This is a genomic window from Serratia quinivorans (assembly GCF_946227985.1).
Lineage (GTDB): Bacteria > Pseudomonadota > Gammaproteobacteria > Enterobacterales > Enterobacteriaceae > Serratia > Serratia quinivorans_A.
In genome coordinates, this window is record NZ_CAMKGL010000001.1 from 57672 (window position 1) to 114332 (window position 56661).

Here is a 56661-nt window from a genome sequence, read left to right on the forward strand (position 1 = left end):
ATGATGGCAGGCGATGTGGTGTTGCAGAAAACCCCCTGCAGTTTTGACGTCTCGGTGTGGGAGTTCTTCTGGCCGTTGATGGTGGGGGCTCAACTGGTGATGGCACCGCCAGAAGCACACCGCGATCCTGATCAACTGTTGCAGTTGATTGAGCAATATCGGGTTACCACCCTGCATTTCGTGCCTTCGATGTTGGCGGCCTTTGTCGGTGCGCTGGACAGTCGGCAGGCGGTGGCGTGCTGCGCGCCATTACAACAGGTGTTCTGCAGCGGCGAAGCGCTGCCGGCCGAGCTGTGCCGCCTGTGGCAAAGCCGCACCGGGGTGCGACTGCACAACCTGTATGGCCCGACCGAAGCGGCGGTGGACGTTAGCTGGCACCCCGCCTGGGGTGAGGCGTTGGCCGCCGTCACCGGCGCTAACGTACCTATTGGTCTGCCGGTGTGGAATACCGGATTGCGTATTCTTGACGCGCGCTTGCGGCCGGTGCCGCCGGGTGTCGCCGGGGATTTGTATCTCACCGGAGTACAGCTTGCGCACGGCTATCTGGGGCGACCAGAACTGACCGCCAGCCGCTTTGTGGCTGACCCGGCAGGCGACGGTGGGCGGATGTATCGCACGGGCGACGTCGCGCGCTGGTTACCGGGCGGCGAAGTGGAATATCTCGGTCGCAGCGACGATCAGCTGAAAATTCGTGGACAACGCATCGAACTGAGTGAAATCGATCATGCGTTGCTGTCATTGCCGGGTATCAAGCAGGCGGTAACCCATGCGCTGGTGCTGGATCATACGCCGACAGATCCGGCCGGTGGTGATGCCCGCCAACTGGTGGGGTATCTGGTAGCGCAGCCGGGTGTACGCCTTGATCTGGAGGTGCTGCGAGCCGCGCTGGCCGATCGCCTGCCGCCACATATGGTGCCGGTAGCACTGGTCGAGATGGCGTCCCTGCCGTTGAGTGCCAATGGCAAGCTGGATCGCAAAGCGCTGCCGCAACCGCAAAGCGGGAGCAGGGCCACAGGGCGGGAGCCTGAAGCAGGACTGGAAACGGCGATCGCGGCGGTATTCGCCCGTTTGCTACAGCGTGAAACGGTGTTTGCCGATGATGATTTCTTTGCGCTTGGTGGCCATTCGCTGCTGGCGATGCGCCTGGCGGCAGAATTGCGTCGTGAACTGGGTAAGGCGGTTTCGGTCGGGCAGGTGATGGTGGCTTCCCGCGTGGAACAACTGGCGCAAATGCTGGCGGAAGATCGCACGCAGGAAGAGGCCGATCGGACCGGTTTCGACAGCGTACTGCCGTTACGGACCACCGAAGGCCCTACGCTGTTTTGCCTGCATCCGGCTTCCGGATTCTCCTGGCAGTTCAGCGTGCTACCGCGCTATATCGACCAGCATTGGTCGCTGGTGGGGATTCAGTCACCGCGCCCCGACGGCCCGCTGGCGCTGAGCGAGAATATGGATCAGGTCTGCGATGCACATCTGGAGCAGGTATTGCAGGTGCAGCCGCAAGGTCCGTATCACTTTATCGGTTACTCACTGGGTGGCACTCTGGCGCAGGGCATCGCCGCCAGATTGCAGGCGCGGGGTGAAGAGGTGGCCTTCCTTGGGCTGCTGGATACCTATCCGCCGGAAACCCAGAACTGGGATGTGATGCTCGACGATAACGTGCTCAAAGAAGTCCAGCGCGAGCGCGAGCAGTTCCTGGCGGTTTCCGAAGATGCGCTTGATCCTGCATTGGGCGAAACCCGGGTGGCGATGTTCGATAATATCGAAGCCAACTATGCCGATTCAGTGCGCCTGCTTTCAGCAACCCATACGGCGAACTTCAAAGGGCAGGCGACGCTGTTTGTCGCCCGTCAAACGTTGCAGGAGGGCATGGACGTGCAGCAGACCTGGTCGCAATACGTCGATGCCTTGCAGGTGCATGAGCTGGATTGCGCGCACGTAGATATCGTTTCACCAACGTCGTTCAAGGTGTTGGGACCGTTGCTGAACCGTATTCTAAGAGCGCTGTAATACCCAGTGGCGGGTAGGGGGCGAATAGATTCGCCCCGATTAACGCGGGCCCAGCATGCTGGGCCCCTACAATATTTATGACTTACCCAGTGGTACCACCAACGGCGTATGCGAGACCGGATCGTCAATGATCATGCAGCGCAGGCCGTACACCTCTTCGATCAGTTCCGCGGTCACAATATCCTTCGGCGCCCCTTCGGCCACCACTTTACCGTCGCGCATGGCAATCAGATGCGTGGCGTAGCGGCAGGCATGGTTGAGGTCGTGCAGCACCACCACCAGCGTATGGCCGTTTTCACGGTTTAGCTGACGCATCAGCTCCAGCAGATCGATCTGATGGGTGATGTCCAGCCAGGTGGTCGGCTCATCCAGCAGCAGCAGCGGGGTTTGCTGCGCCAGCACCATCGCAATCCACACGCGTTGCTTTTGCCCGCCGGAGAGGGTATCGACCGGCTGTTCGGCCAGTTCGAATACGCCGGTGGAGCGCATCGCCTGGTCCACTGCCTGCTGATCTTCTTCGCTCCAACGACTGAACAGGCGCTGGTGCGGATAGCGACCGCGGGCCACCAGATCAAACACGGTGATATCACCCGGCGCGGTGGAGCTTTGCGGCAGCAGCCCCAACTGGCGCGCCACCTCTTTGGTGGCGTATTCGCTGATGTGTTTGCCGTTCAGCCAGACAGCCCCGGCCTGCGGTTGCATCAGGCGGCTGAGGGTGCGCAGCAGGGTGGATTTGCCGCAGGCGTTTGGCCCGATAATCACCGTCAGTTCGCCGTGCGGGATAGCGACGGAAAGGTCGCTGGCGACAATCTTTTTGTCGTAGCCCAGCGTCAGGTGTTCGGCGCGCAACGGCGCGTGCTGCAGGGGTTCAGCATTCATTTTTTTCGTGACTCACGGATTAATAGCCAAATCAGATAAATGCCGCCCAGGCTGACGGTCAACACCCCGACCGGCAACTGATAAGGCATAAACAGGCGCTGCGCAGCGATATCGGCGAGCAACAGCAGCAGGGCGCCGATCAGGGCGGTCAGCAGCAGCACGCTGCGGTTGGCACACAGGCGTCGCGCAATCTGCGGGGCCACCAATGCAATAAAGGAGATTGGCCCTGCGACGGCGGTGGCTGCGGCCGTTAGCGTCACGCCGAGCAACAGGAGTATGACCCGCGAACGTTCCACCGGCACGCCCAGCGCGCAGGCGGTATCGTCACCCATCTCCAGCAGGCGCATGCGGCGGGTCAGGGTAAGCAGCAGCAGGCAGCACAGGGCAATCACCGCCAACACCGGCAGGCTTTTCGCCCAGCTGACGCCGTTGAGTGAACCGGCACTCCACAGCCCGGCGGTCATGGCGGATTCCAGCGAGGCGCTGATAATAAGCCAGGTATTGCCGGCCACCAGCAGGGCGCGTACCGCGATACCGACGATAATCAAACGGAATGACTCGACGCCGTTGCGCCATGCCAGCAGATAAATCAACGCAGCGGTTAACAGGCCGCCGGCCAGCGCCCCGGCGGTGATGCCGATAACGCCACCGTTAAACAGCACTATTGCCACCAATACGCCACTGTAGGCACCGGTATTAAAGCCAATCACGTCCGGGCTGCCGAGTGGGTTGCGCAGTATCGACTGGAAAATGGCCCCGCTGAGGCCCAGTGCCGCCCCCAGCAGCAGCGCCATTGTCACGCGTGGCAAGCGCCACTGGGTGACGATCACCGCCAGATTGGCCGGGCCTTCGCCGCGCAAGGCGTCGATCACCTGCGTAGCCGTCAGTGACAAGGCACCTGAACCCAGGGCGTAAATCGCCAGCGCCAGAGCAGCCAGCAACAGCAGCAGTGCTGTCAGCGCCGGGCGCGACAGAGCGCGCATTTTGTGAATGGCCATCAGACGGGCCGCGGACGTCGACATTAGCGCTGTCTCCTGAACATATGGCGTTGCCGCACCAGCATGATCAGCAGTGGGGCGCCAATCAGGGCGGTGACGATGGAAACGCGCAGTTCACCGGCCACCAGGAAGCGGCCGATCAGATCGGCGCTCAGCAGCAGGATAGGGGTCAGTACCAGCGTCCATGGCAGCATCCAATGCAGTTCGGAACCGCCCAGCCGCCGGGCGATGTGCGGCATCATCAGGCCGACAAAGGCTATCGGGCCGACGGCAGCGGTAGCCCCGCCACACAGCAGAGTAATCGCCAGCAGGCCCAGCAGCTGAGTACGGACAATGCCGGTTCCCAGCGCGGTGGCCAATTCATTACCCATGCTCAGGCTGTTGAGCGCCTTGCTCATCCACAGCGTTATCAGCGTACCCAGCAGGATCGGCAGGGCGACGGTGCGCACCACCTGCATATTTTGAATATCCAGCGAGCCGGCCTGCCAAAAACGGAGCTGGTCGAACACCAGTGGGTTCAACAGGGAAATCCCGGAGGTCATGCCTTCCAGCACCGCCGCCATCGCGACACCGGCCAGCGTCAGCCGCACCGGGTTGAGGCTGCTGCCGCCAAGAGCGCCGATCAGCGCCACCAGCAGTGCGGCAAACATCGCGCCGGCAAAGGCGAACCACAAATATTGGCTGACGTCGACGGCACCAAAAAAGGTGATCCCCAGCACCACGGCAAAGCCTGCACCGGCGTTAACCCCGAGAATGCCCGGATCGGCCAGTGGGTTGCGGGTGAGGGTTTGCATCAGCACGCCGGACAGGCCCAGCGCGATGCCTGCCAGAATGCCAACCAGCGTACGTGGCAACCGGGCGTTGGTGATAATGGTGCAGTCCGCACCGCTACACTGGCCTTTCAGCGCCAGGATAACCGTGTCGAAGGGAATAGATTTAGCGCCGAGTGACAGGCTGAGCAGCATAACGATCAGTAGCGCACCAACGGCAATCAGCAGGCCAAAAAGCCTGCGACGAAATGAACGGGAAGTGCCGCCAATCAGACGCTCCTGGGGAGCAGGGACGGGCTGTGTGCCTGGGCGTGTAATCCGTAACATGCCAATCCATTATTTAATTGAATATAAATGAGTTTTATTATCATTATTGATTGCTTTCATCTATGGTACCATGAGTCCCTTCGCTATTGCAGCATATACCCTTCATTCTTGAAGCTGCATCTGTGTTGGCCGCCTGCACTTACCCCAATCACGTACTTCCGGTACGTTCCTGGGGATGCGCTTAGTTGCCGCCTTGATTCAACTCCAATTATTTTGGCTATAGACGCTGCCCCTTTTTCTTTGGTTTTGGTGAGAAAGCTCATGAGTAAGCCCTCTATTTTGCTTGATTTTGGCCTGCTTAAGACCAATGGCGCTTTTCGCGCCGTTTTTTGCGCGCGCTTTATTTCCATTTTAGCGCTGGGGTTGATGGCCATTGCGATCCCGGTGCAGATCCAGGCCTTGACCGGGTCGACGTTGCTGGTCGGGTTATCCGTAACGCTGGCGGGTAGCGGCATGTTTGCCGGTTTGCTGATGGGGGGCGTGCTGGCCGACCGCTACGAACGCCGTCGGCTGATATTGTTCGCCCGCTCCACCTGCGGCATTGGCTTTGTCGGCCTGTGCCTGAACGCCGCACTGCCTGCGCCTTCATTAACGCTGATTTACCTGCTGGCAGTCTGGGACGGCTTTTTCGGTGCGGTTGGCGTCACGGCGCTGCTGGCGGCGACCCCGGCGTTGGTGGGGCGTGAAAATATTGTGCAGGCCGGGGCCATCAGCATGCTGACGGTGCGTTTTGGTTCGATCCTCTCTCCGGCGATTGGCGGGCTGGTGATTGCCAACGCCGGTGTGGCATGGAACTACGGTCTGGCCGCATTTGGCACCTTGCTGACGCTGATCCCGTTACTGCGTCTGCCACAGTTGCTGCCGCCCCCGCAGCCGCGTGAGCACCCGCTACGTGCGCTGGCCGGTGGCTTCGGTTTCCTGTTCCGCAACCGGGTGATTGGCATGGTGGCGCTGATCGGCGCGCTGTTGACCATGGCCAGTGCGGTGCGGGTGCTGTATCCGGCCATGTCCGGTATGTGGCAGGTCAGTGCGGCTCAGTTGGGCTTTATGTATTCCGCGGTGCCGCTGGGCGCAGCCATTGGCGCCTTTACCAGCGGCCGGGTGGCTCATGTCGCGCGTCCGGGCTGGATGATGCTGATGACGGCGATTGGCGCTTTTGTCGCTATCGGCCTGTTCGGTCTGATGCCGTGGTACGGTTTGGCATTGTTCTTCCTGGTGGTTTTCGGCTACCTGAGCGCGTTGAACTCACTGCTGCAATACGGCTTGATCCAGAATCTGACGCCGGATGCGTTCCTCGGCCGCATCAATGGCCTGTGGACGGCGCAAAACGTGGTGGGTGATGCACTGGGCGCGCTGCTGCTAGGGGCAATGGGGGCGTTTATGCTGCCGGCAATGACCTCCACCAGTTTTGGTTTTGGCGTGGCGCTGCTCGGCGTGGTGCTGGCTGTTGCGATGCGCGGTTTGCGTCAGGTGGGCAGTGGCGGGCAAGAAAGCGATCTCCAGCCCGCCGCGGATTCTACTGAGAAATAAACTCCTTTTCCAACAGCGTCAGCAGGTTGCTGGCGCTGTAGTAATCGAGTCGGAAGGTGTCGCTGCCCAATGCGTAAACCCGCTTGTGCTGCACCGCCGGCAGGTCCGCCAGGAAAGGATTGGCCATCAGCCGCTGGACATCGCTGTCATTGTTGGCGAACAGCAGTAGCGTCTGGCCATTCAGCCCTTCCGCCAGGTTCTCACCGGCCAGTTGAATAATGTCCTTGCGCATCCCCATGCTGCGGCTGTTTTTCAGCTTGGCCGGTAGCGTCGCCAGCGTAAAACCCAGCTGTTTGAGCATTTGCCCCTGGGAGGATGCGGCGGTCCACAGGTTGGCAGATTTACCGTCGGCGTTGAAGACCAGGGCAGAAACCGGTTGTTCCGGCAGTTTCATACGCTGCTTCAGCGATTGTTCACGCGCATTGAAATCACTGACGACTTTCTGTGCCTGGGCTTCATGGCCGGTAGCCTGGCCCAGTTCGAGTGCCAGTGCCTGCCAGCTTTTGTCGTCGTAATTGACCACCAGCACCGGGGCAATGGCGGAGAGCTGATCGTACAGACGCAGGGCGGAATCGGCACCGGTAGCCGAGATGATAATCAGATCGGGTGCCTCACCGGCAATGGTTTCTGCGTTGGGTTCGCCGATATACAGACGCTTAACGCCGCGCTGCGTCGCGATAGCGCTCCATTGATGGAAGAACCCTTGTGAGTCTGCAACCCGGTTGTTGGGAGTGGTTGCGCCACTGGCGACCACCGGGGCATCAATCGCCAGCAGGGTACCGGTAACGGTGACGCTGGTAGAAACGATGCGGGCAGGGGGGTGCGCGAGGGTCACGACGCCGTGTGAGGTTTCAATTTTACGCGGCCAACCGGCATCTGCGGCATGGGCCGTGCCAATCAGCATCAGCCCAAACAGCATCAGGTTGAAGACGGGGTTCTTCTTCATAACGCATTCCTTAGAAGTTAAATAGTAATACTTATCATTTATATAATGAAAACTGCTGATTTTATATCACGATTATGAATGGAATAACTGTTTACATTTATTGACATAGAATATTCACGAGGGTAATTTAACGCGATTCAATACAAATGATAATCATTATTATACGGGTTATTGTTCATGATACGAAAGGGAGCACCGATGAGCGTTACACTAAACAGTACCGGGCAAAAGAAGCCGCAGAGCAAGGATAGCGAACAACCTGCTGCAAATGTGTCGCCGACCTCCGGCTTTTTCTTTACCTCTCCTTTCCGTAGCCTGAGCACCCAAGGCTGTTTCGCCAAAATTACCCTGCCGGCTCAGGGAGGGGACCAGCTTAACGGCGAGTTCCAGCAGGCGGTACAACATGCTTTTGCCGAAGCCAGGCTGGCGGGGGTTAAAAACCCGGTACTGTGCGGCGCGATCCCGTTTGACACTCATCAGCCCTCCGCGCTGTTTATTCCCCAACACACCCAGTGGTTTGAGCGCGATGCCTTTCTGGCAGGCTTAACCTCTCCGCAAGACGCGCTGCCGGAAATTATCCGCCAAAATGAAGTGCCTGCCCAGCAGCCCTTTATGCAGATGGTGGCGGATGCGGTGGAAGCGACCCGCGGTGACCAGTTGGATAAAGTGGTGCTGTCGCGCTTGCTGGAGATTGAAACCCGTGAGCCGGTAGACCGCCAGGCGTTGATGGCGCGGATCATCGCCCAGAATCCCCATGGCTTCCACTTCCATGTCCCGCTGGAACAGGGGGCATTACTGGGAGCCAGCCCGGAATTGCTGTTACGCAAATCCGGCGCGCAGTTCTACTCCAACCCGCTGGCCGGTTCTGCCCGTCGTGATGCCGATCCGCAGCGGGATCTGGAGGTTAGTCAGCAGCTGTTGGTGTCAGAAAAAGATCGCTATGAGCACCAGTTTGTCACTGAAGGAATGCGCCAGGTGTTGGCCGATCGCTGCCGGTATCTGAATATTCCCACCGTTCCTGAATTATTGAGCACCACCACGCTGTGGCACCTGTCCACGCCTATCGACGGTGAAGCCGCCAGCCGCGCTGAAAATGCGCTGTCGCTGGCCTGCCTACTGCACCCGACACCGGCGCTGTGCGGTACGCCGACCGCGTTGGCGCATCAGGTGATCAAGCAGTTGGAGCCGTTCGATCGCGGCCTGTTTGGCGGCATCGTCGGCTGGTGTGACGCCGAAGGCAACGGTGAGTGGGTGGTGACCATCCGTTGTGGCACGGTGCAGGGCAATCAGGTGCGACTGTTTGCCGGTGCCGGCATTGTGCAAGACTCTTCGCCGGAATCCGAATGGCATGAAACCGGCACCAAACTCAGTACCATTTCGCGGGCGTTTGGCCTGAACCAAGGATAGACATTCCCATGACCATTGCTTTTACCCCCTGGCCTGAGGCGTTAGCCCATCGCTATCGCGAACGCGGCTATTGGATCGACCGGCCCCTGACCGACATCATCACTCGCCAGGAAAAAAATGACGCCATCGCGCTGATCGACCCGGAGCGCAGCCTGAGTTATCGGCGGCTTAATCAACTCTCCGATCGGTTGGCCGCTGCCCTGCAGCGCCGTGGCATTCAACGTGGAGATACTGCGCTGGTGCAGTTGGGCAACGTGGTCGAGTTCTATGTGACCTTCTTCGCGTTGTTGAAAATTGGCGTGGTGCCGGTGAACGCACTATTCAGCCATCAACGCAACGAACTGAACGCCTACGCCGTACAGATCAAACCGGCATTGCTGATTGCCGACCGCCAGCATGGCCTGTTTGGCAACGACGAGTTTCTGACGGCATTTCGCGCCGAGCATCCTTCACTGCGCGTGGTGGCACTGCGCAGTCAGGACGGGGGCGAGCAGTCGCTGGCGGCCTGGCTGGAAGAGGACTGCGGTGACTTTGTCGCGACGCCAAGCCCGGCCGACCAGGTGGCGTTTTTCCAGCTTTCCGGTGGCAGCACCGGCACGCCAAAGCTGATCCCGCGGACCCACAACGATTACTACTACAGCATTCGCCGCAGCGTGGAAATTTGCCATTTCGATGTCGATACCCGCTACCTGTGCGCGCTGCCGGTCGCCCACAACTATCCGATGAGTTCCCCGGGCATCCTGGGTGTGTTTTATGGCGCCGGGCTGGTGGTGTTTGCCAGCGATCCGGATGCCGGACAATGTTTCCGTTTGATCGAGCAGCATCAGATTAACGTGACGGCGCTGGTGCCGCCGGCGGTGACGCTGTGGCTGCAGGCGATTGAAGAGTGGGGCGGTTGCCAACAACTGGCCAGCCTTAAGCTGTTGCAGGTGGGCGGCGCCAAGCTGGGAGAAACCCTGGCAGCACGCATTCCGGCCGAGATCGGCTGCCAGTTGCAGCAGGTGTTCGGCATGGCGGAAGGCCTGGTGAATTACACCCGCCTGGACGATGACGACCAGCATATCCTGACGACCCAGGGCTGCCCGATGTCGCCGGATGACGAGCTGTGGGTGGCTGACGAAGACGGCAACCCGCTACCGGTGGGGGAAACCGGGCGTCTGATGACCCGTGGCCCTTATACCTTCCGTGGTTATTACCAAAGTCCGGAGCACAACGCCGCCGCCTTTGATAAGGACGGTTTCTACTGTTCCGGCGATTTGATCAGCCTGACCGAAGACGGCTATGTGAAGGTTGAAGGGCGACAGAAGGATCAGATTAACCGCGGTGGGGAAAAGATCGCTGCGGAAGAAATCGAAAACCTGTTATTGCGCCATCCGGAAGTGATCAATGCGGCGTTGGTGTCGATGCCGGACGAACTGATGGGTGAAAAAAGCTGCGCCTATATCATCGCGACCAGCGCGTTGAAGCCGGTGGTGTTGCGCCGCCATCTACGCGGCGAGGGCGTGGCCGAATTTAAATTACCCGATCGCTTTATACAGGTTGATACGCTGCCGCTCACCCCGGTTGGCAAAGTGGATAAAAAACTGTTGCGCCAACGCCTGGAGGCGCAACAACTGACTCTGGTCCAGGGAGAATAAGTCATGGCTATTCCAAAACTTAATGATTACGCGTTGCCGACTCAGGCTGAACTGCCGACCAACAAAGTGAGCTGGACGGTGGAACCGCAGCGCGCTGCACTGTTGATCCATGATATGCAGCAGTATTTCCTGAATTTCTGGGGTGAAGACAGCCCGTTGATCAAACAGGTGGTGGAGAATATCGCCAACCTGCGGCGTTACTGCAAATCACAGGGGATTCCGGTGTTTTATACCGCGCAGCCTAATCAGCAGAGCGATGAAGACCGTGCATTACTCAATGACATGTGGGGGCCGGGTCTGAATAAGCACCCGGAACAGCAGGCGGTGGTCGCCGCTCTGGCCCCGGAAGAAGACGATACGGTGCTGGTGAAATGGCGCTACAGTGCCTTCCACCGCTCACCACTACAGGAAATTCTGCAGGAGTCAGGGCGCGATCAGTTGATTATTTGTGGTGTCTACGCCCATATCGGCTGCATGACTACGGCGATTGACGCTTTCATGCGCAATATTCAGCCGTTTATGGTGGCTGACGGCCTGGCTGATTTCTCCCGCGAAGAGCATCTGATGGCGCTGCGTTATACCGCCGGTCGTTGTGGCCGCGTGGTGACCACCGCTGAACTGTTGCCGGGCATTGCCAGCAAGGCTGTGCTGCGCCAGCAAATCATGCCTTTCCTCGATGAAGACAGTGAAGAGATGGGCGACGATGAAAACCTGATCGACTACGGTCTGGATTCGGTTCGCATCATGGAGTTGGCGGCCCGCTGGCGTAAAATTCGTAGCGATATTGATTTTATCGCACTGGCCAAGAACCCGACCATCGATGGCTGGTGGACGCTGCTGTCGGAGGGAAAAGCCTGATGGAACAACGGGGCGATTTCGCCGGTAAGCAAGTCTGGGTCACTGGTGCCGGGGCCGGGATTGGCTTGGCAACGGCACTGGCGTTTGTGCAGGCCGGTGCCGAAGTGATTGGCTTCGATAAACATTTTGGCGAGCCGGAATACGCATTCCGCACCGAAGTGCTGGATATTGCCGACAGTGACGCGGTAGATCGGGTTTGTGGACGCTTGTTGGCGGAGCAGGGGGCGCTGGACGTGTTGGTCAACGGAGCCGGAATTCTGCGTATGGGGCTGGCAGATGAAACCAGCACCGCAGACTGGCTGGCTTGCCTGGCCGTCAATGCCGGTGGGGCATTTAATCTGTTCCGCCACGCTTTACCGGTATTCCGTCGCCAACGACGCGGTGCGATTGTCAGCGTGGCGTCTAACGCCGCGCATGTGCCGCGCGTCGGTATGGCGGCCTACTGTGCCTCCAAGGCGGCATTACGCAGCCTGTGCAACACCGTAGGGCTGGAAATGGCCCCTTATGGCGTACGATGCAACCTGGTTTCGCCAGGATCGACCAATACGCCCATGCAGCGCGGCATGTGGCAGGATGAAACCGGTGAGCAGAACACCATTAACGGTTTCCCGGAACAGTTCAAACTGGGCATTCCGTTGGGTAAAATTGCTCAGCCGCAGGAAATCGCCGATGCCATTTTGTTCCTGGCTTCCGATCGCGCCAGCCATATCACCATGCAGGATATTGTGATTGATGGTGGGGCGACGCTGGCGGCCTGATATACCCGTCATACTTCAAGCTGCAGGTGTGTTGACTGCAAGCGTTCACCCGAATCACTTACTTGAGTAAGCTCATCGGGATTCTCGCTTTTGTCGCCTTCCTGCAACTCGAATTATTTAGGGTATATGACTATTTGTTATTATGACCATAAGGCGCTGCTTGCAGTGCCTTTTTTATTGGTGTAGCAAGGGAGGGTTATAGGTGTTTTGAATTGTTCCGGACGACAGATGCGAAAAAAGCGCCCAAAGGCGCTTTTTTCTGTATTGGTGGGTCGTGCGGGATTCGAACCTGCGACCAATTGATTAAAAGTCAACTGCTCTACCAACTGAGCTAACGACCCGCAGAAGTGGTGGGTGATGACGGGCTCGAACCGCCGACCCCCTCCGTGTAAAGGAGATGCTCTACCAACTGAGCTAATCACCCACTTCAGAACTTCCGGGTACTGCCAAACAAGAGAATGAGTGGTGGGTGATGACGGGCTCGAACCGCCGACCCCCTCCGTGTAAAGGAGATGCTCTACCAACTGAGCTAATCACCCTCATTCTTCTCATTTCTTACTGCTTTACTGCTCAACAAGATGGTGGGCGATGACGGGCTCGAACCGCCGACCCCCTCCGTGTAAAGGAGATGCTCTACCAACTGAGCTAATCGCCCCGTCTTGTTGGAGTCGCATTATAGGGATAGTTGAAAGTGAGTCAACGGTTTTTAAAATGATTTCAATCGTTCGCCGCAAATTTAAACAGGATGCGATATTTATCGCCTGCAATGTCGAATCTTTGCACATTGTTATGCGTAAAGCGCCGCAGAGATGATGAAATCAGCCATGGCAATATCGTGTCAGCGTTGAGGAATTAGCGCGTGGTGGTACAATGTTGCCCACTTTTTTAAATTCCGAGCAATCGTCGGCAACCGCCGACACGCGTTGCGTAATAAGGCAGTGAACCCAATGAAAATCAAAACCCGTTTTGCACCGAGCCCAACCGGCTATCTTCACGTCGGTGGTGCCCGTACTGCGCTTTACTCCTGGTTGTTCAGCCGCCATGCGGGCGGTGAGTTCGTTCTGCGTATCGAAGATACCGACCTGGAACGCTCAACCCAGGACGCTATCGACGCAATTATGGATGGCATGAACTGGTTAAACCTGGATTGGAATGAAGGCCCGTACTTCCAGACCAAGCGTTTTGACCGCTATAACGCGGTGATTGACGACATGCTGGTGCAGGGTACCGCCTATAAATGCTATTGCTCGAAGGAACGTCTGGAAGCGCTGCGTGAAAAGCAGATGGAAAACGGCGAAAAACCGCGTTACGACGGCCACTGCCGCGACAGCCAGTGCAGCCATACCGATGACGAACCACACGTGGTGCGTTTCCGTAACCCGCAGGAAGGCTCGGTTATCTTCGATGACAAGATCCGCGGCCCGATCGAATTCAGCAACCAGGAGCTGGATGACCTGATCATCCGTCGCACCGACGGTTCACCAACTTATAACTTCTGCGTAGTAGTAGATGACTGGGATATGGAAATCAGTCATGTGATCCGCGGCGAAGACCACATCAATAACACCCCGCGCCAGATCAACATTCTGAAAGCGCTGGGTGCGCCGGTACCGGAATACGCCCACGTTTCGATGATCCTCGGTGACGACGGTAAAAAACTGTCTAAACGTCATGGTGCGGTAGGGGTGATGCAGTACCGTGACGACGGCTACCTGCCGCAGGCGCTGCTGAACTATCTGGTGCGTCTGGGCTGGTCTCATGGCGACCAGGAAATCTTCTCTATTGATGAGATGAAAGAGTTCTTTACCCTGGAAGCGATCAACAAATCCGCCAGTGCCTTCAATACCGAGAAGCTGCAGTGGCTGAACCACCATTACATTAACCATATGCCGGCCGAAGAAGTGGCAGTGCACCTGGCATGGCATGTTGAGCAACTGGGTATCGAAACTCGTAATGGCCCTGAACTGAAAGATATCGTTAAGCTGCTGGGCGAGCGCTGCAAAACGCTTAAGGAAATGGCCGAGTCTTGCCGTTACTTCTACGAAGACTTCAGCGAGTTCGACGCTGACGCGGCCAAGAAACACCTGCGTCCGGTTGCTCGTCAGCCACTGGAAGCGGTGCGCGCCAAACTGGCCGCTATCACCGCCTGGACGCCGGAAAACGTGCATGACGCCATTCAGGGCACGGCAGATGAGCTGGGCGTAGGTATGGGCAAGGTAGGAATGCCGCTGCGCGTGGCGGTTACCGGCGCCGGTCAGTCACCGGGTATGGATGTGACCGTTCATGCCATCGGTCAGGCCCGTTCTCTGCAGCGTATTGACCTGGCGCTGGCTTACATTGCCGGGCGTGAAGCTTAAGGCTGATAGTTTCCCTGCCTGTTAATAACAAAGCCCCGTGGAGCAATCCCGGGGCTTTTTTTATCGGTTGCTTGATGGCGAATTTCTGGTGCGTCGTGCCAGGGTCATAGTTTGGGTCATTATGCTCAATTTTTAGCAGCAAACGCGCTGATTTGGCGGCTTTTTCAGCGCTTGAAGCAGGAATGCAATTTAGCCGTTGACAGCTTAGAGTGGGTTTCATATTATGCGCCCCGTTCACAGGATTTTGTGATTGTGGATTGGGGCTATAGCTCAGCTGGGAGAGCGCTTGCATGGCATGCAAGAGGTCGACGGTTCGATCCCGTCTAGCTCCACCAACCTTTATCTCAGAAAGGTTGGGGAATACCGTAACGCCGGTTAAAGCGTACCACTTTTGTGGGGCTATAGCTCAGCTGGGAGAGCGCTTGCATGGCATGCAAGAGGTCGACGGTTCGATCCCGTCTAGCTCCACCACCATTTAAAAAGCCGACCTCAGGGTCGGCTTTTTGCTTTCTTTCCTTACTTCCTTCCTTCCTTCCTTCCTTCCTTCCTTCCTTCCTTTCTCCCTTTCCCGGGCACCGAATGACAGGCATTAAAAAAGGCCGCCGAAGCGACCTTTATCTTAGTGATATCTTACTGACGTTTCGGCTTAGCCCAGAACCAGGCCCGCGATGGACGCAGACAGGATGCTGACCAGCGTTGAACCGTAAACCAGCTTCAGGCCAAAGCGAGAAACCACGTTGCCCTGATGCTCGTTCAGCCCTTTAATCGCACCGGCAACGATGCCGATGGAAGAGAAGTTGGCGAAGGAAACCAGGAACACCGACAGAATACCCATGCTGCGAGGAGAGAGTTCAGCAGAGATTTTCTGCAGTTCCATCATCGCCACGAATTCGTTGGATACCAGTTTGGTTGCCATGATGCTACCCACCTGCAACGCTTCGTGCTTAGGAATACCCATAATCCAGGCGAATGGATAGAAGAAGTAGCCCAGAATTTCCTGGAAGCTCAGGCCAAAGATGGCGCTGAACAGGCCGTTGAGCGCGGCGATCAGGGCGATAAAGCCGATCAGCATCGCAGCAACGATAATAGCTACTTTAAAACCAGCCAGAATGTATTCACCCAACATTTCGAAGAAGCTCTGGCCTTCGTGCAGATTGCCCAGATGCAGTTCTTCTTCTTTACTGGTGTCATACGGGTTAACCAATGACAGCACGATAAAGGTGCTGAACATGTTCAGTACCAGTGCCGCTACCACAAACTTGGCGTCCAGCATGGTCATGTAAGCGCCGACGATGGACATGGAAACCGTAGACATCGCGGTCGCCGCCATGGTGTACATGCGCTTTTCAGACATCTTGCCCAGGATATCTTTATAGGCAATGAAGTTTTCAGACTGGCCCAGGATCAGCGAACTGACGGCATTGAACGATTCCAGCTTGCCCATACCGTTGACTTTTGACAGCACGGTACCAATGATGCGGATGACAAACGGCAGTACTTTAATGTATTGCAGAATACCGATCAGCGCGGAGATAAAGACGATTGGGCACAGTACCTTCAGGAAGAAGAAGGCCAAACCTTTATCACCCATACCGCCGAATACAAACTCAGTCCCTTGCCCAGCAAACCCGAGCAGCTTGTCAAACAGCGCTGCGAATCCTTTTACAAAGCCTAAACCCGCTTCCGAATGCAGGAAAAAATAGGCCAGCAGTACTTCAATAACCAACAGTTGAATAACGTAGCGAATGCGGATGCTTTTACGATCGCGGCATACTAAAAGTGCCAGGATCGTGACCACCACCAACGCTAACGCGAAGTGCGCAATATGGGACATGTTTGCTCCAAACTTGAGGCAGGCTGAATTTCGGATGTCATTTTATGTAACGCCACGTTTAAAAACGAGAGGTCTATAGCAAATATGGAAATTCATACTGGGAAACGTCTTAAACTAGTACGGTAAAGCATAAAAAATCAAGGGCTTAATGAAGTCATATGAAATTCCTATTCCTGGGTAAATTTGATGATAAGACGGATTGTGCTCTAAATCTGTCCCGGAAGAGTGCGGAAAATGTTCATCTAGCGGCTAAACCTTTCGTTAAACCCGTGGTTTTTATCTATTGCAGAGATAAGTATTACCACTACAAATGCACTTGATAATTATTATCATTTACATAAGATAACCCCAGGCTTAATAGAAGTAAGGGTTCAGAACATGCTGAACAGTCGCGTGGTTGAGACCACCCCACGTTCATCCAGGAAGATCAAACTTTCCCTGATGGGCCCCGCATTTATCGCGGCTATCGGCTACATTGACCCCGGTAATTTCGCCACCAATATCCAGTCCGGTGCCTCTTTTGGTTATACCCTGCTGTGGGTGGTGGTGTGGGCCAATGTCATGGCGATGCTGATCCAGCTGTTGTCCGCCAAACTGGGCATTGCCACTGGTAAAAATCTGGCGGAGCATATTCGCGATCGTTTCCCGCGTCCGGCGGTGTGGGCTTATTGGGTTCAGGCAGAAATCATTGCCATGGCCACAGATCTGGCCGAATTTATCGGCGCGGCTATCGGTTTCAAACTGCTGTTGGGCGTGACGTTGCTGGAGGGAGCGATCCTGACCGGCATCGCTACTTTTTTGATCCTGATGTTGCAACAACGTGGGCAAAAACCTTTGGAATGGGTGATTGGCAGCCTGCTGCTGTTTGTCGCTTTGGCTTATATGGTGGAACTGGCATTTTCCCAGCCACAGTTGGGCCCGCTGTTAAAAGGCATGGCGATGCCGGATTTACCGAACGGTGATGCGGTGTTTTTGGCCGCCGGGGTGCTTGGTGCCACCATTATGCCGCACGTGATTTATCTGCATTCGTCGTTAACTCAGGCGCCCGGGGAAAGCTCAAAGGCCGACAGGTATGCTGCCACCAAGGTCGATGTGGCCATTGCCATGACCATTGCCGGTTTTGTTAACCTGGCGATGATGGCTACCGCCGCTGCTGCCTTCCACTTTAATGGCCACAGCGGTATTACCGATCTCGACCAGGCTTATCTGACGCTGCAGCCCTTGTTGGGGCAGGCGGCAGCCACTATTTTCGGACTGAGCCTGGTGGCCGCCGGGTTATCTTCTACCGTGGTGGGTACGCTGGCCGGGCAGGTAGTGATGCAGGGGTTTGTGCGTTTTTACATTCCGCTGTGGGTGCGCCGTGTGGTCACCATGCTGCCATCGTTTATCGTCATTATGTTGGGGATGGACGCCACGCGAATTTTGGTACTGAGCCAGGTATTGCTGAGTTTCGGTATTGCACTGGCGTTGGTGCCGTTGCTGTCGTTCACCGGTAATCGTGAGCTGATGGGTGAGATGGTGAACAGTCGCACCATACAGACGATGGGCAAGTTGATCGTGGTGGTAGTGGTAGGGCTGAACGGTTATCTGCTGATCAGTAGCCTGCTGTGAGCGCCTATTAAATGAAAGGCCGGCGCAATGCCGGCCTTTTACGGTCAGTCGTCGTGGTCACCATGACCATGGTGGCGATGATCGCGGTCATCATGGCGTCGATCCTTCCAGTGGTGTTTATCATGGTGCTTGTAGTAGTGCTTATCGTATTTGCGATAGCGGCCTTCATGATAGTAATAATTTTTGCGCCAGTAATCGTTGTCGCGCCAGCGATAACCATCCCAGTTGTAGCCTCGACGGTTGCGGTCACCCAGGTAGCGCCCCTGATGGCCCTCCCACCAGTCACGGTCACGCCAGTCATAACCGTCCCAGTAACGGCCGCGGTTGTCTTGTTCACCGATGCGTAATGAAACGCCCGGCATCAGATCGATACTGAGGCCCTCAGCCTGGGCCTGCTGCATGGCAGGCAGTGTCGACGCCACCAACAGGGTGGCTAATAACAGAGGTTTAAACATGAATTCTCCTTTCCGCCGCAGCGGCTTGGCCGGCTTTATAAGTAATGAAGCGCGTTCATCAGTTTATAAAATGGCCTTATAGTTTTACCTGCAATAGCGGCATCTTAGCCTTTACGGATAGGGTTGAATCTTAGAGGGATTCTGAAAAACGGTCGGGGATGAGTGATTTAAGATTCGTCTGGCCTGAATAGGGTATCGCCGGTGTTGAAACCGGCGATAATTGTAATCGATTACACTAATATCTGTTCGATCTGAGCCATTTCGTCATCGCTGAAGCTACGGTTAGCCAACATGCCGACAGCATCTTCAATCTGACTGGTCTTGCTGGCACCGATCAGTACCGAAGTAACGCGGTCGCCACGTAATACCCAGGCCAGCGCCATTTGCGACAGCTTCTGCCCGCGCTGTTGCGCCAGCGCATCGAGCCGACGCACCTTATCTAACTTATCGTCGGTGAGTTGACCGGGCTGCAGGAATTGGCTGCTGCTGGCGGCGCGTGAATCTTGCGGTATCCCCTGCAGATAACGATCGGTCAGCAGGCCACCGGCCAGCGGTGAGAAGGCGATGGAGCCTACGCCGTGTTCTTCCAGCGTGTCCAGCAACTCGGGCTCAACCCAACGTTCGAACATTGAGTATTTCGGCTGGTGGATCACGCACGGCGTGCCGAGTTTTTGCAGGATAGCAAACGCTTGCCGCGCACGATCGGCCGGGTAATTGGATAGCCCGACGTACAGTGCCTTGCCCTGACGCACCAGCAGATCCAGCGCCGCCATGGTTTCTTCCAGCGGCGTATCCGGATCCGGGCGATGGTGGTAGAAGATGTCCACATAGTCCAGCCCCATGCGCTGCAGGCTTTGATCCAGGCTGGCGACCAGATATTTTTTCGATCCCCAGTCGCCATAAGGGCCTGGCCACATGGTGTAACCGGCTTTTGAAGCGATGATCAGCTCATCGCGCCAGGGCTTCAGGTCTGCGCTGAGAATACGGCCGAAGTTTTCCTCGGCGGAACCGGGCGGTGGGCCATAGTTGTTGGCCAAGTCAAAATGAGTGATTCCGCGGTCGAACGCGCAGTGGATCAGTTTACGCGCATTGTCATACAGCGTGGTGTCGCCAAAGTTATGCCATAGGCCAAGTGAAATGGCCGGCAGTTTCAGGCCGCTACGGCCGCAGCGGCGATATTCCATATTTTGGTAACGTGAAGAATCAGCCTGGTAGAGCATAGGAACCCTTTTCCGCAGAGGTGAAATGAATTTTAGTGTATGCGTTTTCACAAGGATTGTCAGAGTCCCCGATCACGCTTAATCGCCAAAGCGTTATCAATCTGACTAATGAAGTATTCCTCATGCCTGCCAATAGGGCACGGGTGTAACGCTGAGTTGCCAAGCGCTTTTTAGATATAAAGCTCGAAATTTATCCATCACCTTCGATACTTAATACTAACAATCTCCGGTGTTGGCAGGTGATGATCATGAATAAGACCTATAGAGTGGCTGATTACCTACTCGATCGTTTGGCTCAGATCGGCATCCGGCATTTCTTTGGCGTGCCCGGTGACTACAACCTGCAGTTTCTCGATCATGTCATCAGCCATCCGCAAATTACCTGGGTAGGCTGCGCGAATGAACTCAATGCCGCCTATGCCGCAGATGGTTACGCACGCTGTAAACCGGCCGCCGCTTTGCTGACCACCTTTGGCGTAGGCGAACTGAGCGCGCTCAACGGTATTGCCGGTAGCTACGCCGAATACCTGCCGGTGATCCACGTGGTGGGTGCCCCAACGTTACGCGCGCAGCGGGCCGGTGATTTGCTGCACCATTCGCTGGGGGACGGTGACTTTGGCCACTTTGCCCGTATGGCGAAAGAGGTGACCGTCGCGCAGGCCAGCCTTACCCCCGACAACGCCGAGGCGGAAATCGACCGCCTGCTGACCATCGCGCTGTTTGAACACCGTCCGGTCTATATAGTGTTACCCAGTGAGGTGGCGGAAGCCCCCTTAACCTCCCGGCCTGCGCAGCTGGTGCTACGCCAGGCGCACCTTTCCCAGACGTCGCTGCAAGCCTTTATCGCTGCCGCGCGAGCAATGCTGTTACCGGCCAGGCGGGTTTCCCTGCTGGCGGATTTTTTGGCGGAACGTTTCGGGGTGGAAAAAGTGCTGGAACAGTGGATGAATGAGGTTGATATACCGCATTCAACCATGCTGCTGGGCAAAAGCGTATTGGATGAAACCCATGCCTGCTTTACCGGCACCTACGCCGGTGCCGCCAGCGATCCACAGGTGAAGCAACTGATTGAGGGGGCCGATGTGGTGATTAACGTCGGCGTGCGCTTTACCGATACCATTACCGCCGGCTTCAGCCATCATCTGCCTGCAGAAAAATGCATAGATCTTCAGCCGTTTGAAGCACGGGTAGGGCAGCAGGTATTCAGCCAAATCCCGCTGCGTGATGCGGTACTAGCACTGCACCAGTTGACGTTGTCGTTGGCAAAACAATGGCCAGTACCGGCCATTCAGCGCCCGACATTGCCGGACTCGAACGGCAGTGGCCTGGATCAGCATGGATTTTGGCAACAGATACAGGACTTTCTGCGCCCCGGCGATATTTTGATCGCCGAACAGGGCACCGCCTGCTTTGGTGCGGCGGCGCTTGGCCTGCCGCATGGCTGCCGGTTTATCGTCCAGTCGCTGTGGGGCTCTATCGGTTACACCCTGCCGGCGGCATTCGGGGCACAGACGGCGGAGCCGGATCGGCGGGTGGTGTTGTTGATCGGCGATGGTTCGGCTCAGCTCACGGCGCAGGAACTGGGTTCGATGCTGCGTGATGGGCAAAAGCCGGTGATCTTCCTGCTCAATAATGAGGGTTATACCGTTGAACGGGCGATTCACGGCCCGCAACAGCGTTACAACGATATCGCCCAGTGGAACTGGACGCAGTTACCGCAGGCGCTGGCGGGCGAGCATCAGGTGAAAACGCTGCGGGTCGCCGATCCGCAGCAGTTGCGCCAGGCACTGAAAGAAGTGGGCGACAGCCCACAACTGGCCTTTGTGGAAGTGATGCTGCCGAAGATGGACATTCCCGAACTGCTCGATAGCGTTTCACGCGCCATTCACTCGCGTAACGCAGCCGCCTGATCCGCCGCGTTTTCCAGCAGGCGTTCCAGCAACCAATACCCCGCCGGCCCCGGCGGGGTCAGTTTCGACCATACCGCATCCACTGAAATCAGCTTCGGCCAGCCGCGGGGCTTGAGCTCGGTCAATTTGTCATGGCCGTATTGTTTTACCAACCAGTTCGGCAGTACGGCCCAGCCGAACCCTTGTTCCGCCATTTCCAGCAATAGCAGGTAGCTGGGGGCTGACCACACCAGACCGCCGGACCGGGCGGCTTCAGCGCCGCTATAGGTATTGAGGATGAGTTGGCGCGTGCTGGCCAGTTGCTCCTGCGTGGGGGCGGGCGTCTGCGCCAGCGGGTGCGAGTGGGTGACGAACAGCCCCATTTCCGTTTGTTCCGGCAGCCGCGCAAAACCGATGTCCGGCGGGTAACTGGCCTGAACCTCCACCATACCCAGATGCGCGCGGCCGCTTTGCAACAGGTCAAGCACGTCGCCGTCTTCGGCGATCATGCACTCCAGCTCAATATCCTGATAACGTTGTTCAAAGTGCTGCATCAGGCGATCGTGGTGGGTTGGCTGATAGGTATCGGAGAACACCAGGCTGAGGCGCGGCTCGATATTGTCCGCCAGCCGAATGCTCAGTGCGTCCAGCCGTTCGCTGGCGGCAAGGATCTCCTGCACATGGCCCAGCACTTTGTGGCCGGCGGCGGTCAACACCGGTTGGCGCGCCTGGCGATCGAACAGAATCAAGCCGAGATCGGCCTCCAGGTTGGCAATGGCGGTGCTGATGGTTGACTGACTTTTGCGTAGCTTACGGGCGGCGGCAGAGAACGAGCCGAGGGCGGCGGCTTCGACAAACGCCTGCAGGGCTTCGGGTGAATAGCGCATGATGTATCTACTTTATAGATGGAATCTATCTTTAACCTACCTAAAAATAAGATGATAATCACCTGACTTTAGCAAAAACAGTAAAAAAACAGGTGATGTATGCAACTGCAAAACAAGTCTTTCATTGAACGTATCGTCCACGCCGTCGGTTTTGAAGCCATCGCAGTGATGATCTGCGCCCCGCTGGGCGCGTGGTTGCTAAACCGTTCGATGGTACAGGTCGGTGCGTTGGCGGTGATGTTGTCCACCGTCGCCATGGTATGGAACATGGTTTATAACACCGTTTTTGACCGCCTGTGGCCAGTGGGCCGCGTGGTGCGTAATCTTAAGGTGCGGGTGTTTCATGCCCTGGGTTTTGAGGCCGGGTTTGTGTTGATCGGCGTACCGATTGCCGCCTGGATGCTGAGCATCTCTTTTGTGCAGGCGTTTATGCTGGAACTTGGTTTCTTCCTGTTCTTCCTGCCGTACACCATGCTCTATAACTGGGCGTACGATACCCTGCGTCAGCGCTGGTTCGAGGCGCGCCAGCCGGTCAATTCCTCGGCTAAATAAGGCGTCGTCATCACTTCGATTCTCAGGTAATGTCGGAACATTGCAGCAATGACGGAGGAGCAAACGATGAAAGTGCTGGGCCTGCTGGGCGGCATGAGTTGGGAATCAACCATACCTTATTACCGCATGATCAATGAACAGGTGAAAGAGCGCCTCGGTGGCCTGCATTCGGCCAAAATTGTGCTCTACAGCGTCGATTTTCACGAGGTCGAACGCTTGCAACATCAGGGCGACTGGGACGGTGCGGGGCGTTTGTTGGCTGCCGCTGCGGCCTCGCTGCGTGCCGCCGGTGCGCAGGCCATCGTCATTTGTACCAATACCATGCACAAGGTGGCGGATGCGGTTGAACAGGCCAGCGGCTTGCCGTTGATTCATATTGCCGACGCCACGGCATTGCAGGTGCGTCAACAGGACATTCGCCGCGTCGGGCTACTCGGCACGCGTTTTACCATGGAGCAGGAGTTTTACCGTGGACGCTTGCAGGAAAAATACGGCATCGAAGTGGTGACCCCGGTGGCGGCCGATCGCGACATTGTGCACCGTATTATTTATGAAGAGCTGTGCCTGGGGAAAATCCGCGATGCGTCGCGCGATGAGTACCGCCGTATCATCGGCAACCTGGAACAGCAGGGGGCGCAAGGCATAATTTTCGGCTGCACCGAGATTGGCCTGCTGGTCGGCGCGCAGGATGCGTCAGTGCCGGTCTTCGACACCACCGCCATCCATGCGCGCGCCGCAGCGGAATTCGCGCTCGCTTAATCGTCCTGTGCAGAGTGGCGCTTGCCCACCAGCATCAGCGGTTTGCCCGCCAGCACCAGCCAGGCGGGCAACATCACCACACAGAGTATGGGCAGCAGGTGCAGTTCCGGCACCACGGCAACGGCCATAAACAGGCTGAGCCAACCGTCACGCGTGACCACCAACACCAATCCCATAATGGCGCAGGAAACGGTAATCGCCGCCGGTACCGCCGGAACATGCTGATGCAGCATCAGGCCCAGCGCTACCCCGACAAACACCGCCGGGAAGATACGTCCGCCACGAAAGCCGCTGGCGGCAGCAATCACCAGAGCCGCCAGCTTGCTCAGTGTAATCAGCAGCAGCTCCGTGACAGAAAAATTCTCGCCCATCGCCAGCCGCTTCATTTCATCGAGCCCTTTAAACAGGGTGATGTCACCCCCGATTAACGCCAGCAACCCAAGCACAAAACCGCCCAATCCCAGCATCAGCACCGGATTTTTTATCGAGTGGAACAGACGGTGGACGTGCGGAAAGCTCCATAGCGCCACCATGCCCAGCGCGATGGCGATCAGGGCGACGATGGAACCACTGAAGATATCCGTCAGCCGGGTCACGGTGTAGGGATCAAGCTGCAGGGCAAAGTTCGGCGTGAAAAATAACTGTGTAGTGACCGCACCGGCCGCTGCCGCCATTAACGGGGCAAATAGCCGATCCCACAGCGGCACGTCATTATTGCCTGCCAGCGTTTGCGAAAAAATCAGCGCAGCGGCAACCGGAGTACCGAACAGTGCGCCGATGGTGCCGGCCGCAGCCAGAATAATCCAGTCCATGCGGGGGACTTTCGGTAGCAGGCGCGAACCTATTGCCACCACCAGCGCAATATTGATGGCGGTGATCGGGTTTTCCGGCCCCAGACTGACGCCACCCACCAGGCCAACGATCAGCGCCAGCGTAAGACCGGGCAGCGCCGAAAGCGGCAGCGGCATACCGATCAAAGATTCAGTGGCCGGATCGGGGCCTGCATGGCCAGGCATATAGCGGATTATCAGCCCAACGGCGACACCGGTCAGCGTCAGAAGGCCGATCAGCCACCAGGGCGAATGGGTATCGATATTCATAGCCGCAGGAATATTCACCCACAGCAGCCGCTGCAGTGCATCGGCGAACTTCATCACCAGAATGAGCACCAGGCTTGAGGCTGAACCGATAATGAGAGCGGGCAGAGCGAAAGCCAACATGGCATTGGCGCGCGGGTGCAGCATGCAGGGATCCCTTTTCAATGGCCCTGGATGGCAGGCCGAACGGGTGATGGTTGTGGCCACAGCTTGCCAGACAATCGACACTCTGGCACGCAATGATATTTCCGGCCGGGCGTGAAGGCCGCGGGGCCGGTTAATAGTGCCTTTCTGTCATGACGGTTAACAGTGACCATGGCGCGTTTTTTGCCGCAATTTGTTTCAGATGGGGCTGAAAAGGGTTGGCTGAAACGTTTTTTGTGATCCGGATCGCTAATGGATGGCCGCGCAGAGGATGGTGATTGTTGTTTTTGCAGCGGGATTTTACAGTGTGGGCAGCTTTCTATTATTCATTTCGCGGAGAAGATACTGATGACTTATGCCCTCGTAGGTGATGTAGGCGGCACCAATGCCCGCCTGGCGTTGTGCACTGTGGCGACGGGTGAAATTACCCAGGCGAAAACCTATTCCGGCCTGGAGTTTGACAGCCTGGAGGCGGTAATCCGCCAATACTTAAAAGGTCAGGATATCCAGGTGCAAGACGCCTGTATTGCCATTGCCTGTCCGGTCACTGAAGACTGGGTGGCGATGACCAATCATACCTGGGCGTTTTCGATTAAACAGATGAAGGCCAGTTTGGGGCTGAGCCATCTGGAAGTGATCAACGACTTTACCGCCGTTTCGATGGCGATCCCGATGCTGTCGCAAGAGGATGTATTGCAGTTCGGCGGTGGTAGCGCGCAGAAAGACAAACCTATTGCGGTGTATGGCGCCGGGACCGGTTTGGGGGTGGCGCATCTGGTGCACGTTAATCGTCGCTGGGTGAGCCTGCCGGGCGAGGGCGGCCACGTTGATTTCGCGCCGAACAGTGAAGAGGAAGATATCATTCTGGAGGTGTTACGCGCTGAAGTAGGCCATGTGTCTGCCGAGCGCGTGCTGTCCGGGCCGGGGCTGGTCAATCTTTACCGCGCGATCGTCAAGTCCGATAACCGTCTGCCGGAAAAGCTGGCGCCGAAGGACATTACCGAGCGCGCACTGGCTGACAGTTGTATCGACTGTCGCCGCGCCCTGTCGCTGTTCTGCGTTATTTTGGGGCGCTTCGGCGGCAACCTGGCGCTGAACCTGGGCACCTTTGGCGGCGTTTACATTGCCGGTGGCATCGTGCCGCGCTTTATGGAGTTCTTCAAAGCCTCCGGTTTCCGTGCGGCGTTCGAGGATAAAGGGCGTTTCAAGGATTACGTGCACGACATTCCGGTATTTATGATAACCCATGGACAACCCGGTTTGCTGGGTGCCGGCGCTCATCTGCGCCAGACGTTGGGTATGCATCTGTAACCATAACACCGGCAAAGCAGCATACCGCTGTTTTGCCGGGATGATTTATACCAAGATTATTGGGGGATGAATCGTGGCGGCAAGTTCAATTAATACAGACTGGAGATATACGTATTAACAGGCTCAGGCAATAAGTCTTGTGGATGATCACCTCCAAATGTTGCCCACTTGCTTTTTCCGCTAATAATTGTTGAAGCAACTCGAGTATTTGATTCTGCATTGTATATGGTGATTTTTACTTCTATTTTGTCAGGTATGCCGGACCATTCAGTAGCTCTGTCTTCCCAGTGTAATATCTGTGGGATGACGTAATACCCACGAATAATTGGGTGGTTATTCTTCAGGCAAGCAATGTCCTTGCAGTCTGCGAAAATACTCACATTATCTGAGTGTCTCGAGAAGGCTGCTTTAACGGCTGTTGCTGTACCATTGCCCGAACCTGCGTAACTATGAGTTTCATATACGCCATCAGCAGGTATTGCTATGACTATTGCGGTATCTTTAATTAAAAGCTCAGTGTTTTTTTGGATGTCATTTGTGTTGTATTTGGCTGAGCAACCAGTCAACAATAATATTGCAGAAGAAAACAGTAATAAACCTTTCACTTCACTATCCTCGAAATTAAAATTCGCTCATCATAACAATGTTTTACAAGTCCAGAGTAATAATTATTAATTTCTTTGCTAATTATTTTTTTGGTTATGCCAATTAAAATTATCTCGCTATCAATATCTCTACGATAAAAGGGGCGCAACCGTTAAGTTGCGCCCCTTTTATCGTTTTAGGCGTTAGGCTTTTGCCAGATGCGCCTGCGAGAAGTGTTCTTCTTCCAGCGCGACCGCTTTCGGTGCCTTGATGAACAGGGTGATTATCAGAGAAGCCACTGACAGCACGCCAATCACGATGAAGGTCGCATGGAAGCCGCCGAAGTATTTGGCGACAAACGAACCGGCCAGTGCGCCCAGACCGAAGCCCTGATAGATGATGCCGTAGTTTTTGCTGTGGTTTTTCAGGCCGAAGAAGTCACCGACAATCGCTGGGAATACGGTGATGTTGCCACCGAAGCAGAAGGCGACGGCGCCGACGCAGATGAAGAACAGGGTGTGGTTCAGAGTCAGGAAGCTCAGCGCCACAATCGCCAGTACGGTGATCAGCATGGTAAAGCTGATGACGCGCATGCGGCCCACTTTATCGGACAGCGTACCCAGAATAATACGGCCTGCGGTGTTAAAGATGGCGACGGCGGAAACGGTGTTGGCGGCGGTAGCCAGGTCCATCCCAGCCAGCTGTACGCCCATGTCTTTCACGATGCCAATCAGATACAGACCGCTCATACAAGCCGCGAAGAAGATGATGAACAGCAGGTAAGCTTCTTTGGTCGCCAGCATTTGGCGGACGCTGAAGTCATTGCCCAGGCCGCTGGTCCCTTGCTGTGCAGACTGGCTCACCAGTAGCGGCTCTTTCAACAGCAGGGAGCCCAGCACAATCAGCGCCATCACAATGGCACCCCAGTAGAAGAAGGCAGAGGACACACCAACGTCGGCAATCAACGCGGCGTTAACGTATTTGAACAGCAGGCTACCGCTACCGAAAGCCCCCACCGAGATACCGGAGATCAGCCCTTTGTTGGCCGGGAACCATTTGATCAGGTTAGACAGGGTAGAGATATAAGCGATACCTACCGCGAAACCGACCACGACCCCGGCCAGCAGATAAACCATATTCAGCGAGCTGACGTAGGCGCTGGCAATCAGGCCCAGTCCCACCAGGATGCCAGAGCACAGGGTCAGGTTACGGATCCCGAAGCGTTCCTGCAGTTTGCCGGCAAATAAAGTGGCGAAGGCCAGGAAGAAGCTGGTGATGGAGAAGGTGGTGGCGACGTCAGCGAGGCCCCAGTGGAACTTGTCGACCAACGGCTGGTTGAACAGACTCCAGGTATAGATAGTACCGAGACCCATCTGGCAGATGATGGTCCCCAGAACGATTAAGCTGCGATTTGCCGGTTTGGTGTTCATGGCCGGGCTCCTTCCTGTGTGTGCGTTGCCGGGCGTTAGCCGTTGGCTGAAATTTGCGGGCGCTGTCTTGAACCCCGCGGTATGGGCATATTATATGGCTGGTAGTACCAGCCGACGGCGGATCGGGAATGAGTTGCACAAGGGAAGGAATGAAATGCCTCTGACGGTGCATGAGCTGCCGTTTTAAGGCTTAAAAGGGGATGAAATGCAGCGGGTGGCACGTGATCTAAATCAAGAATGTTAACGATTTATCGCCAATGCTCCGCCGGAGATTGTGGTTGAATTGTGAAGGATGTGGGGGGAATGCGTAAATGGGCATTGTTCCTATAGAGCGGCGGTCGGCGCAGATCTATGTTATCTGCGAACGGACGGGTTCCGCTCTGCAGGAGTCGTTGAGATGAAAAAAATACTGTTGTTATTAGCTGCGTTGCTGTTATTGCCATGGGTGAGCCACGCGGACGTATCGATTGGCGTAAATGTACCGGGCCTTTCATTACACGTTGGTGACCGCGATGACCGGGGTCATTATTGGGACGGTGGTCGCTGGCGCGATCCGCGCTGGTGGTCCGAACACCGGGGCTATGAATACCGGGGTTATGAACGCCCGCGCGGTTATTACTATGGCCCGCCGCCACGGGTGATTTATTACGGCCCGCCACGACATGAATGGCGTGATCGCCCTCATTACCGCATGCCACCACCGCCACCACCGGGTTATTACTACCGCCCAGGGCCGCGCTGGTAACGGCCGGCGATTATAAACGCATCAGTTTGCGAAACTCTTTCACCTTGCTGCGGCTGACCGGCACTTCAAAATCCAGATCGCTCAGCCGCAGAATATAAGTGTTGTTGAACCAGGGCACGATCTCGCGGATTTTAGACAGATTGACGCAGTAGGAACGGTGACAGCGGAAGAAATGCTCTTCAGGCAGGCGACCGTAAAATTCGGTCAGGTTCATCGGCATCACAAACTCTTCGCGCCGGGTATAAACCCGCGTCACTTTCTCATCGGCGGCGGCATAGTAAATGTCGTTGATGTCGGTAACGATAATCCGCTCGTCTTTAATCAGGTTAATGCTGTGGCTGCTGCGATTCGGTGCGCTGGCCTGCTCCGGTAACGTGGCGGGGCGGTTATGCAGCGCCTCCAGCTTCTGCAGCATGGTGACGATACGCGCTTCGTGATAGGGCTTGAGGATATAGTCAAAGGCCTCGATTTCGAATGCCTCCACCGCATGCTCTTTATAGGCGGTGATAAACACAATCGAAGGACGATGCGCGAATTTGCTGATGTTCTGCGCCAGCAGTACCCCGTCCAGCGACGGGATATTGATATCGAGAAAAATGGCGTCAACCTGATGGGTTTGCAGGTATTTCAGCACGTCCAGCCCGTCCTCGAAGGTGGCTTCGATAACGATATTGCTGTGTTTTTTAATCAGGTAACTGAGTTCTTCCTGCGCGAGAAACTCGTCTTCAACGATGATGGCTTTCATGAGCGCTCCCCGACCGGCAGCATGTTGTTCTCTACCGGCAGTTTGCCGCCATTTTTGCTGATATAAAAGGCAATTTCGGTGCCGGGTTCCAGGCGACGGATGCGAAGCCCTTCGCCGTACAGCAGGGACACCCGGTGATGCACGTTCAGCAGACCGATATTGTGCCCTGGCATCTCGTTGCGGGCCACCCGTTCGATGACCTGTGGGTCGATGCCGTGGCCGGTATCTTTGACTGAAATCCTGACTCGGTCACCCTGATCTTTCACCGCAATCACCACCACGCCTTTGCCTTTACAAGGTTGGATACCGTGCACGATGGCATTTTCCACCAGTGGCTGGATCAGCAGGCTGGGGATGCGTACCGAAATATCGTCATCAATGTCATAAATCACCGTCAGCTTGGCGCCGAAGCGTGCCTGTTCGATGGCAATATAATCCTGGATTTGGTGCAACTCTTTGCGGATGTCGATTAACTCGTCATTCAGCTCCAGGTTATAGCGCAGGTAGCGTGACAGATTGATAATCAGTTGGCGCGCGGTATCCGGATTGGTGCGGATCGAGGACGAAATGGCGTTAAGCGCGTTGAAAAGGAAGTGCGGGTTGATCTTGCTTTGCAGGGCGCGCATTTCCGCTTTGTCCGCCATCTGACGCAGATGCTCAATGCGCGAGACTTCCATTTGGGTGGAGATAATCTGCGACAGGCCGACCGCCATCACCTTCAGCGTATTGGTGATCTGATGGGCGTGGCAGTAGTAAATTTTCAGCGCGCCGGTCACTTCGCCTTTCTCCCATAGCGGGATCACCAACTGCGAGTGGATCTGCGGCGTGGCCGGGTTTTCCAGATTGTTTTTGATAATGATCTTGCCGTGCCGGATGCTTTCACGGGTCACGCGACTCAGGCCTTCGCGGCCAATCGGGTAGGCTTCTTCCCCCACCCCGACGTAGGCCAGCACCTGATGGGTATCGGTGATGGCCACCGCATCGGCCTGAATGTCGTGGCGAATGATATCGCAGATGGTGGCCAGCGTTTCACTGTTGATATTGCGAAAATAAGGCAGCGTTTTGCGGGCAATATCCAGCGCCAGCTTGGCCTGGCGGGCAGCGATCACTTCCTTTTCGTCTTCCACGCTCTGCACCAGCAGCACGATCAGGCCAATACATACCGTGCCGAGGATCATCGGCAGGGCAATTTTGGAGACGATATCCAGCCCCAGCTCGGTCGGCTTGGCCCATAGCACGATCAGCAGCATGGTCAGGCATTCACACAGCATGCCGCCGATGATCCCGGCGCGCCAGCGCTGTTCTTTCTTCACCTTCAGGTTGATATACCCGGCACCGATCCCGGCAATGATACTGGTGATCAGGCAGGGAACCGAGGTAATGCCATCGATATCTATCAGGTAGCGATGCACCCCGGCAATGATACCGGTAATGATCCCCACCCAGGGGCCGAACAGAATGCCGCCGGCCATGATGGCGATCACCCGTACGTTGACCAGCGAACCTTCAACGTTAACGCCGGAATAGGTACTGAACAGGGCAAACAGCGAGAAGATGGCGGTGACCATGGCCAACTCCAGCGGCGTATGGTCTTCTTTTTGCAGCAACTGGCGGAACAACCGGGTGCGGGTGAGGAAAAACAGGCAGATCAACATCAACGCGGCGCGATCAAATACCGCTAACAGCATTTCAAAAAAGGGGTGCACGGCGGGCTCTCGCTGCGGCGGAAAGATACCGGGAGTATATCACAGCGAATTGTCCCCGTGACGGCCGGGCGGCGCGCCACGGGGCCGCGTATTATTTAATGCCCAACTGTTCCTTGCCGAGTGGTGTCAGCAGGTCAAGCGTGGCCCGGCCGACGAAGTCCACTTCGAAATCATCAGGGGCGAAATCCGGCGGGGTTTTGCCGGCGATAAAGCTGGGCAGCTGACGTTGCAGGTAGGCATCGTTTTTCTCACAGCCCGGCGCGGCAGCGATGTACATTACGTTGCTGTCGAATTCGCCGTTATGCTCATTTTCCACCGCGTGGATCACGTCGCAGTGCCAGAACACCGTGTCGCCCGGCTCTAAATCGGGAATAGGGGAAATCCCACTGATTAAAAGGGGATGCCATTTTTCGGAGATCGAAAGTGCCCGTCCTGGGGCGGCATCGCACAGGTCATCGTCGGCGACGTCATCCTGCAGCGCACGCAACAGCACGTAAGCCATGGCGTTGGCCACCGGCACCAGGTTCAGCGTGCCGGCATTGGTGCGCTGCGGCGTCAGCGCCGTCCAGCCCTGGAAGGTGCGGAACATCGAGCACACTGCCGGTGAAGCGATTTCACGCACTTCGGTGCGGCCGTCGGCGGCGAACGGATCATAATCCTGCCAGTTGCCGGAGAACACGTGGCGATAGACGTAACGGAAGTTCTCATCCAGCCAGCGCTCAATGGTGCCGCTGTCTACGTGTGGCGACAGGCCCAGCGAAGAGGAGTTCGGCGGACGACGACGGGTGCGGTCGGCGTAGGTGGCGACGCGCGTCGGGTCAAAATGCTGTTTTCCGTTGCTCTCGGTTTCCCACAGGCTGTTAAGGAACACCTGTACCGCGTGCATGCGGGCATCCTGGCGGGCTTCCACCTGCGGTTTTGACCAGTAAATGCCATAGATTTGTGGCTTGCTGGCGGCCAGTTTGCCGAAGTAATTGTCTTCGGCGGCCCCTTTCAGACGTTCGACGAAGTTGTTGCGGTCGAGGTAGTCGCCGATTTCCCGGTTCCAGGCCGTAGCGCTGTCACGGGGAAAAACGCCGCGAATGGCGCAGGCACCACGCTGTTTGATCAGCGCTTTTTGCTGCTCGCTGACGCGCTGTTGCAGGATATCTTCGGCATCGATTTGCGGCACCGGGTTTTGACCGGCGGCCAGCTCCTGGCGGATTTGTTCGACCTGCTGACGGATATTGTCTTCCAGCGCCAGGAAGGTCTCGCGGTAATTCGGTAATGCCTGGCGCAGTTGTTGTTTGACGGCTTTAATTGCGCCTGGAATATCGTCAATCTGTAAGGAAGCCATGGTGTTCTCCTCGCGCTGCGGGTGGGCAACGACGGACGGTTGTAGGGGAGCGGGTAAGGCGTTATGGTTTGTTGTTTTGACGTTAATGATTATCTGGATTTAATAGAGGAAAATAAAGGGATATCTTTCATTCGTAACTTCCTCATTTTCGTTTTTCGGAAATTCCCGTTTTTAGGAGACAGAAGCAATGAAGTTGGTCACTGAACGTTTGACCCTGGAGTCGTTGACGGCCGACGACTGGCCGCTGTTTTTAAGCCTGTATCAGGATCCTGAGGTGATCCGTTACATCTCCGACCCGTACAGCGATGAGGGCATCATCAGTCGTTTCGAGGCCCGTCTGCCAACCTGGGACAAGCATTTGGATCAATGGTTGTGCCTGGTGTTGCGCGAGAAAGAAAGCGGAGAAGTGGCTGGCATCACCGGTTTTCGTCCGATGTGGCAGCCTAATCAACAGGCGGAAGTGGGTTACGCCTTGCTGCCGTCCGCGCAAGGTAAGGGCTATGGCAAGGAATCATTGCGTGCGGTGCTGGATTTTGGTTTTAACGCCTGCGGTTTCCATAAGCTGACTGCGACGGTAACCGCAGGCAATATCGCCTCGCGTCGGTTGCTGGAGTCCTGTGGCTTTCTGCTGGAAGGTACGCTGCGTGATAACTATCGGCTGGCGGGGCAGTGGTGCGATGACTGGCAGTTCGGGCTGCTGGCGAGGGAATTTAAGGCCGGAAAATAAAAAAGTTGTGCCGGGTATCGACAAGCCTGCCGAGGCTGGGATATGTTCAATATCCGGTCAATCTTTAGGTTGGCCAGCGTCGCTCGGATGGTCCGGGCGCTAACGTCTCTTCGAGGTATCTATGGCTGATAAAAGTCCGCAACGCCGTTTCACGCGTATTGAACGTCTTCCTCCTTACGTATTCAACATCACCGCCGAACTCAAGATGGCTGCGCGCCGTCGTGGCGAGGATATCATCGATTTCAGCATGGGCAACCCCGACGGGCCAACCCCGCCGCATATTGTGGAAAAGCTCTGTACCGTTGCCCAGCGTGACGATACCCATGGCTACTCCACTTCGCGGGGTATCCCGCGTTTGCGCCGTGCCATTTCACGCTGGTATGCCGATCGCTACCAGGTGGAGATCGATCCCGAAAGCGAAGCCATTGTTACCATAGGTTCAAAAGAAGGGCTGGCACACCTGATGCTGGCGACGCTCGACCACGGTGATACCGTGTTGGTGCCGAATCCGAGCTATCCGATCCACATTTACGGTGCGGTGATTGCCGGTGCTCAGGTGCGTTCGGTACCGCTGGTGGAGGGAGTGGATTTCTTTGGTGAGCTGGAGCGCGCCATCCGTGAAACCATTCCGCGCCCGAAAATGATGATCCTCGGTTTCCCGTCAAACCCGACCGCCCAGTGCGTAGAATTGGACTTCTTTGAACGCGTGGTCGCGCTGGCCAAACAGTACGACGTGCTGGTAGTCCACGATCTGGCCTATGCCGATATCGTTTACGACGGCTGGAAAGCGCCCTCGATTATGCAGGTGCCGGGTGCCAAGGATATCGCGGTCGAGTTTTTCACCCTGTCGAAAAGCTACAATATGGCGGGCTGGCGTATCGGCTTTATGGTTGGTAACCCGGAGCTGGTCAATGCGCTGGCACGGATTAAGAGTTATCACGATTACGGTACCTTCACCCCGTTGCAGGTGGCTGCCATCGCCGCGTTGGAAGGCGATCAGCAGTGCGTGCGGGATATTGCGGAACAGTACCGTCAGCGGCGAAATGTGCTGGTAAAAGGGCTGCATGAAGCGGGCTGGATGGTGGAGAACCCGAAAGCGGCGATGTACGTCTGGGCCAAAATTCCCGAGCCTTATGCGCATCTCGGTTCACTGGAGTTTGCCAAACGTCTGTTGGCGGAAGCCAAGGTGTGCGTATCTCCGGGCATCGGCTTTGGTGACTACGGTGACACCCACGTGCGTTTCGCGCTGATAGAAAATCAGGATCGTATCCGTCAGGCAGTTCGCGGTATCAAAGCCATGTTCCGGGCTGATGGACTGATCAAACCGGCCAAGAGCAGCCCGGCAACAACCAAGTAATGACGTCAGGCCGGCGTATTCACGCCGGTTTTTTTCTTGCCTCCAAGGTTTTCTTCATTATTTACCCACTATTCTCTAATAAGATTTTCTTTATTTATCGGGGGAGTATATGGGGAACCGTTACGCGAAATCGCAAATCGTCTTGCACTGGCTGACGCTGTTGATGGTGATCCTGACTTACGCGGCGATGCTGCTGAAGGATTCGGTGCCGGATGACATGGCTCCATTGATAAAAAATCTGCATTTCAACTTTGGTGTGGCCGTCTTTTTACTGATGTTGGTTCGGTTGGGATTGCGTCGGCGGTATGGCACACCGGCTACCACTCCGCCGCTCGAAGAGTGGCAGGATGTGGGGGCCAAGATCTTTCATTGGCTGCTGTACGTGATATTCCTGACCTTGCCGGTATTGGGGATGCTGACTCTGGCCTACGGCGGGAAAACCTGGGTATTACTGGGCTGGCAGGTACCGCAGTGGATAACACCGGATCCGGTGATGCGGCGTTTGATCAAGACGACCCATGAAACGCTGGCCAACGTCGGCTATTTTATCATTGGCGCACATACGCTGGCGGCGCTCTACCATCATTATCTGCGCAAGGATGACACCTTGCGCCGCATGATGCCGGGGAAATAGCCCCATTCAGAAACAACAAAGGGGCGCTGGTGCGCCCCTTTATCTATATTCCCGAACTGTATTCCTGGCTATGCCTTGGTTATGCAACCATCAGCATAAAGGTGCCAATCCATGTAACCAACATGAATGAAACGCCAAATACGAAATATTTCACTGAACAACTCCCTTCTGGAGTCCCTCGCAAGCCAATGATCCCGATTGTTGTGCTGAGTATTTTGTGGATAGTCGATGGTGGAGAGGCGGATCCTTCAATAGGAAGAACAACGTCCTTGACCACAGATTATCCGGTTGTCGCGCTTCAAAGTCCGTGAGGTAAAACATGAACCACGACAGGATCGGCGTTAATGTACTCCCAATATCAGCCTGATTACAATACTGTGTTTTTGATCACACTTTTTGACTGCTTTTTAACCAGGCATGACTGTTTCTAAACGATTTTTATTTCTCTTCTCATTGAGTAAAAAGAGCAATAGCCCGCTTCAGCGGGCTTTATTATTGTGTTTGCTGTGATGTTATGAAAAGGGATCAGGCGACGGCGTTGGCACCGGTCAGCAGGATGGCCCAGAAGACAAGGCAAGACAGCAGAATTACGGCCCAGATATTGCGGCGGCTCCACTCCATTTTTAGCCTTCACTTTTTGCTCTTGATGATTCGGTAATGAACACATCGGCGAAAAATGGAGAAAATTTAGCCCCCGAATAAAATATTTTTCTTATTGCTGGCGGATCTCTGCTACCGAGATTTGTACCTCATACCCTAACAGGTAAAGAGCCTGTTCCAGTGCTTCTACCTTGGAGGCATAGGCCACATCCAACAGGCGGTCCATTTGGCCGGCGTTAAAGCCAAGTTTGCGCGCCAGGCCGGCTTTCGAGGTGGCACTGGCCAGCATAATGTTATGCAACTCGAGCTTGAGTTTTACCAGCACCGGCAGGTGGATCGCCAGCTCATCCGGCAGAGCACGAGAAGGGGCGGGTACCGGGCGGCCTTCTTCCATTTCCAGCGCGATGGCAATCAGCAGACTTTCCTGTGCTTCCAGCTCAATGTCCTCACGTTTATAGCAGGCGGCCTGCTGCTGAGGAAAATCACGAAACTGAATCTGCCAGGCGTCGCTGTCGTTATCAAAGGCATAGTGGGCGGGGTAGTGGCAAGACATGGTATTTCCTGTTTGGGCCGGGAGTGGTGCGGCATTGTGACCGCTTGACCCGCAGATAGCCAGTGCCGCGGCTGACGAGATGATAGCGATTCTCATTAACAACGGTTATAGAGTGCCGTGGGGACCGCTACTTACCCTAAGTCATTCGTTGTTTCTGTGCTTCTCATCACGTTTTTTAGAGTTTTGACTCTTGGCAGTGTGACCGGCGACATAATCCAGTTTGTTCGTACCTGACAATGGATTAACATAACCCACACCTATCACTGGCCTGGCTTATATGGATATCCGATGCGTCATTTAGTTGTTCTTCTCCCCCTGCTTACCTTACTTACTGCCTGTAGCAGCGGGCCGAAGTCGACCCCAGCCACGCCTCAGGACAACACCGTGAAAGGCGGTTTTCTGCTGACGCCAGCGCATTCCGGTCAGCCGCTGGGGGGCGATTTTGCCAACAACCCGAACACCGCCCGTTTTATCGATAAAATGGTGCAGGAACACGGTTTCGATCGTCAGCAGTTGCATGACGTGCTGGCCCAGGCCAAGCGGTTAGACTCCGTACTGAGACTGATGGATCGTCAGGCGCCGACGCCAACCACCCAGGCACCGTCCGGGCCTAATGGTTCCTGGCTGCGTTACCGCAATAAGTTTATTACGCCGGATAACGTGCAAAACGGCGTGCAGTTCTGGAATCAGTATCAGGACGCGCTGCAGCGTGCTTATCAGATCTACGGTGTGCCGCCGGAGATTATTGTCGGCATTATCGGCGTTGAAACCCGTTGGGGCCGTGTAATGGGTAAAACCCGCATTATCGATGCGCTGTCTACCCTGGCGTTCGACTATCCGCGCCGTGCCGATTACTTTGCCGGCGAGCTGGAAACCTTCTTGTTAATGTCACGTACCGAAGGGGATGATCCGCTGGAACTGCGGGGCTCCTTTGCCGGTGCTATGGGTTACGGTCAGTTTATGCCGTCCTCATTCAAGAGTTATGCGGTTGACTTCAACGGTGACGGCCACGTAAACCTGTGGGATCCGGTGGATGCCATCGGCAGCGTTGCCAACTACTTTAAAGCACACGGCTGGGCCAGGGGTGAACCTGTGGCCGTACCGGCCAGCGGCCAGGCACCGGGGTTGGAAAATGGCTTTAAAACCCGCTATTCGGTTGCCAGTTTGTCAGAGGCTGGGCTGACGCCGCAAGGGTCGCTTGGTGGCAATCAGGAGGCCAGCCTGCTGCGCCTGGATATGGGGACCAGCTACCAGTATTGGTACGGTTTACCCAACTTCTACACCATTACCCGCTACAACCACAGTACCCATTATGCGATGGCAGTGTGGCAGTTGGGCGAAGCGGTGGGCCGTTCGGCACGCGGCGGATTCTGATGTCGCCTCATTAATGGAAAAGGCCGCAGAAGCGGCCTTTTTTACGTCGGCAGCGATTAGAAGTCGTAACGCAGACGCACCAGCGTCATATCGCCGAGGTTGTCGGTGCTTGACGTCAGCACGTGTTCCACATCGACGCGGAAACCGTAATCAAACTGCACGGTCACACCCAGGCCGTTATCAATACGCTGATAGTCACGGCCACTGACGTACTGCAAACGGTCGCCCATAAAGTACGGCATGACGGATTTCACCGCATATTGCCCTACCGGCACGGTGTAACCGGCCAGATATTCAATACCCCAGGCGTCACCGGCGAAGTAGTCGTTAACGTTGGCTTTTTTGGTGGTCAGGAAGTTGTTGTACCAGCCGCCGCCAAAGGTCAGCGTCCAGTTATCCGGTTTCCAGCTCAGCGCGGTACCCAGGATGTTCTGATCATAATCTTTCGAAGCGTGGGTGGCAGGGTCACGCATTTCGGCGCGGGTATAGTTCCACGCGGTACCCCAGGTCAGGTCCGGCGTCAGGTGGTAATCCACACCCAATGAACCGCCGCCCTCGCGCCTGTAGCGCAGGCCATTACCCGGCAGGTACTCGTTATCGCTGAACAGGTAAGAGGCATACACATCCGCATCGCCGAAGGTATTTTTGTACTTCAGCATTTTACGTGAACGGTAAGATCCGTCGTAATCCCCGTTGATGCCGTTCCCCGGAGCCTGGGCCAGCATGTCGTAATCCCAGATATCGGTTTTGGCGCCAACCACGTCGTAGTACACGCTGTTTTGTTGGCCAAAGGTCAATTGTCCCCAGGTTTTGCTTTTCAAACCGGTGTACAACATGCGGCGGCTGGTGTTGTTGGCACCCTCTGCATAGTGGTTATCCCAGTTGAACAGCGCAGGGATATTCACCCCCAGTTCGTAGTAGCTGATCCAGCTAATGTCGTCGAACAGGTAGTAATCGGCGGCGAAGCGGAAGCGGGTTCCGCCGTCAAAACCGTTACGTTTGTAAGAGCCTTTATCACCATCGCCGGTCATATTGTTGAACTGCGGACGGATGCTGCCGCCGACGGTAAAATTAAGACGGCTCAGCGGATCGCCCGCCTGTGGATCCTGCTTTAGCAGGGTAATTTCAGCCTGGGCGGCGAAAGAAGCACTGCCAACTACCAGTCCCAGAGCAATTGCCTGGGTTAATGCGCGCAATTTGTATGTCATTTTTTATCCCTGTGTGTACTTGCCGACCTCACTGAACCTACTGGCATCAGTGATTTGCTCAGGAAATTTTCTGAGCGTTTTCATTGCTTTTAGCGTGGGTAAAGCGAAAGGCATATGTAACACAATGTGCGTCACAAAAAGTTACTTTTCCTGCTAATTATTGGTTTTTTCTGTAACTGTCAGCAGGGAAGTGCCGCGATGCCGCCAGGCGGTGTAAAAACTAAACTTAATGGCGCAGCAATGACGATGATGTTCGGATGAATTCAGCTAACACGAAGGTTTATATTTTTCACTTGTCAGTGAATGGCATATATCGTGTAATTTCATCACGCAGAGCGATATTTAAATAAGCGGATATAGCGTAATTAACCAGGGTGATATCTGCAAAATGGATAAGGCTAATAAAGATCATGGAGATGGCTATGAAAAAGTGTTTAATGCTGATTGTCGGTCTGTTGCCATTACCCTTGATGGCGGCCGAGTCGCACGTTTGTCAGTCGCAAGCTTATGATTATGCAAGTATTGGTAATCTTAGGCTGAGTGATGACACGGTTTTTACCTGTCGTGATATTGGTCGCCTCACCATCCCTGAGTTGGCCAATCGGGGCTGGAAGGTGACCCATGTGGCGCAACAAACGGAATATACCGGTGAAGTCGACAGTGATAATGAAGTCATTAAGATGTATCAGGAAATAGTGGTTTATAAAGACTAACCTTTTATATTTTTCTCAGATTTATCCATCACCTTTTTATTAGCGGTGAGGGATGGATGCGTTTTTATTTATGCGGTTTGAGGTGGTGTGATGAGTGCCAGAAACAACATAGACAGCAGGGCTGCCGCCGCCATGATGATGATATGCGCCATATGGGGGCTGCAGCAGGTGGCGATCAAGGCCGCCGAGCCGGACATTTCTGCCGTGCTGCAAATCGCCATTCGATCGGGCATTGCCGCCCTGGCGGTTTACCTCCTGGCGCGCTACCGAAGCGAAAAGTTCGTTTTCGATCGCCCCACGCTGTTAGCAGGCCTGTGCGTTGGGGGGCTGTTCGCGTTGGAGTTCTTTTTCGTCTCCGAAGGTTTGCGCCATACCAGCGCGTCGCACATGGCGGTATTTTTGTATACCGCACCTTTATTCTCCGCCATCGGGCTGCATTTTGTTATTCGGCATGAACGGCTTTCGTTGATACAGTGGCTCGGTATTGCCATCGCCTTCGGCGGTGTGGTGCTGGCCATTTCTGGCATGAGTGATAGTTCGGGCGCAGAAAGCCAACTGCGTGGTGATATTTACGGCCTGCTGGCGGGCATGTCCTGGGGCGGCTCGACCATCGTCATTCGCACCACCGGGCTGGCAAACTGCTCGTCAAAACAGACCCTGTTATTCCAGCTCTCGGGAGCCTGCATTTTGCTATCTCTGTTGGCGATAACTACGGAAAACGTTCATTTCACTTTGAGCACGCTGGCCTGGAGTAGCCTGATATTCCAAACGCTGGTGGTCTCTTTTATCAGCTATTTAATCTGGTTCTCTCTGCTGCGTCATTATCAGGCGTCCTCGTTGGGTATTCTGACCTTTATGACGCCCATTTTTGGGATATTAGCCGGCGTGGTGATATTGGGTGAGCCGCTGCAGATTGAGTTTGTATTGGGTTCTGTGCTGATCGTTTTAGGATTAATTGTCGTGAGCTGTTCTTATTTGTTTTATCTCAATAGAGGGATTGTACCTAAAATATAAATTATGGATGTAGATGTTAATACCTATCAAATAGTCTGTGAAAGTCAATTTACCATTACGATGCAAATATCGAAATATGCCTGGGGTTATCCTTTAATCACGCTCAGTGATAATGGCGATTTTTTTGTGGTGAAAAGCACTAAGCGCGGTCGGTTATCTAACCAGACGCCGGTCGAGATAATAAAGTTTTCCAATAACTATACTGTGGTATGGGATAACAGCCGCAAGCATATTTATTACTCAAAGGCCGGGCAGTTATACAGCTGCGCACTTGAATTTTCTTATACTCCCAAGACTTGGTAATCATTTTTAAACCACCGGCCAATGCCTCTGGCAATCAGACCAGAGGTTCTATTTTCATCATCCACTGTTTGAAGGCGATAATTTTCGGCCACTGACGTTCGGATATGGTCGACACAAAATAGCAGTGTTCGCAGGGCAGGGTCATGTTGGTAAAGGGGATAATCAGTTCACCGCTTTTGATCCAGTCTTGCACCAGATTAAGCCGGCCCATGGCGACGCCAAGGTGTTGAGTCGCCGCCAGCACCGCCAAATCTGAGCGATCGAACTCCATGCTTTTGCTGTCGGTATCCAGCCCTAAATCAAAATGTTGTGCCCAGGTCAGCCATTCGTCTTCACCCGAATTATACCGGTCATGCAACAGGGTACAGTGCGCCAGGTTTTCAGGAGCATTGTAGAGGTCATGCGTTTTGGCGTATTGCGCAGTGCAGATCGGCACCATGGACTCCGACATAAAGGTTTCGTCCAGCTGTTTACCTGACGGCAGAAGCCCAAAGTACAGTGCTAAATCAACGCCCCGGTTGGCCAGATTGATATTCTCCTGCCCGGTGAGAATGTTCAAATGAATGGTGGGATACTGGGCAATAAACTCGCCGATCCGCGGAATCAGCAAGCATTGGACGATGGAGGGGTGGGAATAAATGGTCAGGGTCCCCGTCAGCTCACGGTTTTTAATATCAAGAATTTCCTGAGTCAGTGCACCGAAGGAGTTGCTTAACGACCATTGCATCCGCTCACCTTCCGGTGTGAGCGTAATTCTGCGGTGAAAACGTTGAAATAAAAGAAAGCCCAGCTCTTTTTCAAGCAGGTTTATTCTGTGACTTACAGCGCTGGGAGTAATTGACAGTTCTTCCGCCGCCAATGAAAAGGAGAGATGACGGGCGACGCATTCAAAGGTATGCAACCGTGAAAATTGATAGCTGGTTAGCGGATTGGCCCGTTGTGAATATTTCTTGTTGGGGAACATGCTATTACTCCATTCGCGAGATAGAGTAATATTAACATTTTAATCAGTGGAACTAAAATTCGATTTATTCTTGGATGACTGTGAGAATCGGGGCTTTTGAGGTAAGGCAATGGTCACAGCCCATTGCCCTAAACTAATCTGCCGTGATATATGGCAGGTGCGTGATAGCAATACGTGCTTTTTCCCTACCACATCAAATCATCAGGAACAACAAAGTCGGCATAAGGATCTTCTTCGTCTTGTGCCTCCTGACTAAGCGCTGCATTTAACACAATGCTGCTCGCATCGCGTTGCGCAATTTTATCGGCCACGATCGCGGGTATAATCGCGTATTCGCTATCAACGCCATTCTCCGCAACCAGACGCGCAATGGCGAGACGACCATTAATTAGCTGAGTTTGAGTCGCTTTATCCACATTGATATTTTTAATTAAATTATTGTCTGTGAAGTTATAGCTGATATTTCCTTTTGAAATAACGATCCTGTTCATTTCAATTAACTGCTTTACCTGAGCCTTATACTCTTTAGACAGGGCAGCTTGCTTTTGTTGCTCACTCAGCTGTTTATCACGTTCGATTTGTGCCTTTTTATTGACTTCGACCGCCTCTCTGGCCTCACGAGCCTGAACGCGTGATTTTTTAGCGGTTTTTTGCACTTTCGCCAGTTTCTTGCTGTTGACCAATCCGGCTTTAAGCATCTGCTCTTGTAATGTGAGTTTTGTCATGTTCGTTTCTAAAATCGAGTAAATAGTATCTGCGATTATACCTTTAATCCTGGAAGCTGTGCCAGATTGTGGGCAGTGCTCACGCATCATGCTGATAACAGCGAAGTATTTAGACGACGAAAATGGCTTAAGGCCTTGTGTGGCGCGGTTTTTGCGGATTTCGATAGTGGGGGTCTCTAAGACAAACCGTAAGCATAAGATGCTTGCAGATGTGTACTGCACATGCAGCAATCCAGAGTGTGGTCACCGGTTTGTAGCTAATGTGACGTTTTCTCATACCTTATGTCCTAGTGCATTGGCGCACGGGCAGATGATACAGAGTTTGCTTAAGGGGATTACCCCGGATGAACGGGCTGACACTATTGGGTGGTTTAAAGCGGCCCAGGAGAAAGAAATACAAGAGGCAAAGGCCAGTGTGCCCAACCCCACAAAACCGATCGTTACGCGGCGTAGGAATGCCAATTACGTGGCGGGTCAATAATGGCATTACAGGCCAAGGCGTAGGAGGCATGTAGAGCGTTTGGTTTACCACCTTTTTCAGTTGGACTATTTTCTGCAATACCCGCAAAGCCGCGCCCTGCGTGGCTTTTGTGTTTTCTTTCTGTGTGCCGCTGGTTTTATTTTTTCCCTGCACTTTCGCGTAAAATAAAATAATTCAATTTAATCAATATCTTAATTCATCTCGAGGTAGTGTGTCTGGAGGCTGAAACTGAAAAATACTGAAATTTTTTTCAAACTTTTCAGTTGGGGATTTTTCTCAGAAGCCCAGGCGTGGCGCGTGTTGGCGTGTTGGCGTGTTGGTTTGTAGAAAAATAAAACTGAAAAAATTTTACGATCCAAAGTGTGCAGGCGGGTGCGGTGTAGTGCAATTTTGGTCACTTTAGATTTTTTAGAGAGTTATGTAGCAGCATTTTTTCTCTATCTGATATGTGTGAATTCAGCACCAGAAACTCACTTTTATTTTCCTCCCTGAGACGCTGCTGCAAACGCCGCAGAGTGACTGTCTTGCCGCTGCCAACTACACCACAAACGGCAATTAACCGGCCTTCGTGGATAGCACCGCGGATATCCTTGATAAGCTGCTTATGGTGAGCCGTCTCATAGTAACCGGCCTGATCGATTGGTTGCGCCAGTCCATAATGTTCCATTACCTCAACCCGCATGATCCTCTCCTGATTGGGTGTTGCGGAAATACTCCCTGACCCGGGCAAATACCTCGCTGCGGATCAGCGTGTCTGTCAGTACCTGGTCGATAAACGCCTTGTCTTCATCCGATAATTTCGCCAGCGGTGTGGCCAGATCAGCCACAATAGCCAGCTTCGCTGCCTCCGGGGTAGGAAAACAGTATTCAAACGCTGTGGACTCGAAGGGTTGATGTGGCAACACCCGCGAGCTCTGAACGCTATCGGCCACCAGTTTGAGGTCACAACCGGACAGGGCGCTGATAGGTAAGTTCAGTTGCCGAGCCAATGACTGGATACGGTCTGCCCGCCCCGCTGCTTTTCCGCGTTTGAATGCCCGATAGCGGTGCAGAGGTATCGGGCCGGAAACAGGAAAATAAGGCCCCCACTTTTCACCGTCAAACTCCACGAACATTTCGTCATCAAAGAGGCCCCACAGCAGGATAACGGTTTCACCCGCCATGTCGGGTTCGACTTCGTAAGCTGTCCCGTCAATCGTTATGCGGGCATCGATACCCACCTTGCGAGACTCCGGCTCCCGGGCAAAGCGACAGTACTGCTCCCAGGTGCACATGTCCTGCACTCCCTTTGGTGGCAAATGCATCAGCCAATCTTCCTCACGGGAATGCTTTTCGCTGCGATGTCGTTGTGCGTTATAGCGTATCAGGTAGTTCCAGAGCCATTCATTCGCCTGCTGTTCGGTCTCCGGCTTATGAAAATGATACAGCGTTTCGTGGGCTTCTTTGACGGAACGGGCGTTCTACCTTGCCTTTTGACCGGGTGGTGGTGCGGGTGCCATCCTTGCCTGCCGGCATATGTGTCTGCCAGTCAATCTGCAGTGCCTGCATCACATTCTGGAAAACATGGCTTTTCGCCACCGGGCCATTATCGAGGTACAGCATTTTCGGTCGCCCCTGGAGAGACATCTCCGGATGACTTTTAGGCGCCATGGCATTAAACAGAAAGCGCAGGGCAGACTCCGCATCTTCGCCATACACACAGCGGTATTCCTGGTAATTCACCCCGCTGCGATCGTCCACCACGCTGAATAACATCAGGGTAGGTTGTCCGCGGGCCGGATCAATCCACTCAGGGCATTCGATATATTTGAGATCAGAGGGCGACACATCGAACTGCCAGCAGTCATTACTGCACTCAGCCTGGAACCGCGCTGCCGGTGGCTCCCGTAACAGACGTGAGTGATCGAGTCGGAACAGGGACAAATAGCGGTTAACCGTTGGCCTGCGCAACAACCCTTTTGGAAGTTTAACCAGCCCCTGAGTCGTTTCCACACCATGCTCTTCGAGCAACTGAATGGCACGCGTCGTGGACAGATGACGACCGGCTTTATTGGTGGTACGTAATTTCAATGCAGCGATCAGTTCACAATAATATTCGAGTTCGGACGGCGGCAGTATCCGGGGTTTCCCGTGATCACGCCGGTGTGCAATGTGAGGTTTCTGGAAGGCGCGGAGTGTACGATAGACGGTGGTGACGGAAATGCCATAGAGTAGCGCCATCGCGGTGATCTGGGCCGCGCGTTCCGGACTTTTTGGTGGCAGACGGTAGCCGTTGCCGCAGTTGCAACAAAGAATCGGTGGGAATGGTTTTACGCTGGCTGCTCATCGCGGTCCAGCACACGATAGACCGAGGCTCGACCGATCCCCAGTTGGCGAGAAATCGCCGTTGCGCCCATTTTCTCTTCAACGTACAACCGACGGACCTCAACAGGATCGATGCGCGGTTTGCGCCCCTGATAAACCCCGCGGGCTTTTGCGGCAGCAATACCTTCCAACTGACGTTCACGGCGCAGGTTGGTTTCAAACTCAGCGAAGACACCCAGCATATCCAGAAACGCCTTACCTGCTGCGGTGCGCGTATCCACAGGTTGTTCTGTTGCCTTGAGGGTAATGCCCTGCTGGTTCAGGGCATACACGATATCCTGCAAATCTTTAATGCTACGGGCCAAGCGATCGACTCGCGTGACAATCAGCGTGTCTCCCTTCCGCAGAAAATCCAGCAACAGTTGCAGCTCAGTTCGTCCATCGCGGCGGGTCCCGCTCGCTTTTTCTGAACGGATGATTTCGCAGCCAGCGGCGCGAAGCGTCTGTATTTGCAAATCCAGATCCTGGTCGTTGGTTGAAACCCGGGCATAACCGTAAAAAGCCATTGTTATGAAAAATGTCTCGTTAGACTCTAGATGAGGAAAACGTAACATGCAGATGAGACAAAAACAATCCAAATGAGACAGAAAAACTGTCTCACCAAACTGTACGCTTTGGGTGTACCCAAAAAAGAAGCCCGGCGTTAAGCCGGGCTGAAAGAGTGAGACGTTATGGTGATCAGGCTTTCCTGAAACCTGGCTTGCCGTTTTTAGCGCGCCATTCCTTGATGATTTTAACTACAGCCTCGGGCCCTTGATTGCCCTTTTCAGGGTAATATAACAAATCCGATCCTGACGGATGCTCAGACAACCTCTCAAACTCCATAACAGCATCAATATGCGCTTCTTCTGATGGATAGGTGTCGTTATAAATTCCTTTTACGAATTCGAGGAATTCTTTTTCCGTATAATCAGATATCATCTTATTAGCCATGTTACTTCCCTCCCTTGCTTGAATGAATTTCAACATGTCGTTTCGGGGTTACGACACCAAGGTTATCTACATCATAGACAGCCCCGCCATCTTTTATCAGTTTTACATGATGTAATTCAGCTTTAACCCTTTTCCCTGCTCGTTCGGTCTTCCGAACATACGGAGCTCGCCCATTTTTCATGGTGGCTAAGCTACCGGGATCAAATTGCTTGCTTAATGCAGGATCTTTACTCACCTCCTGCCAGAATGCCTTGCGGAATGCATCAAAGTTCGCAAACTCCCGACCACGCAGCTTGTCCGCAATCTGACTGGGGACTGGCGCACCCAGCTCCTGAGCCGCTTTATTCAGCCAACCTTCACCCACTTTCTGTCCCTTGCCGCTCACTTTCCCCGGCATGTCTCGCGGGCTACTGAACACCACGTAAATCGGCTCAACGCCGGTACCCTTGGCATCAGGCTGCCAGTAGATAAAATCTTGCAGCCCGTCGGTCTCTGCGCCCGGTGACGTGGTCACCACGATATTTTCCACCGGCTTTACATCGGTGCCGGTATGCACCGGTGTTGCTGGTACCGGCGGAGCCTGATTACCGGTATTCGAGGGTGCAGACGGTGCTGCAGCCGGGTTAATCAAAACCGTCCGTGAAGGGGCTCCTGCTACCGCAGGCACGGTAATACGGTCCAGACCGGTTTTTTCGTCACGTACCGCCGTCAATACCTGGACGGTTTTCGGCACACCATCACCGGTTTTCAGCAGTTTCAGTGCCAATTGGCCGTTTGACATGACCAGTTGACCCCTTGCGGGCAAATCGACCGAACTCCCACCGGGTTTCAGCCCGTGATCTTTGGGCAGCATAATGCTGGCAGGATAGCTGAACAAGGCGGGAACATCGCGGCCTGGCACCTTGTCACTCCCTACACCCACCTTCGTGGAATGGAAGATAGCAGCCAGGGTAAACCCACGGGCAACACCGGTTGCCAGTGACAGTCCCCGGCCAATGGTGCCCGCGAGTGACTCCGGCAGCGTCCCGCCCATCATTACCGTTCCGCTGCCTGCCACGGCAAATTGAACCGCACCCGGAACACGGCTCAAAGCCAATGAGCCTGTATCCCCCATAGCGCCATTGGCTGCTTTCACCATTTCAGGGGTATATGCCGGGGCGGGATGCACCCCAACTTTAGCCAATTCTGCCGCAATTTTAGCTTTTGCTTCCGCCGCCGCTTTCGCCTCTGCCTCTGCGCGTGCTTTGGCCTCTGCTTCCGCTTTGGCTTTCGCCTCAGCCTCAGTCCGGGCCGCCGCTTCTGCCGCCGCTTTCACTCTGGTCTCTGCTTCTGCCTTGGCCCGCGCTTCAGCCTCAGCCTGGGTGCGAGCATCTGCTTCGGCTTTTCGCGCAGCTTCCAGGGTGATATCCGCCAGCCCTTTATCGACGTTAGCCTGATTAAGCGCTTGCTGTGCTGCATTTAATTCAGCCGTGGCGATATCAACCTGATTCTGGAGATTTTTCAGTTTTCCATCCTCCTCATCCAGTTGCCCCAGATAGGTCGGGTCAAGTTGATACATTTCCGTGAGCATCGAAACCAGCGTTTTTTTCTCGTCACGTGGAGGAATGGCTGAGGCCAGCTGTTGATTTTTTTGACGAATCTGTTCTGTGGCCTGATTAATGCGCTCCTGAGCTTCACGCACTTTATTTTCAGCCGCAGACACACCTATTTTTGAACCTTCCGCGGTCGCATTCGCTTTGGCTTCAGCTTCCGCTCTGGCTTTAAATTCGGCTTCGGCCTGTGCGCGGGCGCTGTCTTCAGCTTCTTTTCTCGCTGTCTCTTCCGCTTTTTGTTTGGCTTCCGCTGCTTCTCTTTCCCGCTTCAGCCGTTCTTGTTCTTCATGCCAGAGCTTTTGCAGATAGTCGCCGACTTCCCAGGAATCATATCCACTAATCGCATTTCCTAAATCCAGGCTAACTGAGCCGAATGGGTTAGCGGAACTAAACGGATTACTTCCCTTTCCGTCCCCGGCAGGAGTGACAGATAAAGTATTTCCATCCCACGCACCTGTTGTCGGCCACCCCCACTGCGCCCCATCCCACACCATACCTGGTTGGGGTGCGGTGCCATTGTTGTTATCACTCATAAGAACTCCTTTTTCTTAAACAAAAAGTTGAATTAACTGTGTATCCATACAGTAACCAAACTGTATATACAAAGTTCCCGTGCGTCAATGTAATGATAACCATTCTCAGTTGTACCATTAATGATACAACGTATGCCCGGAAGAGCGCGATGGTCACTGAGGGGTGTTTTTTGCGTGGTTTTCTGATTAAAAATAACAGGATGGGTGACTTTGTTGCCGGACTGTCGATATGACGAATTTCATTTGCAGTTATTGTGAGCCGAAGGAAATGGAATGCGAGCCGGAAAAGATAAACGCGAGCTCATTGTCACTTAATGTGAGCCCGGGAGGATTTTCATTGTCATTTAATCTGAGCCGAAAATTGCGCTGATTGCGAGCCCGGGGGATTTCGATTGCGAGCCGTTACAACTAGGGTTGATGCCATTGGCTAATTGATTTCGGGCCTCATCTCGCTTCAGTATTGGACGTTGTTAGATGGCGCGATGGATAAAATTATTGTTATAAAAGGATTTTATAGAATTCTTTGGACGTGCTGAGATGTGTTAATGGTGTCCCCGACTGGAATCGAACCAGTAACTAGCCCTTAGGAGGGGCTTGTTATATCCGTTTAACTACGGGGACGCTGCGGGCTGGCAACCTGAGGCTGCCGGGGCAGTATACCTTTTTTTACCCGCAGAATAAGCGCTTAGCGGTGCGTTTGCTCATTCCATCGCCAAAATGCGCTGATTTTCGCGTGCGTGCTGACCGCGATCACGGTTTTCTCGCCCTGGCGGTCTGTTTTTCTGCCTCCAGCCGCGCCGCTTTGTTTTTATCGCTCATATCATTGCGGATCTGCGCATGGCTGATTAACGCAAAGATAAAGGTGCCGCCGATAATGTTGCCGGCCAGCGTCGGAATGGCGAAGGGGTAGATAAAATCTTGCCAGGGGATCACGCCGCTAAACACCAGATAAAGGATCTCTACCGATCCGACCACGATATGGGTCAGGTCGCAGATCGCCACCAGATAGGTCATCAGGACGATTACCCAAATCTTGGCGGCCCCGGCGGAAGGGAACATCCACACCATGGTGGCGATGATCCAGCCTGCCAGAATACCGTTGGCAAACATTTCTGACGGTGAATTTTGCATCACTTCCTTCGAAAGGCTAACGAAGGCGCTGCGAGTGTTTTCATCAAAAATCGGCATGTGAATAAACGCCAGTGACACCAGCCCGGTGCCAATCAGGTTGCCGAGCAGCACCACGCCCCACAGGCGAAACAGGATGATGAAATTTCTCGGCGTCGGTTTGTGCATGATAGGTAGCACGGCGGTCACGGTGTTTTCGGTAAACAGCTGCTGGCGGGCCATAATCACGATAATAAAGCCAAAGGTGTAGCCAATATTCTCGATAAAGAAGCGGCTGGGGTCGTCCGGCAAACGGGCGTGAAAAATACCCTTGGCCATCAGGGAGGCCCCCATCGATAGCCCGGCGGCCACCGCCGACCACAGCAAGGCCAGCCAGTCACGCTCCAGCTCTTTCTCACCCTCCATGCGGATCTGCTCATGCACCGCCGCCGCGCGTGAGGGCAGGTTCTGTTCCTTTACCTCGATTTCGCTCTTGCCCTGTTCTTGCTCTTTGCTCTCCACCTGCAGAGGATCGTCGCTGTCCGTCTTCGGGCGCTGTTGTGAGTCGCTCATTATCTGCTCTCTCCTTAAACTGCTGCCGGGGTCACGGATTAAGCATAGCTGGCCCACCGGTAGGCCGAAAGCCAGGTCGCAAATTGCAGAAAAAAGTAACAAGAGTTTAACGCCGCCGGTTTTTTCTTCGCATTATTGATCTGGGGCGCAATATTACCCCTATTGGAGTAGCTGAGTGCCCTGCGGCGGGCTACGTGCCGCAGATGGCTTATGCTATGATCGCTATCCCAAAGAAAAATATGAGTTCTCCCGATGCTGGAAGCTAAAAATCTGAGTTGCGTCCGCGATGAACGCACCCTGTTTAGCGGGTTAAGCTTTACGGTGAAACCGGGCGATATTATTCAGGTGGAAGGGCCGAACGGCGCGGGCAAAACCAGCCTGCTGCGCATTTTGGCCGGCCTGGCGCGGCCGGAGGGCGGTGAAGTCCACTGGCATGGGCAAAATACGTTGCGCCATCGCGAACGTTACCATCAGGATTTGTTGTTCCTTGGCCATCAGCCGGGGATTAAAAGCCTGTTAACGCCCTTTGAGAACCTGCAGTTTTACCAGGCGGTGAGTAGCATTCCCGATCGTCAGGCCATTTGGCAGGCGCTGGAGCAGGTAGGGTTAGTGGGTTATGAGGATTTACCGGTAGCGCAGCTTTCCGCCGGACAGCAACGCCGGGTAGCCCTGGCGCGTTTGTGGCTCAGCGACAGCCCGTTGTGGATCCTGGATGAGCCGCTGACGGCCATCGACAAGCAGGGCGTGGCTGAATTAATTAGCCTTTTTGAGCAACATGCGCAGCAGGGCGGCATGGTATTGTTGACCACCCATCAGGATTTGGCCGGCGTAACGCAGGCGGTAGGTAAAATCAGCCTGACGGAAAATCGCATGGAGACTCTTTGATGTTTTTGACCGTATTGCGCCGCGAGCTGAAGATTGCCTTTCGCAAAGGGTCGGAAATCGTTAATCCGCTGTGGTTCTTTCTGATTGTTATCACCCTGTTTCCGTTAGGGATTGGGCCGGAGCCGCAGTTACTGGCGCGTATTTCGCCGGGAATTATTTGGGTCGCTGCGCTGCTGGCGGCGCTGTTGTCGCTGGAGCGCTTGTTTCGCGATGACTTTCTTGATGGCTCGCTGGAGCAACTGCTGTTGCTGCCGACGCCGCTGCCAATGACGGTGTTAGGCAAAGTATGTGCTCACTGGGTGGTAACAGGCCTACCCCTGCTAATCCTGTCGCCGCTGGTGGCGCTGCTGCTGTCGTTGGATATCAATACCTGGCTGGCGGTGGCGTTTACGCTGCTGCTGGGCACGCCGACGCTGAGCCTGATCGGCGCTATCGGCGTGGCACTGACCGTCGGGCTGCGCAAGGGCGGCGTGCTGCTTAGCCTGCTGGTGCTGCCGCTGTATATCCCGGTGTTGATATTTTCCACCGCAGCCATCGATGCCGCCTCTATGGGCATGCCCATAGAGGGGTATCTGGCGATCCTGGGCGCCATGTTGGCGGGCAGTATCACGTTGGCACCGTTCGCTACCGCAGCAGCGCTGCGAGTGAGCGTGCACTAGCTAACATATTGAAATGCGGGTTAACGCCATCAAGAGCGTATTGCACCGCACCAGAAATTTTCGTCGCCTTGGTCAACAGGGCGGCCACCGTATAAATTTACCGTGAGCAATGACGACAATGTGGAAATGGTTACATCAGTTTGCCCAGCCTGAACGGCTGTATCGTGTCTGCGGCCGCTTTATCCCCTGGCTGGGGCTGGCCGGCGCGGCCTGCCTGCTGTTGGGTTGGGTATGGGGTTTTGGCTTTGCGCCCAAGGATTATCAGCAGGGCGACAGCTTCCGTATCATGTATATCCATGTCCCGGCCGCCATGTGGTCGATGGGGATCTATGGCTCCATGGCGGTAGCGGCATTTATCGGCCTGGTGTGGCAGATGAAAATGTCCGATACGGTGGTGGCGGCGATGGCGCCGGTCGGCGCGGTATTTACCTTTATTGCTCTGGTCACCGGTTCTGCCTGGGGCAAGCCGATGTGGGGCACCTGGTGGGTGTGGGACGCGCGCCTGACCTCCGAGCTGGTGTTGCTGTTCTTGTATATCGGTATTATCGCGTTGTACAACGCCTTTGAGGATCGCCGCCTGGCGGGCCGCGCCGCCGGTATTTTGGTGCTGGTGGGAGTGGTAAACATCCCGATTATTCATTTCTCGGTCGAATGGTGGAACACGTTGCACCAGGGATCGACCAATATGCAACAGAGCATCGCGCCAAGCATGCGCACCCCGCTGCGCTGGGCGATCCTCGGCTACCTGCTGTTCTTTATTACCCTCACTTTAATGCGCCTGCGCAATTTGATTTTGTCTCAGGAAAGTCAGCGTCCGTGGGTCGCCGGGCTGGTCAATAAGGAGCGCCAACCATGAATGCCGCATTTACTTCCTGGCAGGCGTTTTTCGCCATGGGGGGCTATGCCTTCTACGTCTGGCTGGCGGTGGCCGTTACGCTGCTCTCGCTGTTGGGCCTGGTGGCGCATACTTTCTGGCAGCGCCGACAATTGCTCGATGAGATTGGCCGCCGTCAGGCGCGCGAACGGCGTATTCGCCAATCGCAGCAGTCGAAACAAAAATCCGCCAACCCGCGGGAGAAATCATTGTGAATCCACGTCGTAAAAGTCGCCTGTATCTGGCGATCGTAGTGCTGATCGGCGTTGCGCTTACCGCGACCCTGATGCTGTATGCGCTGCGTTCCAACATCGATCTGTTTTATACCCCGAGCGAAATTCTGCAGGGCAAGGGCGAAAATCATGAAAAGCCGGAAGTGGGCCAACGCCTGCGTATTGGCGGCATGGTGATGCCCGGCTCGGTGAAACGCGATCAGAAAACGCTGCAGGTCAGCTTCAAGGTTTACGATGCGCGCGGTGCCATCGACGTCACCTACACCGGTATTTTACCGGACTTGTTCCGTGAGGGGCAGGGCGTGGTGGCGCAGGGCGTATTGGGCGAAGGCAACGTGGTGAACGCGCGTGAAGTGCTGGCGAAACACGATGAAAAATACACTCCGCCGGAGGTGGCCGACGCCATGAAAGAAAACCATAAGGGGCCGGCTTCGGCTTACGCCACCCCGCAGAACGAGGGCGCTAAATCATGATGCCGGAAACGGGAAGTTTTCTGCTGTGTCTGGCGCTGGCGATTTCGCTGCTGCTGAGCATTTACCCGCAGTGGGGCGCAGCGCGTCAGGATCGCCGTATGATGGCGGTGGCGCGTCCACTGACCTACGGCATGTTTGCCGCTATCGCGCTGGCGTTCATCTGCCTGGTGTATGCCTTTGTGGCCAATGATTTTACCGTGGCTTATGTGGCCGCCAACTCCAACACGCAACTGCCGGTGTATTACCGCATCGCCGCCACCTGGGGGGCCCATGAAGGGTCGCTGCTGCTGTGGGTGCTGCTGCTGAGTTGCTGGTCACTGGCGGTGGCATTGTGCAGCCGTGCGATGCCGCAAGACGCTGTGGCACGCGTGCTGTCGGTGATGGGCATGATTACCGCAGGTTTCCTGCTGTTTATTATCATGACCTCCAACCCGTTCACCCGCACCTTGCCGAATTTCCCGATCGACGGCAGCGATCTCAACCCGCTGCTGCAGGATATCGGTCTGATTTTCCATCCGCCACTGCTGTACATGGGCTATGTCGGCTTCTCGGTGGCCTTTGCTTTTGCTATCGCCTCACTGATGGCCGGCCGGCTGGATACCGCCTGGGCGCGCTGGTCACGTCCCTGGACCACGGCGGCCTGGGTGTTTCTCACCATGGGTATCGTGCTGGGCTCTGCCTGGGCTTATTACGAACTGGGCTGGGGCGGCTGGTGGTTCTGGGATCCGGTAGAGAACGCTTCATTTATGCCGTGGCTGGCCGGTACGGCGCTGATGCACTCGCTGGCGGTGACTGAAAAACGCGGGACTTTCAAGGCCTGGACGGTATTGCTGGCGATTACCGCCTTCTCGCTGTGCTTGCTGGGTACCTTCCTGGTGCGCTCTGGCGTGCTGGTGTCGGTACACTCTTTTGCCTCCGATCCGGCGCGCGGCATGTTCATTCTCGCCTATTTGGTGATTGTGATCGGCGGTTCTTTGCTGTTGTACGCAGTTAAGGGCGGCCAGGTGCGCAGCCGGGTGCAGCATGAAACCTTCTCGCGTGAAACCTTCCTGTTGGGCAACAACGTACTGTTGATTGCCGCGATGCTGGTGGTGTTGCTGGGCACGCTGTTGCCGCTGGTGCATAAACAGCTTGGCCTGGGCAGCATTTCTATTGGCGAGCCATTCTTCAATACCATGTTTACCTGGCTGATGGCCCCGATGGCCTTGCTGATGGGCATCGGCCCGTTGGTGCGCTGGCGCCGTGATGAACCGACCAAGCTGTGGCGTCGCCTGAGCGTGGCGCTGGTGATTACGCTGGTGTTGTCGATCCTGCTGCCGTGGCTGCTGCAAGACAGCATCGCCGGTATGACTGTGGTGGGGCTGATTATGGCGGTCTGGGTGATTATCCTGACGCTGATGGAACTGCACGAACGCGCTACTCATCGCCACGGTTTTTGGCGTGGCCTGAGCCATCTTTCCCGCAGTCACTGGGGCATGGTGCTGGGTCACCTTGGTGTCGCGGTGACGGTAATCGGTATTGCCTTTAGCCAGAATTACAGCGTGGAACGCGATGTCCGCATGAAGGCTGGCGACAGCGTGGATATCCATAACTATCACTTTGTGTTCCGTGATGTGCACGATATCCGTGGGCCGAACTATACCGGCGGCGTCGGTATCATCGACGTCACGCGCAACGGCAAGCCGGAAGCGACGCTGCACGCGGAGAAACGCTACTACAGCGTGGCGCGCAGCATGATGACCGAAGCGGCCATCGACGGCGGCTTCAGCCGTGACCTGTATGCGGCACTGGGCGAAGAGCTGGACGACGGCTCCTGGGCCGTGCGGTTGTACTATAAACCCTTCGTGCGCTGGATCTGGTTCGGTGGGGTATTTATGGCGATCGGCGGCATCCTGTGTATTCTCGACCCGCGCTATCGGATGAGTAAAAAACTCAAGCGTGAAGGCAAGCTGGAGGAGCAGGCATGAACCGTAAGCTGCTGTTTATCCCGTTAATTCTGTTCCTGCTGCTGGTGGCGGCGTTTATGGTGCAATTGACGCGCAACGCCGGTGGTGAGGATCCGACCATGCTGGAGTCGGCGCTGATCGGCAAACCGGTACCGGCCTTCAAACTGGAATCGCTCGAAAGCCCCGGCAAGACTTACGATCAGGCAGTGCTGCGCAATGGCAAACCCATGCTGCTGAACGTCTGGGCCACCTGGTGCCCGACCTGCCGTGCCGAGCATCAATACCTCAATACGTTGGCCACGCGCGGTATCCGCGTGGTGGGGCTGAACTATAAAGACGATCGCAGCAAGGCGGTGACCTGGCTAAACTCGCTGGGTAACCCTTATGCGCTCAGCCTGTATGACGGCGACGGCATGCTGGGGCTGGATCTGGGCGTGTATGGCGCGCCGGAAACCTTCCTGATCGACGGACAGGGCATTATTCGCTATCGCCACGCCGGGGATATGAATGAGCGCGTCTGGCAGCAGGAAGTGTTGCCGCTGTACAAAAAATACGGGGGTGAGGCATGAGGCTGATGACCCTGGTCTTCGCTCTGCTGCTGAGTTGGAGCGCGGCTGCGGCTATTGATACCTATCAGTTCAAATCGGTGGAGCAGGAACAGCAATACCGTGAATTGACCGAGCAGCTGCGCTGCCCGAAATGCCAGAACAACAGCATTGCCGATTCTAACGCCATCATTGCGGCGGACATGCGCACCAAGGTGTATGAGCTGATGATGCAGGGGCAGAGTAAGCCGCAGATCATCGATTACATGGTGGCGCGCTACGGCAATTTCGTCACCTACGAGCCGCCGGTGACTCCGGCGACGCTGATCCTGTGGGTTGGCCCGTTGCTGTTTGTGCTGATCGGCGGGGCGGTAGTGATACTGCGCACTCGCCGTCGCCGCGCCGGTGCTGCTAACGCTAACGATGAATTCTCCGAGCAGGAGCAACAGCGTTTGGCAGCGCTGCTGAAAGAGACTGACAGGAAGAAACCCTAATGGCTTTTTGGCTG

General features: G+C 55.0%; 52 protein-coding genes, 7 tRNA genes and 2 pseudogenes (2 of these 61 running past the window's edge). 31 read left to right on the plus strand and 30 right to left on the minus strand.

Features of this window, described 5'->3' with window-relative positions; translation table 11 throughout:
• Positions 1–2010: the 3' portion of an enterobactin synthase subunit F gene (locus tag OCH02_RS00260; RefSeq protein ID WP_261429166.1), read on the plus strand. Its footprint begins 1935 nt before the window's first position; 2010 of the gene's 3945 nt are visible here — the last part of the coding sequence; its start codon lies beyond the left edge, outside the window; the stop codon is at positions 2008–2010.
• 75 nt (positions 2011–2085) lie between these two features.
• Here the strand turns inward: OCH02_RS00260 and OCH02_RS00265 are convergent, their stop codons facing one another.
• From OCH02_RS00265 to fepD, 3 genes are read right to left on the minus strand one after another with little or no spacing between them, the layout of a single operon-like run.
• Positions 2086–2889 carry an ATP-binding cassette domain-containing protein gene (locus OCH02_RS00265; RefSeq protein ID WP_261429167.1) on the minus strand — a complete coding sequence of 268 codons (804 nt, stop codon included), beginning with the start codon at positions 2887–2889 and terminating at the stop codon, positions 2086–2088.
• On the minus strand, positions 2886–3911 hold the full coding sequence (fepG, locus tag OCH02_RS00270; RefSeq protein WP_261429168.1) for an iron-enterobactin ABC transporter permease: 1026 nt from the start codon (positions 3909–3911) through the stop codon (positions 2886–2888). Before fepG ends, OCH02_RS00265 begins: the two co-directional genes overlap by 4 nt.
• Positions 3911–4984, minus strand: coding sequence for a Fe(3+)-siderophore ABC transporter permease (fepD, locus tag OCH02_RS00275; RefSeq protein ID WP_261429170.1), 1074 nt, complete (start codon positions 4982–4984; stop codon positions 3911–3913). Before fepD ends, fepG begins: the two co-directional genes overlap by 1 nt.
• A gap of 261 nt (positions 4985–5245) precedes the next feature.
• Between fepD and entS the strand changes: the two genes are divergently transcribed.
• Entirely contained in the window at positions 5246–6514 is a 1269-nt protein-coding gene (gene entS, locus OCH02_RS00280; protein WP_261429171.1) for an enterobactin transporter EntS, read from the plus strand.
• On the opposite strand, the gene fepB is transcribed toward entS, so the two are convergent.
• Positions 6501–7460, minus strand: coding sequence for a Fe2+-enterobactin ABC transporter substrate-binding protein (gene fepB, locus OCH02_RS00285; protein ID WP_261429172.1), 960 nt, complete (start codon positions 7458–7460; stop codon positions 6501–6503). The genes entS and fepB overlap by 14 nt on opposite strands.
• A 198-nt stretch (positions 7461–7658) precedes the next feature.
• Here fepB and OCH02_RS00290 point away from each other — a divergent pair, with 198 nt between their 5' ends.
• From OCH02_RS00290 to dhbA, 4 genes are read left to right on the plus strand one after another with little or no spacing between them, the layout of a single operon-like run.
• Positions 7659–8867, plus strand: coding sequence for an isochorismate synthase (locus tag OCH02_RS00290; RefSeq protein ID WP_261429173.1), 1209 nt, complete (start codon positions 7659–7661; stop codon positions 8865–8867).
• An 8-nt stretch (positions 8868–8875) separates the two neighbouring features.
• Complete coding sequence (locus OCH02_RS00295; RefSeq protein WP_261429174.1) at positions 8876–10504, plus strand: (2,3-dihydroxybenzoyl)adenylate synthase; 1629 nt, start codon at positions 8876–8878, stop codon at positions 10502–10504.
• A 3-nt stretch (positions 10505–10507) separates the two neighbouring features.
• On the plus strand, positions 10508–11362 hold the full coding sequence (locus tag OCH02_RS00300; protein WP_261429175.1) for an isochorismatase: 855 nt from the start codon (positions 10508–10510) through the stop codon (positions 11360–11362).
• Entirely contained in the window at positions 11362–12120 is a 759-nt protein-coding gene (gene dhbA, locus OCH02_RS00305) for a 2,3-dihydro-2,3-dihydroxybenzoate dehydrogenase (RefSeq protein ID WP_261429176.1), read from the plus strand. The genes OCH02_RS00300 and dhbA overlap by 1 nt, the downstream gene beginning before the upstream one ends.
• Before the next feature lie 265 nt (positions 12121–12385).
• Here the strand turns inward: dhbA and OCH02_RS00310 are convergent.
• The 4 genes from OCH02_RS00310 to OCH02_RS00325 all read right to left on the minus strand — a co-directional run bounded on the left by OCH02_RS00310 (position 12386) and on the right by OCH02_RS00325 (position 12775).
• Positions 12386–12461: transfer RNA gene (locus OCH02_RS00310), tRNA-Lys, on the minus strand.
• A 7-nt stretch (positions 12462–12468) separates the two neighbouring features.
• A tRNA-Val gene (locus OCH02_RS00315) sits at positions 12469–12544 on the minus strand.
• A 39-nt stretch (positions 12545–12583) separates the two neighbouring features.
• Positions 12584–12659 (minus strand) — tRNA-Val (locus OCH02_RS00320).
• Between the two features lie 40 nt (positions 12660–12699).
• Positions 12700–12775 (minus strand) — tRNA-Val (locus OCH02_RS00325).
• A 292-nt stretch (positions 12776–13067) separates the two neighbouring features.
• Here OCH02_RS00325 and gltX point away from each other — a divergent pair.
• The 3 genes from gltX (at position 13068) to OCH02_RS00340 (ending at position 14948) form a co-directional block, all read left to right on the plus strand.
• The gene (gltX, locus tag OCH02_RS00330; protein WP_261429177.1) at positions 13068–14477 is read left to right on the plus strand and encodes a glutamate--tRNA ligase; all 1410 of its coding nucleotides are present in this window, start codon (positions 13068–13070) and stop codon (positions 14475–14477) included.
• Between the two features lie 259 nt (positions 14478–14736).
• A tRNA-Ala gene (locus tag OCH02_RS00335) sits at positions 14737–14812 on the plus strand.
• A 60-nt stretch (positions 14813–14872) separates the two neighbouring features.
• A tRNA-Ala gene (locus OCH02_RS00340) sits at positions 14873–14948 on the plus strand.
• Positions 14949–15123: 175 nt separating this feature from the next.
• Here the strand turns inward: OCH02_RS00340 and OCH02_RS00345 are convergent.
• A complete protein-coding gene (locus OCH02_RS00345) occupies positions 15124–16311 on the minus strand; it encodes a NupC/NupG family nucleoside CNT transporter (protein WP_012146129.1) in 1188 nt (395 codons plus the stop codon).
• Between the two features lie 378 nt (positions 16312–16689).
• Here OCH02_RS00345 and OCH02_RS00350 point away from each other — a divergent pair, with 378 nt between their 5' ends.
• Positions 16690–17922, plus strand: a complete 1233-nt coding sequence (locus tag OCH02_RS00350) for an Nramp family divalent metal transporter (protein ID WP_261429179.1) — start codon at positions 16690–16692, stop codon at positions 17920–17922.
• A gap of 44 nt (positions 17923–17966) precedes the next feature.
• Here OCH02_RS00350 and OCH02_RS00355 read toward each other — a convergent pair whose 3' ends face one another.
• The gene (locus OCH02_RS00355) at positions 17967–18377 is read right to left on the minus strand and encodes a DUF2502 domain-containing protein (RefSeq protein WP_261429181.1); all 411 of its coding nucleotides are present in this window, start codon (positions 18375–18377) and stop codon (positions 17967–17969) included.
• 230 nt (positions 18378–18607) lie between these two features.
• Positions 18608–19597 (minus strand): L-glyceraldehyde 3-phosphate reductase, encoded by a 990-nt coding sequence (gene mgrA, locus OCH02_RS00360; RefSeq protein ID WP_261429183.1) that lies wholly within the window; start codon positions 19595–19597, stop codon positions 18608–18610.
• Between the two features lie 248 nt (positions 19598–19845).
• On the opposite strand from mgrA, the gene OCH02_RS00365 reads away from it, so the two are divergent.
• Positions 19846–21507 carry an alpha-keto acid decarboxylase family protein gene (locus OCH02_RS00365; protein WP_261429185.1) on the plus strand — a complete coding sequence of 554 codons (1662 nt, stop codon included), beginning with the start codon at positions 19846–19848 and terminating at the stop codon, positions 21505–21507.
• On the opposite strand, the gene OCH02_RS00370 is transcribed toward OCH02_RS00365, so the two are convergent.
• Positions 21483–22373 (minus strand): LysR family transcriptional regulator, encoded by an 891-nt coding sequence (locus OCH02_RS00370; RefSeq protein ID WP_261429187.1) that lies wholly within the window; start codon positions 22371–22373, stop codon positions 21483–21485. The genes OCH02_RS00365 and OCH02_RS00370 overlap by 25 nt on opposite strands.
• A 99-nt stretch (positions 22374–22472) precedes the next feature.
• Between OCH02_RS00370 and OCH02_RS00375 the strand changes: the two genes are divergently transcribed.
• On the plus strand, positions 22473–22925 hold the full coding sequence (locus OCH02_RS00375) for a multidrug/biocide efflux PACE transporter (RefSeq protein ID WP_261429189.1): 453 nt from the start codon (positions 22473–22475) through the stop codon (positions 22923–22925).
• Between the two features lie 66 nt (positions 22926–22991).
• Complete coding sequence (locus OCH02_RS00380) at positions 22992–23684, plus strand: aspartate/glutamate racemase family protein (protein WP_261429191.1); 693 nt, start codon at positions 22992–22994, stop codon at positions 23682–23684.
• Here OCH02_RS00380 and OCH02_RS00385 read toward each other — a convergent pair.
• On the minus strand, positions 23681–24928 hold the full coding sequence (locus tag OCH02_RS00385) for an ion channel protein (protein ID WP_261429192.1): 1248 nt from the start codon (positions 24926–24928) through the stop codon (positions 23681–23683). The two genes, OCH02_RS00380 and OCH02_RS00385, sit on opposite strands and share 4 nt — an antisense overlap.
• A 342-nt stretch (positions 24929–25270) precedes the next feature.
• On the opposite strand from OCH02_RS00385, the gene glk reads away from it, so the two are divergent.
• Positions 25271–26236: a glucokinase gene (glk, locus tag OCH02_RS00390; protein WP_261430773.1), complete on the plus strand. Its 966-nt coding sequence runs from the start codon at positions 25271–25273 to the stop codon at positions 26234–26236.
• Positions 26237–26325: 89 nt separating this feature from the next.
• Here the strand turns inward: glk and OCH02_RS00395 are convergent, their stop codons facing one another.
• The gene (locus tag OCH02_RS00395) at positions 26326–26841 is read right to left on the minus strand and encodes a DUF4823 domain-containing protein (protein WP_261429194.1); all 516 of its coding nucleotides are present in this window, start codon (positions 26839–26841) and stop codon (positions 26326–26328) included.
• A gap of 183 nt (positions 26842–27024) precedes the next feature.
• A complete protein-coding gene (locus tag OCH02_RS00400; RefSeq protein ID WP_261429196.1) occupies positions 27025–28251 on the minus strand; it encodes an OFA family MFS transporter in 1227 nt (408 codons plus the stop codon).
• Between the two features lie 397 nt (positions 28252–28648).
• Between OCH02_RS00400 and OCH02_RS00405 the strand changes: the two genes are divergently transcribed.
• Positions 28649–28996, plus strand: a complete 348-nt coding sequence (locus tag OCH02_RS00405) for a DUF2502 domain-containing protein (RefSeq protein ID WP_261429198.1) — start codon at positions 28649–28651, stop codon at positions 28994–28996.
• A 10-nt stretch (positions 28997–29006) separates the two neighbouring features.
• On the opposite strand, the gene OCH02_RS00410 is transcribed toward OCH02_RS00405, so the two are convergent.
• From OCH02_RS00410 to OCH02_RS00420, 3 genes are all read right to left on the minus strand, one after another.
• Positions 29007–29741, minus strand: coding sequence for a LytR/AlgR family response regulator transcription factor (locus OCH02_RS00410; protein ID WP_135317431.1), 735 nt, complete (start codon positions 29739–29741; stop codon positions 29007–29009).
• The gene (locus OCH02_RS00415) at positions 29738–31429 is read right to left on the minus strand and encodes a sensor histidine kinase (protein ID WP_315899167.1); all 1692 of its coding nucleotides are present in this window, start codon (positions 31427–31429) and stop codon (positions 29738–29740) included. Before OCH02_RS00415 ends, OCH02_RS00410 begins: the two co-directional genes overlap by 4 nt.
• A gap of 109 nt (positions 31430–31538) precedes the next feature.
• Complete coding sequence (locus OCH02_RS00420; RefSeq protein WP_261429202.1) at positions 31539–32783, minus strand: DUF1479 domain-containing protein; 1245 nt, start codon at positions 32781–32783, stop codon at positions 31539–31541.
• A gap of 187 nt (positions 32784–32970) precedes the next feature.
• Between OCH02_RS00420 and OCH02_RS00425 the strand changes: the two genes are divergently transcribed.
• From OCH02_RS00425 to OCH02_RS00435, 3 genes are all read left to right on the plus strand, one after another.
• Positions 32971–33510, plus strand: coding sequence for a GNAT family N-acetyltransferase (locus OCH02_RS00425; protein WP_261429204.1), 540 nt, complete (start codon positions 32971–32973; stop codon positions 33508–33510).
• 121 nt (positions 33511–33631) lie between these two features.
• The gene (gene alaC, locus OCH02_RS00430; RefSeq protein ID WP_261429206.1) at positions 33632–34867 is read left to right on the plus strand and encodes an alanine transaminase; all 1236 of its coding nucleotides are present in this window, start codon (positions 33632–33634) and stop codon (positions 34865–34867) included.
• A gap of 109 nt (positions 34868–34976) precedes the next feature.
• Positions 34977–35501 (plus strand): cytochrome b, encoded by a 525-nt coding sequence (locus tag OCH02_RS00435; protein ID WP_261429208.1) that lies wholly within the window; start codon positions 34977–34979, stop codon positions 35499–35501.
• A 79-nt stretch (positions 35502–35580) separates the two neighbouring features.
• On the opposite strand, the gene ypdK is transcribed toward OCH02_RS00435, so the two are convergent.
• Both ypdK and OCH02_RS00445 read right to left on the minus strand, forming a co-directional pair.
• A complete protein-coding gene (gene ypdK, locus OCH02_RS00440; RefSeq protein ID WP_112349011.1) occupies positions 35581–35655 on the minus strand; it encodes a membrane protein YpdK in 75 nt (24 codons plus the stop codon).
• A gap of 558 nt (positions 35656–36213) precedes the next feature.
• Positions 36214–36654 (minus strand): hypothetical protein, encoded by a 441-nt coding sequence (locus tag OCH02_RS00445; RefSeq protein ID WP_261429210.1) that lies wholly within the window; start codon positions 36652–36654, stop codon positions 36214–36216.
• Positions 36655–36942: 288 nt separating this feature from the next.
• Here OCH02_RS00445 and mltB point away from each other — a divergent pair, with 288 nt between their 5' ends.
• Positions 36943–38028: a lytic murein transglycosylase B gene (gene mltB / locus OCH02_RS00450; protein WP_261429213.1), complete on the plus strand. Its 1086-nt coding sequence runs from the start codon at positions 36943–36945 to the stop codon at positions 38026–38028.
• Positions 38029–38084: 56 nt separating this feature from the next.
• On the opposite strand, the gene OCH02_RS00455 is transcribed toward mltB, so the two are convergent.
• Positions 38085–39236 carry a porin gene (locus OCH02_RS00455; RefSeq protein WP_261429215.1) on the minus strand — a complete coding sequence of 384 codons (1152 nt, stop codon included), beginning with the start codon at positions 39234–39236 and terminating at the stop codon, positions 38085–38087.
• Between the two features lie 422 nt (positions 39237–39658).
• Here OCH02_RS00455 and OCH02_RS00460 point away from each other — a divergent pair, with 422 nt between their 5' ends.
• Together OCH02_RS00460 and OCH02_RS00465 are read left to right on the plus strand one after the other, a co-directional pair.
• Positions 39659–39949, plus strand: a complete 291-nt coding sequence (locus OCH02_RS00460) for a hypothetical protein (protein WP_261429217.1) — start codon at positions 39659–39661, stop codon at positions 39947–39949.
• Between the two features lie 90 nt (positions 39950–40039).
• On the plus strand, positions 40040–40963 hold the full coding sequence (locus tag OCH02_RS00465) for a DMT family transporter (RefSeq protein WP_261429218.1): 924 nt from the start codon (positions 40040–40042) through the stop codon (positions 40961–40963).
• A 337-nt stretch (positions 40964–41300) separates the two neighbouring features.
• On the opposite strand, the gene dsdC is transcribed toward OCH02_RS00465, so the two are convergent.
• The gene (gene dsdC / locus OCH02_RS00470; protein ID WP_261429220.1) at positions 41301–42230 is read right to left on the minus strand and encodes a DNA-binding transcriptional regulator DsdC; all 930 of its coding nucleotides are present in this window, start codon (positions 42228–42230) and stop codon (positions 41301–41303) included.
• A 185-nt stretch (positions 42231–42415) separates the two neighbouring features.
• Positions 42416–42955 carry a DUF2058 domain-containing protein gene (locus OCH02_RS00475; protein ID WP_261429222.1) on the minus strand — a complete coding sequence of 180 codons (540 nt, stop codon included), beginning with the start codon at positions 42953–42955 and terminating at the stop codon, positions 42416–42418.
• Between the two features lie 199 nt (positions 42956–43154).
• Between OCH02_RS00475 and OCH02_RS00480 the strand changes: the two genes are divergently transcribed.
• On the plus strand, positions 43155–43436 hold the full coding sequence (locus OCH02_RS00480; RefSeq protein WP_261430774.1) for an ogr/Delta-like zinc finger family protein: 282 nt from the start codon (positions 43155–43157) through the stop codon (positions 43434–43436).
• Positions 43437–43857: 421 nt separating this feature from the next.
• Here the strand turns inward: OCH02_RS00480 and OCH02_RS00485 are convergent.
• From OCH02_RS00485 to OCH02_RS00515, 7 genes and pseudogenes are all read right to left on the minus strand, one after another.
• A pseudogene (locus OCH02_RS00485) lies at positions 43858–44118 on the minus strand (AAA family ATPase); the annotation flags it as partial.
• Positions 44108–45762 (minus strand): annotated as a pseudogene (locus tag OCH02_RS00490) (IS481 family transposase). The pseudogenes OCH02_RS00485 and OCH02_RS00490, both read right to left, overlap by 11 nt.
• Positions 45746–46306: a recombinase family protein gene (locus tag OCH02_RS00495; RefSeq protein ID WP_261429224.1), complete on the minus strand. Its 561-nt coding sequence runs from the start codon at positions 46304–46306 to the stop codon at positions 45746–45748. Before OCH02_RS00495 ends, OCH02_RS00490 begins: the two are co-directional and overlap by 17 nt.
• A 172-nt stretch (positions 46307–46478) precedes the next feature.
• Positions 46479–46733 carry a bacteriocin immunity protein gene (locus tag OCH02_RS00500; RefSeq protein ID WP_261429226.1) on the minus strand — a complete coding sequence of 85 codons (255 nt, stop codon included), beginning with the start codon at positions 46731–46733 and terminating at the stop codon, positions 46479–46481.
• Position 46734: 1 nt separating this feature from the next.
• Positions 46735–48858: an S-type pyocin domain-containing protein gene (locus OCH02_RS00505; RefSeq protein ID WP_261429227.1), complete on the minus strand. Its 2124-nt coding sequence runs from the start codon at positions 48856–48858 to the stop codon at positions 46735–46737.
• A 546-nt stretch (positions 48859–49404) separates the two neighbouring features.
• A tRNA-Arg gene (locus OCH02_RS00510) sits at positions 49405–49479 on the minus strand.
• A gap of 129 nt (positions 49480–49608) precedes the next feature.
• Complete coding sequence (locus tag OCH02_RS00515) at positions 49609–50538, minus strand: formate/nitrite transporter family protein (RefSeq protein ID WP_261429228.1); 930 nt, start codon at positions 50536–50538, stop codon at positions 49609–49611.
• Positions 50539–50790: 252 nt separating this feature from the next.
• On the opposite strand from OCH02_RS00515, the gene ccmA reads away from it, so the two are divergent.
• The 9 genes from ccmA to ccmI form a co-directional block, all read left to right on the plus strand.
• Positions 50791–51423 carry a cytochrome c biogenesis heme-transporting ATPase CcmA gene (gene ccmA, locus OCH02_RS00520; RefSeq protein ID WP_261429229.1) on the plus strand — a complete coding sequence of 211 codons (633 nt, stop codon included), beginning with the start codon at positions 50791–50793 and terminating at the stop codon, positions 51421–51423.
• Positions 51423–52082: a heme exporter protein CcmB gene (gene ccmB / locus OCH02_RS00525; protein WP_174353914.1), complete on the plus strand. Its 660-nt coding sequence runs from the start codon at positions 51423–51425 to the stop codon at positions 52080–52082. Before ccmA ends, ccmB begins: the two co-directional genes overlap by 1 nt.
• A 118-nt stretch (positions 52083–52200) precedes the next feature.
• Positions 52201–52938: a heme ABC transporter permease gene (locus OCH02_RS00530; protein ID WP_012146102.1), complete on the plus strand. Its 738-nt coding sequence runs from the start codon at positions 52201–52203 to the stop codon at positions 52936–52938.
• Positions 52935–53171, plus strand: coding sequence for a heme exporter protein CcmD (gene ccmD, locus OCH02_RS00535; RefSeq protein WP_012146101.1), 237 nt, complete (start codon positions 52935–52937; stop codon positions 53169–53171). The genes OCH02_RS00530 and ccmD overlap by 4 nt, the downstream gene beginning before the upstream one ends.
• Positions 53168–53662, plus strand: a complete 495-nt coding sequence (gene ccmE, locus OCH02_RS00540; RefSeq protein ID WP_012146100.1) for a cytochrome c maturation protein CcmE — start codon at positions 53168–53170, stop codon at positions 53660–53662. The genes ccmD and ccmE overlap by 4 nt, the downstream gene beginning before the upstream one ends.
• Complete coding sequence (locus OCH02_RS00545) at positions 53659–55629, plus strand: heme lyase CcmF/NrfE family subunit (protein ID WP_174353912.1); 1971 nt, start codon at positions 53659–53661, stop codon at positions 55627–55629. The genes ccmE and OCH02_RS00545 overlap by 4 nt, the downstream gene beginning before the upstream one ends.
• Positions 55626–56177 carry a DsbE family thiol:disulfide interchange protein gene (locus tag OCH02_RS00550; RefSeq protein ID WP_261429230.1) on the plus strand — a complete coding sequence of 184 codons (552 nt, stop codon included), beginning with the start codon at positions 55626–55628 and terminating at the stop codon, positions 56175–56177. The genes OCH02_RS00545 and OCH02_RS00550 overlap by 4 nt, the downstream gene beginning before the upstream one ends.
• Entirely contained in the window at positions 56174–56647 is a 474-nt protein-coding gene (locus tag OCH02_RS00555) for a cytochrome c-type biogenesis protein CcmH (RefSeq protein WP_112363885.1), read from the plus strand. Before OCH02_RS00550 ends, OCH02_RS00555 begins: the two co-directional genes overlap by 4 nt.
• Positions 56647–56661 carry the 5' portion of a c-type cytochrome biogenesis protein CcmI gene (gene ccmI, locus OCH02_RS00560; protein ID WP_261429231.1) on the plus strand. 1197 nt of this gene lie beyond the right edge of the window, so the window shows 15 of its 1212 coding nt (coding positions 1–15); its start codon is at positions 56647–56649; its stop codon lies beyond the right edge, outside the window. The genes OCH02_RS00555 and ccmI overlap by 1 nt, the downstream gene beginning before the upstream one ends.

Coding starts and splice junctions, on each gene's coding strand:
- OCH02_RS00265 (WP_261429167.1), bottom strand. CDS start 2,889: ATGAATGCTGAACCCCTGCAGCACGCGCCGTTGCGCGCCGAACACCTG.
- fepG (WP_261429168.1), bottom strand. CDS start 3,911: ATGTCGACGTCCGCGGCCCGTCTGATGGCCATTCACAAAATGCGCGCT.
- fepD (WP_261429170.1), bottom strand. CDS start 4,984: ATGTTACGGATTACACGCCCAGGCACACAGCCCGTCCCTGCTCCCCAG.
- entS (WP_261429171.1), top strand. CDS start 5,246: ATGAGTAAGCCCTCTATTTTGCTTGATTTTGGCCTGCTTAAGACCAAT.
- fepB (WP_261429172.1), bottom strand. CDS start 7,460: ATGAAGAAGAACCCCGTCTTCAACCTGATGCTGTTTGGGCTGATGCTG.
- OCH02_RS00290 (WP_261429173.1), top strand. CDS start 7,659: ATGAGCGTTACACTAAACAGTACCGGGCAAAAGAAGCCGCAGAGCAAG.
- OCH02_RS00295 (WP_261429174.1), top strand. CDS start 8,876: ATGACCATTGCTTTTACCCCCTGGCCTGAGGCGTTAGCCCATCGCTAT.
- OCH02_RS00300 (WP_261429175.1), top strand. CDS start 10,508: ATGGCTATTCCAAAACTTAATGATTACGCGTTGCCGACTCAGGCTGAA.
- dhbA (WP_261429176.1), top strand. CDS start 11,362: ATGGAACAACGGGGCGATTTCGCCGGTAAGCAAGTCTGGGTCACTGGT.
- gltX (WP_261429177.1), top strand. CDS start 13,068: ATGAAAATCAAAACCCGTTTTGCACCGAGCCCAACCGGCTATCTTCAC.
- OCH02_RS00345 (WP_012146129.1), bottom strand. CDS start 16,311: ATGTCCCATATTGCGCACTTCGCGTTAGCGTTGGTGGTGGTCACGATC.
- OCH02_RS00350 (WP_261429179.1), top strand. CDS start 16,690: ATGCTGAACAGTCGCGTGGTTGAGACCACCCCACGTTCATCCAGGAAG.
- OCH02_RS00355 (WP_261429181.1), bottom strand. CDS start 18,377: ATGTTTAAACCTCTGTTATTAGCCACCCTGTTGGTGGCGTCGACACTG.
- mgrA (WP_261429183.1), bottom strand. CDS start 19,597: ATGCTCTACCAGGCTGATTCTTCACGTTACCAAAATATGGAATATCGC.
- OCH02_RS00365 (WP_261429185.1), top strand. CDS start 19,846: ATGAATAAGACCTATAGAGTGGCTGATTACCTACTCGATCGTTTGGCT.
- OCH02_RS00370 (WP_261429187.1), bottom strand. CDS start 22,373: ATGCGCTATTCACCCGAAGCCCTGCAGGCGTTTGTCGAAGCCGCCGCC.
- OCH02_RS00375 (WP_261429189.1), top strand. CDS start 22,473: ATGCAACTGCAAAACAAGTCTTTCATTGAACGTATCGTCCACGCCGTC.
- OCH02_RS00380 (WP_261429191.1), top strand. CDS start 22,992: ATGAAAGTGCTGGGCCTGCTGGGCGGCATGAGTTGGGAATCAACCATA.
- OCH02_RS00385 (WP_261429192.1), bottom strand. CDS start 24,928: ATGCTGCACCCGCGCGCCAATGCCATGTTGGCTTTCGCTCTGCCCGCT.
- OCH02_RS00400 (WP_261429196.1), bottom strand. CDS start 28,251: ATGAACACCAAACCGGCAAATCGCAGCTTAATCGTTCTGGGGACCATC.
- OCH02_RS00405 (WP_261429198.1), top strand. CDS start 28,649: ATGAAAAAAATACTGTTGTTATTAGCTGCGTTGCTGTTATTGCCATGG.
- OCH02_RS00410 (WP_135317431.1), bottom strand. CDS start 29,741: ATGAAAGCCATCATCGTTGAAGACGAGTTTCTCGCGCAGGAAGAACTC.
- OCH02_RS00415 (WP_315899167.1), bottom strand. CDS start 31,429: ATGCTGTTAGCGGTATTTGATCGCGCCGCGTTGATGTTGATCTGCCTG.
- OCH02_RS00420 (WP_261429202.1), bottom strand. CDS start 32,783: ATGGCTTCCTTACAGATTGACGATATTCCAGGCGCAATTAAAGCCGTC.
- OCH02_RS00425 (WP_261429204.1), top strand. CDS start 32,971: ATGAAGTTGGTCACTGAACGTTTGACCCTGGAGTCGTTGACGGCCGAC.
- alaC (WP_261429206.1), top strand. CDS start 33,632: ATGGCTGATAAAAGTCCGCAACGCCGTTTCACGCGTATTGAACGTCTT.
- OCH02_RS00435 (WP_261429208.1), top strand. CDS start 34,977: ATGGGGAACCGTTACGCGAAATCGCAAATCGTCTTGCACTGGCTGACG.
- OCH02_RS00445 (WP_261429210.1), bottom strand. CDS start 36,654: ATGTCTTGCCACTACCCCGCCCACTATGCCTTTGATAACGACAGCGAC.
- mltB (WP_261429213.1), top strand. CDS start 36,943: ATGCGTCATTTAGTTGTTCTTCTCCCCCTGCTTACCTTACTTACTGCC.
- OCH02_RS00455 (WP_261429215.1), bottom strand. CDS start 39,236: ATGACATACAAATTGCGCGCATTAACCCAGGCAATTGCTCTGGGACTG.
- OCH02_RS00460 (WP_261429217.1), top strand. CDS start 39,659: ATGAAAAAGTGTTTAATGCTGATTGTCGGTCTGTTGCCATTACCCTTG.
- OCH02_RS00465 (WP_261429218.1), top strand. CDS start 40,040: ATGAGTGCCAGAAACAACATAGACAGCAGGGCTGCCGCCGCCATGATG.
- dsdC (WP_261429220.1), bottom strand. CDS start 42,230: ATGTTCCCCAACAAGAAATATTCACAACGGGCCAATCCGCTAACCAGC.
- OCH02_RS00475 (WP_261429222.1), bottom strand. CDS start 42,955: ATGACAAAACTCACATTACAAGAGCAGATGCTTAAAGCCGGATTGGTC.
- OCH02_RS00480 (WP_261430774.1), top strand. CDS start 43,155: ATGCTTGCAGATGTGTACTGCACATGCAGCAATCCAGAGTGTGGTCAC.
- OCH02_RS00495 (WP_261429224.1), bottom strand. CDS start 46,306: ATGGCTTTTTACGGTTATGCCCGGGTTTCAACCAACGACCAGGATCTG.
- OCH02_RS00500 (WP_261429226.1), bottom strand. CDS start 46,733: ATGGCTAATAAGATGATATCTGATTATACGGAAAAAGAATTCCTCGAA.
- OCH02_RS00505 (WP_261429227.1), bottom strand. CDS start 48,858: ATGAGTGATAACAACAATGGCACCGCACCCCAACCAGGTATGGTGTGG.
- OCH02_RS00515 (WP_261429228.1), bottom strand. CDS start 50,538: ATGAGCGACTCACAACAGCGCCCGAAGACGGACAGCGACGATCCTCTG.
- ccmA (WP_261429229.1), top strand. CDS start 50,791: ATGCTGGAAGCTAAAAATCTGAGTTGCGTCCGCGATGAACGCACCCTG.
- ccmB (WP_174353914.1), top strand. CDS start 51,423: ATGTTTTTGACCGTATTGCGCCGCGAGCTGAAGATTGCCTTTCGCAAA.
- OCH02_RS00530 (WP_012146102.1), top strand. CDS start 52,201: ATGTGGAAATGGTTACATCAGTTTGCCCAGCCTGAACGGCTGTATCGT.
- ccmD (WP_012146101.1), top strand. CDS start 52,935: ATGAATGCCGCATTTACTTCCTGGCAGGCGTTTTTCGCCATGGGGGGC.
- OCH02_RS00545 (WP_174353912.1), top strand. CDS start 53,659: ATGATGCCGGAAACGGGAAGTTTTCTGCTGTGTCTGGCGCTGGCGATT.
- OCH02_RS00550 (WP_261429230.1), top strand. CDS start 55,626: ATGAACCGTAAGCTGCTGTTTATCCCGTTAATTCTGTTCCTGCTGCTG.
- OCH02_RS00555 (WP_112363885.1), top strand. CDS start 56,174: ATGAGGCTGATGACCCTGGTCTTCGCTCTGCTGCTGAGTTGGAGCGCG.